The sequence below is a fragment of the Aquirufa sp. 5-AUSEE-100C1 genome, assembly GCF_054558655.1.
Genome location: NZ_JBPXKO010000001.1, coordinates 65,172 through 122,842, shown reverse-complemented (window position 1 = coordinate 122,842; position 57,671 = coordinate 65,172). Strand labels below are relative to the sequence as shown.

At 42.6% G+C, this 57,671-nt stretch carries 51 protein-coding genes and 1 tRNA gene (1 of these 52 only partly in view); 29 read left to right on the top strand and 23 right to left on the bottom strand.

What is annotated here, in order from left to right:
• Nucleotides 1-555 precede the first annotated feature (555 nt).
• On the top strand, nt 556-1,206 hold the full coding sequence (locus tag ACMH5P_RS00560) for a helix-turn-helix domain-containing protein (protein ID WP_459492365.1): 651 nt from the start codon (nt 556-558) through the stop codon (nt 1,204-1,206).
• 109 nt (nt 1,207-1,315) lie between these two features.
• Here the strand turns inward: ACMH5P_RS00560 and lysA are convergent, their stop codons facing one another.
• Nucleotides 1,316-2,551: a diaminopimelate decarboxylase gene (lysA, locus tag ACMH5P_RS00555; protein ID WP_459492364.1), complete on the bottom strand. Its 1,236-nt coding sequence runs from the start codon at nt 2,549-2,551 to the stop codon at nt 1,316-1,318.
• Nucleotides 2,552-2,592: 41 nt separating this feature from the next.
• Here lysA and ACMH5P_RS00550 point away from each other — a divergent pair, with 41 nt between their 5' ends.
• The 3 genes from ACMH5P_RS00550 to ACMH5P_RS00540 are packed head-to-tail and all read left to right on the top strand — an operon-like array spanning nt 2,593 to nt 5,132.
• On the top strand, nt 2,593-3,897 hold the full coding sequence (locus ACMH5P_RS00550) for an alkaline phosphatase D family protein (RefSeq protein ID WP_459492363.1): 1,305 nt from the start codon (nt 2,593-2,595) through the stop codon (nt 3,895-3,897).
• Between the two features lies 1 nt (nt 3,898).
• Nucleotides 3,899-4,336, top strand: a complete 438-nt coding sequence (locus ACMH5P_RS00545; RefSeq protein ID WP_459492362.1) for an OsmC family protein — start codon at nt 3,899-3,901, stop codon at nt 4,334-4,336.
• A 1-nt stretch (nt 4,337) separates the two neighbouring features.
• A complete protein-coding gene (locus ACMH5P_RS00540; RefSeq protein WP_459492361.1) occupies nt 4,338-5,132 on the top strand; it encodes a thymidylate synthase in 795 nt (264 codons plus the stop codon).
• A gap of 172 nt (nt 5,133-5,304) precedes the next feature.
• Here the strand turns inward: ACMH5P_RS00540 and ACMH5P_RS00535 are convergent, their stop codons facing one another.
• The 7 genes from ACMH5P_RS00535 to ACMH5P_RS00505 form a co-directional block, all read right to left on the bottom strand.
• Nucleotides 5,305-6,663, bottom strand: coding sequence for a peptidylprolyl isomerase (locus tag ACMH5P_RS00535; protein WP_459492360.1), 1,359 nt, complete (start codon nt 6,661-6,663; stop codon nt 5,305-5,307).
• Nucleotides 6,664-6,676: 13 nt separating this feature from the next.
• A complete protein-coding gene (locus tag ACMH5P_RS00530) occupies nt 6,677-8,929 on the bottom strand; it encodes a peptidylprolyl isomerase (RefSeq protein ID WP_459492359.1) in 2,253 nt (750 codons plus the stop codon).
• A 77-nt stretch (nt 8,930-9,006) separates the two neighbouring features.
• Nucleotides 9,007-9,702, bottom strand: a complete 696-nt coding sequence (locus ACMH5P_RS00525) for a hypothetical protein (RefSeq protein WP_459492358.1) — start codon at nt 9,700-9,702, stop codon at nt 9,007-9,009.
• Nucleotides 9,695-10,744, bottom strand: coding sequence for an agmatine deiminase family protein (locus ACMH5P_RS00520; RefSeq protein WP_459492356.1), 1,050 nt, complete (start codon nt 10,742-10,744; stop codon nt 9,695-9,697). The genes ACMH5P_RS00525 and ACMH5P_RS00520 overlap by 8 nt, the downstream gene beginning before the upstream one ends.
• A gap of 1 nt (nt 10,745) precedes the next feature.
• Nucleotides 10,746-11,504 (bottom strand): type III pantothenate kinase, encoded by a 759-nt coding sequence (locus ACMH5P_RS00515; protein ID WP_459492354.1) that lies wholly within the window; start codon nt 11,502-11,504, stop codon nt 10,746-10,748.
• A gap of 6 nt (nt 11,505-11,510) precedes the next feature.
• Entirely contained in the window at nt 11,511-13,430 is a 1,920-nt protein-coding gene (gene nadE, locus ACMH5P_RS00510; RefSeq protein ID WP_459492353.1) for an NAD(+) synthase, read from the bottom strand.
• Nucleotides 13,430-13,675, bottom strand: a complete 246-nt coding sequence (locus tag ACMH5P_RS00505) for a hypothetical protein (RefSeq protein WP_459492352.1) — start codon at nt 13,673-13,675, stop codon at nt 13,430-13,432. The genes nadE and ACMH5P_RS00505 overlap by 1 nt, the downstream gene beginning before the upstream one ends.
• 156 nt (nt 13,676-13,831) lie before the next feature.
• Here ACMH5P_RS00505 and ACMH5P_RS00500 point away from each other — a divergent pair, with 156 nt between their 5' ends.
• Entirely contained in the window at nt 13,832-14,479 is a 648-nt protein-coding gene (locus tag ACMH5P_RS00500) for a 7-carboxy-7-deazaguanine synthase QueE (RefSeq protein ID WP_459492351.1), read from the top strand.
• Nucleotides 14,480-14,483: 4 nt separating this feature from the next.
• A complete protein-coding gene (locus ACMH5P_RS00495) occupies nt 14,484-15,683 on the top strand; it encodes an OmpA family protein (RefSeq protein WP_459492349.1) in 1,200 nt (399 codons plus the stop codon).
• Here ACMH5P_RS00495 and ACMH5P_RS00490 read toward each other — a convergent pair.
• Both ACMH5P_RS00490 and ACMH5P_RS00485 read right to left on the bottom strand, forming a co-directional pair.
• Nucleotides 15,680-16,156 (bottom strand): septal ring lytic transglycosylase RlpA family protein, encoded by a 477-nt coding sequence (locus ACMH5P_RS00490; protein WP_459492348.1) that lies wholly within the window; start codon nt 16,154-16,156, stop codon nt 15,680-15,682. The genes ACMH5P_RS00495 and ACMH5P_RS00490 overlap by 4 nt on opposite strands.
• Before the next feature lie 81 nt (nt 16,157-16,237).
• Nucleotides 16,238-17,500 (bottom strand): citrate synthase, encoded by a 1,263-nt coding sequence (locus ACMH5P_RS00485; protein WP_459492347.1) that lies wholly within the window; start codon nt 17,498-17,500, stop codon nt 16,238-16,240.
• A 180-nt stretch (nt 17,501-17,680) separates the two neighbouring features.
• Between ACMH5P_RS00485 and pepT the strand changes: the two genes are divergently transcribed.
• Nucleotides 17,681-18,943, top strand: a complete 1,263-nt coding sequence (gene pepT, locus ACMH5P_RS00480; protein WP_459492346.1) for a peptidase T — start codon at nt 17,681-17,683, stop codon at nt 18,941-18,943.
• Between the two features lie 94 nt (nt 18,944-19,037).
• Here the strand turns inward: pepT and guaA are convergent, their stop codons facing one another.
• The gene (gene guaA / locus ACMH5P_RS00475; RefSeq protein WP_459492344.1) at nt 19,038-20,561 is read right to left on the bottom strand and encodes a glutamine-hydrolyzing GMP synthase; all 1,524 of its coding nucleotides are present in this window, start codon (nt 20,559-20,561) and stop codon (nt 19,038-19,040) included.
• Between the two features lie 59 nt (nt 20,562-20,620).
• The gene (locus ACMH5P_RS00470; RefSeq protein ID WP_459492343.1) at nt 20,621-21,868 is read right to left on the bottom strand and encodes an exo-beta-N-acetylmuramidase NamZ family protein; all 1,248 of its coding nucleotides are present in this window, start codon (nt 21,866-21,868) and stop codon (nt 20,621-20,623) included.
• Between ACMH5P_RS00470 and ACMH5P_RS00465 the strand changes: the two genes are divergently transcribed.
• Entirely contained in the window at nt 21,849-23,045 is a 1,197-nt protein-coding gene (locus tag ACMH5P_RS00465) for an ABC transporter permease (RefSeq protein WP_459492342.1), read from the top strand. The genes ACMH5P_RS00470 and ACMH5P_RS00465 overlap by 20 nt on opposite strands.
• Nucleotides 23,023-24,864, top strand: a complete 1,842-nt coding sequence (locus ACMH5P_RS00460) for a M61 family metallopeptidase (protein WP_459492341.1) — start codon at nt 23,023-23,025, stop codon at nt 24,862-24,864. Before ACMH5P_RS00465 ends, ACMH5P_RS00460 begins: the two co-directional genes overlap by 23 nt.
• Nucleotides 24,865-24,900: 36 nt before the next feature.
• Here ACMH5P_RS00460 and ACMH5P_RS00455 read toward each other — a convergent pair whose 3' ends face one another.
• Both ACMH5P_RS00455 and ACMH5P_RS00450 read right to left on the bottom strand, forming a co-directional pair.
• Nucleotides 24,901-27,177 (bottom strand): NADP-dependent malic enzyme, encoded by a 2,277-nt coding sequence (locus ACMH5P_RS00455; RefSeq protein WP_459492340.1) that lies wholly within the window; start codon nt 27,175-27,177, stop codon nt 24,901-24,903.
• Nucleotides 27,178-27,186: 9 nt separating this feature from the next.
• Nucleotides 27,187-28,443, bottom strand: a complete 1,257-nt coding sequence (locus ACMH5P_RS00450; protein WP_459492339.1) for a cation:dicarboxylate symporter family transporter — start codon at nt 28,441-28,443, stop codon at nt 27,187-27,189.
• A 118-nt stretch (nt 28,444-28,561) separates the two neighbouring features.
• On the opposite strand from ACMH5P_RS00450, the gene trxB reads away from it, so the two are divergent.
• From trxB to bshB1, 3 genes are read left to right on the top strand one after another with little or no spacing between them, the layout of a single operon-like run.
• Nucleotides 28,562-29,500 (top strand): thioredoxin-disulfide reductase, encoded by a 939-nt coding sequence (gene trxB, locus ACMH5P_RS00445; protein WP_459492338.1) that lies wholly within the window; start codon nt 28,562-28,564, stop codon nt 29,498-29,500.
• Nucleotides 29,501-29,509: 9 nt separating this feature from the next.
• Entirely contained in the window at nt 29,510-30,622 is a 1,113-nt protein-coding gene (locus ACMH5P_RS00440) for a peptidoglycan DD-metalloendopeptidase family protein (protein WP_459492337.1), read from the top strand.
• 4 nt (nt 30,623-30,626) lie between these two features.
• Nucleotides 30,627-31,313 (top strand): bacillithiol biosynthesis deacetylase BshB1, encoded by a 687-nt coding sequence (bshB1, locus tag ACMH5P_RS00435; RefSeq protein ID WP_459492336.1) that lies wholly within the window; start codon nt 30,627-30,629, stop codon nt 31,311-31,313.
• Between the two features lie 179 nt (nt 31,314-31,492).
• Here bshB1 and ACMH5P_RS00430 read toward each other — a convergent pair whose 3' ends face one another.
• Both ACMH5P_RS00430 and ACMH5P_RS00425 read right to left on the bottom strand, forming a co-directional pair.
• Nucleotides 31,493-32,359, bottom strand: a complete 867-nt coding sequence (locus ACMH5P_RS00430; protein WP_459492335.1) for a carbon-nitrogen hydrolase — start codon at nt 32,357-32,359, stop codon at nt 31,493-31,495.
• Nucleotides 32,356-33,312 carry a glycosyltransferase family 9 protein gene (locus ACMH5P_RS00425; RefSeq protein ID WP_459492333.1) on the bottom strand — a complete coding sequence of 319 codons (957 nt, stop codon included), beginning with the start codon at nt 33,310-33,312 and terminating at the stop codon, nt 32,356-32,358. The genes ACMH5P_RS00430 and ACMH5P_RS00425 overlap by 4 nt, the downstream gene beginning before the upstream one ends.
• 90 nt (nt 33,313-33,402) lie before the next feature.
• Here ACMH5P_RS00425 and ACMH5P_RS00420 point away from each other — a divergent pair, with 90 nt between their 5' ends.
• From ACMH5P_RS00420 to ACMH5P_RS00405, 4 genes are all read left to right on the top strand, one after another.
• Entirely contained in the window at nt 33,403-34,881 is a 1,479-nt protein-coding gene (locus tag ACMH5P_RS00420; protein WP_459492332.1) for a glycine--tRNA ligase, read from the top strand.
• A gap of 19 nt (nt 34,882-34,900) precedes the next feature.
• A complete protein-coding gene (locus tag ACMH5P_RS00415; protein ID WP_459492331.1) occupies nt 34,901-36,781 on the top strand; it encodes a DUF349 domain-containing protein in 1,881 nt (626 codons plus the stop codon).
• Nucleotides 36,782-36,843: 62 nt separating this feature from the next.
• A tRNA-Thr gene (locus ACMH5P_RS00410) sits at nt 36,844-36,916 on the top strand.
• A gap of 121 nt (nt 36,917-37,037) precedes the next feature.
• Entirely contained in the window at nt 37,038-38,258 is a 1,221-nt protein-coding gene (locus ACMH5P_RS00405) for a M24 family metallopeptidase (RefSeq protein ID WP_459492330.1), read from the top strand.
• Nucleotides 38,259-38,421: 163 nt separating this feature from the next.
• Here the strand turns inward: ACMH5P_RS00405 and ACMH5P_RS00400 are convergent, their stop codons facing one another.
• Nucleotides 38,422-39,864, bottom strand: a complete 1,443-nt coding sequence (locus ACMH5P_RS00400) for an ATP-binding cassette domain-containing protein (RefSeq protein WP_459492329.1) — start codon at nt 39,862-39,864, stop codon at nt 38,422-38,424.
• 68 nt (nt 39,865-39,932) lie between these two features.
• Here ACMH5P_RS00400 and ACMH5P_RS00395 point away from each other — a divergent pair, with 68 nt between their 5' ends.
• Nucleotides 39,933-41,438, top strand: a complete 1,506-nt coding sequence (locus ACMH5P_RS00395; protein WP_459492327.1) for a serine hydrolase domain-containing protein — start codon at nt 39,933-39,935, stop codon at nt 41,436-41,438.
• 257 nt (nt 41,439-41,695) lie between these two features.
• Nucleotides 41,696-42,697: a sugar phosphate isomerase/epimerase family protein gene (locus ACMH5P_RS00390; protein ID WP_459492326.1), complete on the top strand. Its 1,002-nt coding sequence runs from the start codon at nt 41,696-41,698 to the stop codon at nt 42,695-42,697.
• Here the strand turns inward: ACMH5P_RS00390 and ACMH5P_RS00385 are convergent.
• The gene (locus ACMH5P_RS00385) at nt 42,689-43,513 is read right to left on the bottom strand and encodes an NAD(P)H-hydrate dehydratase (RefSeq protein ID WP_459492325.1); all 825 of its coding nucleotides are present in this window, start codon (nt 43,511-43,513) and stop codon (nt 42,689-42,691) included. The genes ACMH5P_RS00390 and ACMH5P_RS00385 overlap by 9 nt on opposite strands.
• Nucleotides 43,514-43,535: 22 nt before the next feature.
• Entirely contained in the window at nt 43,536-44,540 is a 1,005-nt protein-coding gene (locus ACMH5P_RS00380) for a glycoside hydrolase family 43 protein (RefSeq protein ID WP_459492324.1), read from the bottom strand.
• Nucleotides 44,541-44,587: 47 nt separating this feature from the next.
• Between ACMH5P_RS00380 and ACMH5P_RS00375 the strand changes: the two genes are divergently transcribed.
• The 9 genes from ACMH5P_RS00375 to ACMH5P_RS00335 all read left to right on the top strand — a co-directional run bounded on the left by ACMH5P_RS00375 (nt 44,588) and on the right by ACMH5P_RS00335 (nt 52,107).
• A complete protein-coding gene (locus ACMH5P_RS00375; RefSeq protein WP_459492322.1) occupies nt 44,588-45,622 on the top strand; it encodes a Gfo/Idh/MocA family oxidoreductase in 1,035 nt (344 codons plus the stop codon).
• Nucleotides 45,623-45,737: 115 nt separating this feature from the next.
• On the top strand, nt 45,738-46,367 hold the full coding sequence (locus tag ACMH5P_RS00370) for a Crp/Fnr family transcriptional regulator (protein ID WP_459492321.1): 630 nt from the start codon (nt 45,738-45,740) through the stop codon (nt 46,365-46,367).
• 60 nt (nt 46,368-46,427) lie between these two features.
• Nucleotides 46,428-47,840 (top strand): OprD family outer membrane porin, encoded by a 1,413-nt coding sequence (locus tag ACMH5P_RS00365; RefSeq protein ID WP_459492320.1) that lies wholly within the window; start codon nt 46,428-46,430, stop codon nt 47,838-47,840.
• A gap of 92 nt (nt 47,841-47,932) precedes the next feature.
• Nucleotides 47,933-48,754 (top strand): sulfite exporter TauE/SafE family protein, encoded by an 822-nt coding sequence (locus ACMH5P_RS00360; protein ID WP_459492319.1) that lies wholly within the window; start codon nt 47,933-47,935, stop codon nt 48,752-48,754.
• 33 nt (nt 48,755-48,787) lie between these two features.
• On the top strand, nt 48,788-50,206 hold the full coding sequence (locus ACMH5P_RS00355; protein WP_459492318.1) for an MBL fold metallo-hydrolase: 1,419 nt from the start codon (nt 48,788-48,790) through the stop codon (nt 50,204-50,206).
• A 1-nt stretch (nt 50,207) separates the two neighbouring features.
• Nucleotides 50,208-50,480 carry a rhodanese-like domain-containing protein gene (locus ACMH5P_RS00350; protein WP_459492317.1) on the top strand — a complete coding sequence of 91 codons (273 nt, stop codon included), beginning with the start codon at nt 50,208-50,210 and terminating at the stop codon, nt 50,478-50,480.
• Nucleotides 50,481-50,521: 41 nt separating this feature from the next.
• Nucleotides 50,522-50,767, top strand: a complete 246-nt coding sequence (locus tag ACMH5P_RS00345) for a hypothetical protein (RefSeq protein WP_459492316.1) — start codon at nt 50,522-50,524, stop codon at nt 50,765-50,767.
• Between the two features lie 261 nt (nt 50,768-51,028).
• Complete coding sequence (locus ACMH5P_RS00340; RefSeq protein WP_459492314.1) at nt 51,029-51,592, top strand: YeeE/YedE family protein; 564 nt, start codon at nt 51,029-51,031, stop codon at nt 51,590-51,592.
• Nucleotides 51,593-51,597: 5 nt separating this feature from the next.
• A complete protein-coding gene (locus ACMH5P_RS00335; protein ID WP_459492313.1) occupies nt 51,598-52,107 on the top strand; it encodes a YeeE/YedE family protein in 510 nt (169 codons plus the stop codon).
• A gap of 127 nt (nt 52,108-52,234) precedes the next feature.
• On the opposite strand, the gene ACMH5P_RS00330 is transcribed toward ACMH5P_RS00335, so the two are convergent.
• Both ACMH5P_RS00330 and ACMH5P_RS00325 read right to left on the bottom strand, forming a co-directional pair.
• Nucleotides 52,235-53,905 (bottom strand): bifunctional metallophosphatase/5'-nucleotidase, encoded by a 1,671-nt coding sequence (locus ACMH5P_RS00330; protein ID WP_459492312.1) that lies wholly within the window; start codon nt 53,903-53,905, stop codon nt 52,235-52,237.
• A 4-nt stretch (nt 53,906-53,909) separates the two neighbouring features.
• Nucleotides 53,910-54,956, bottom strand: coding sequence for a c-type cytochrome (locus tag ACMH5P_RS00325; protein ID WP_459492311.1), 1,047 nt, complete (start codon nt 54,954-54,956; stop codon nt 53,910-53,912).
• Nucleotides 54,957-55,126: 170 nt separating this feature from the next.
• On the opposite strand from ACMH5P_RS00325, the gene ACMH5P_RS00320 reads away from it, so the two are divergent.
• Complete coding sequence (locus ACMH5P_RS00320; protein WP_459492310.1) at nt 55,127-56,317, top strand: NAD(P)/FAD-dependent oxidoreductase; 1,191 nt, start codon at nt 55,127-55,129, stop codon at nt 56,315-56,317.
• Between the two features lie 33 nt (nt 56,318-56,350).
• On the opposite strand, the gene ACMH5P_RS00315 is transcribed toward ACMH5P_RS00320, so the two are convergent.
• On the bottom strand, nt 56,351-56,761 hold the full coding sequence (locus tag ACMH5P_RS00315; RefSeq protein WP_459492309.1) for a DsrE family protein: 411 nt from the start codon (nt 56,759-56,761) through the stop codon (nt 56,351-56,353).
• A 37-nt stretch (nt 56,762-56,798) separates the two neighbouring features.
• Here ACMH5P_RS00315 and ACMH5P_RS00310 point away from each other — a divergent pair, with 37 nt between their 5' ends.
• A complete protein-coding gene (locus ACMH5P_RS00310) occupies nt 56,799-57,398 on the top strand; it encodes a class I SAM-dependent methyltransferase (protein ID WP_459492308.1) in 600 nt (199 codons plus the stop codon).
• Nucleotides 57,399-57,403: 5 nt separating this feature from the next.
• Here the strand turns inward: ACMH5P_RS00310 and ACMH5P_RS00305 are convergent, their stop codons facing one another.
• Nucleotides 57,404-57,671, bottom strand: the 3' portion of a protein-coding gene (locus tag ACMH5P_RS00305; RefSeq protein ID WP_459492307.1) for a DUF202 domain-containing protein. Its footprint extends 17 nt past the window's final position; 268 of the gene's 285 nt are visible here — the last part of the coding sequence; the start codon falls outside the window, past its right edge — the gene reads right to left on this strand; its stop codon occupies nt 57,404-57,406.

Below are 57,671 nucleotides of genomic sequence, written 5' to 3'. Positions count from 1 at the left end.
TAATAAGCGTGTATGAGCATTATCCTCCCTCTATTTGGGATATTCACATCCTTCCTACTTATTTTCTACTTTAGCTCGTTAAATAGGTCCAACGGATATCTAGCGTTATTTTTTTTAATCTGTAATTTGGTCGTATTGATCTATTATGGGTTGCATTACACAAAAGATCCTTTTTGGGAAGGCATCTGTTTTGTACATTGGTTACCCCTCTCATTTTTATTAGGACCTTGTCTATTTTATTATGTGAAGACGATGGTAACTGATAAGCACAAATTAGAAAAAATGGATTTACTGCACCTAATACCAGCTATTGGGGTACTAATTAATTGTCTTCCATTTACATTACTTTCATTTGAAAATAAAGCTAAAATCGCACATGAAATTATTAATGTAACGGAAAAATACGAACTCGATTTTCTATTTGTGTCTTTTGGTACGATCCTAATTGCAAGAACACTTCATCTATTGGCATATTGTATTTATTCAATCGCCTATTTTATTATTTATACAAAAAGAACAAAAGACCACATAGGAAATTTGAGCACGAATCACACCATGTTGAAAAGATGGGTTTATTTGTTATGCGCCATTCAAGTCATCATTTCGAGCAACAGTTTCTTACACATGTTAACGGTTGTGGGCATCCGTTTTGAATTCGAAAGCGAAAACTATGCACAAATTTTCACATCGAAAAATCACTATTTTGGGGTAGCTGGTGGCGGATTTTTCATGCAAAACATCTTACTTTTTCTTTTCCCTAAAATTTTGTACGGGAACATTTCATTTAAACTCGAAAATGAAAATCATAGCATTTTGGCTAAACTGAAATCAAATATCCCCAAAAAAAGAAATCACACGGATCTTGATCGAGAAATTGAATCGGAAATCAACCAATATTTGCAGTTACATCCTTACACGGCAATGGATTTTTCATTAGCACAAATGGCTTTTGACTTGAAAATTTCAGAAAGAAATCTTTCATTTTATTTCAATGTAAAACATGCTACAACTTTTAGCCAATGGCGTAAAAAACATCGAATCAATTATGCTATCGAACAAATAAAAGCGGGAGCATCCCGAAAAATTACCATCGAAGCGATAGGTAAGAATTCTGGATTTGCCTCAAGGTCGAAGTTTATTGACGCCTTTAAGGAACAAAAAGGCATTACGCCCTCAGCCTATATCAAATCCATTGAAGCTTCATGAATCTAATTCCATGAACTTGATTACCTGAATGAGATACAAATAAAAAAGCCGCGAAGTATCGCGGCTCTACATGCTTAACTCTTAGCTCTTAGTTCTCAACTCTTAGTTTTTATAACTCCTGTCCTCTCAACAAATCCTCCAGCGTCTCTCGTTGGCGAATCACGCGTGCAACTCCTCCATCCACTAAAACCTCAGCGGGTAAAAAACGGGAATTGTAATGGGAAGCCATGGTAAACCCATAAGCACCAGCATTGGCTAATGCGATGATATCTCCCTCTTTGACCTCGTTCAACATTCTTTCGTCTTGTTTTCCTTGAAAATCGAAAGAAAACGTATCCGTCTCACAGATATAACCGGTCACTCGATACGATTCTTGCTTGGAAGCATCTTGATTCGAAGCATTGAAAATATAATGATACGAGCCATACATCATTGGACGAATCAAATGATTTAAACCCGTATTAATGCCGACAAAAGTTTTCACGGGGTCACGTTTAACGACATTCGTTTCTGCCAAAAATGTACCCGATTCACTGACCAAAAACTTGCCAGGTTCTACCCATAAACGTAATTCCCGACCATATTTTGCGCAAAATGCACGGAAGGCATTGCTCATGATTTGGCCGACCTCATGCATGTTGACACCCGGATCTTCCGGTGAATAAGGAACTTTAAATCCCCCCCCTAAATCGATGATTTGTAAATCCTTGAAATCATACGCAAAATCAAATAAAGCGGACGCCGCTTGTTCAAACGTCTTCCCATCTTTAATATCCGAACCGGTATGTTGATGCAAACCAATAACCTGGATTTGATATTTCTCCACAATCGACAAAATCTCCTCTTTTTGGTGAATCGAAATGCCAAATTTCGATTCTGGATGTGCCGTCATAATCTTCTCATTCCCACCGCCAAAAACATGGGGCTTGATACGAATCAAGCAGGGTTGGCTTGATCCATATTTTTGACCAAATTTTTCGAGTACAGACAAGTTGTCTAAATTGACAATGGCACCTTTGCTTACCGCATATTCAATCTCCGAAAAATGCACGCCAGAAGGAGTAAACGTGATATTTGAACCTTCATAACCTGCAATAAGACCCATTTCCAATTCTTGAGGAGATACCACATCCATATCCACGCCATTCGCCCGCATCAAGCGTAAAATTGACAGATTCGTATTGGCTTTCGCCGCATATTTAATCGTCAAGTCAATTCCAGCAAATGCCTCTCTTAAAACCGAGATTTTTTCCCTAATTTTGTCTGCATCGTATACATACAATGGTGTACCGAAATCTTTGGCTAAATCGGTTAATGGAATGTTCTGAATTGAATAGTAAGCCATGGAAAAATTGAATAAGCCACAAAGATACTAATCTAATAAACATGAAAAGCATAATTATTGCCTTATTCCTGCTCTTTTCAATGGGGGCATTCGCTCAAATCAAGAGCGGACCTATGCTGGGCTATTCCGAAATGAAAGAAGTCCTTGTATGGGTGCAAACCGGAAAGCCTGCACAAGTACACCTTCAATACTGGGAAAAAGGCGACAAAAGCATTCACAAAACGGATCCCGTTCAAACAAGTAAAGCAAATGCTTATATCGCACGTATCATTGCCGATGAGGTAAGCATGGGTAAACGCTATGAATATGAGGTTTGGGTAAATAATGAGAAAATGTCCTTTGATTATCCCCTAGAGTTTCAAACCCAGGAGCTTTGGCAATACCGAAAGGATCCTCCCGCGTTTTCTTTCTTATTCGGAACCTGTAATTATGTGAATGAAGAAGCGACGGACCGACCGGGTAGACCCTATGGCGGTGCCGATGAGGTGTATGCTGCGATGTATGCCAAGAAACCTGATTTTATGATTTGGGGAGGTGATAATTTCTATTACCGCGAACCGGATTATACGAGAACAGGGATGATTCACCGAAATGATCATGCAAGATCAGTCAAGTCGATTCAACCCTTATTAGCGAATGTTCATCATTATGCTATTTGGGATGACCACGATTATGGCCCAAATGATGCAGACCGATCTTTTCCATTAAAGCACCTTTCGCTCGAAATGTTCAAGATGTTTTGGGGAAATCCGAATTTCGTTTTTCCAAATGAGGGAATTACTGGAAAATTCCAATGGGCGGATGTCGAATTTTTCATGATGGACGACCGTTGGAACAAAGCCCCCAACGAGTTAAATGACCCCAATAAAGACTATTGGGGCCAAAAACAAATGAATTGGTTATTAGATGCCTTAATCAGTTCACGAGCGAGCTTCAAGATTATCGTGAATGGGGGCCAAGTAATTAGTCCAGCGAAGGTATTTGAAAACATGGCGAATTACGAGGGCGAACGTAACTACTTGTTGAAGGAAATTAAAAACCGAAACATCCCGGGCGTATTATTCTTGTCGGGCGATCGCCACATCTCGAATTTGAATAAATTGGAGCGCCCAGGAACCTATCCCTTGTATGATTTAACGGTTTCACCTATGACGGCTGGCAAAGCGGATGCCGTAAAACAAGATTACAACGAGACATTGGTACCGGGGACATTGGTACAAGAAAGAGCTTTCTCGAAAATCGAAGTTTCGGGTCCCCTAAAAGACCGAACGCTAACAATGACCTTGTTCAATGTAAAGGGGGAGGTTATTTGGAGCAAAGCATTAAAATCGACTGAATTAAAATAAGATGGAAGTAGTATTAAATCGATTAGATCAAGATTTTCACTTTGAGGCGACGGGTTCCTCTCCTGTTTCGGTACACATCGATGCGGCCGAGGGAATTGGGGGGCACAATGCAGGTGCAAGACCGATGGAATTGTTACTGATGGGATTAGGCGGTTGTACGGCCATTGATGTCATTTTGATTCTTAAAAAGCAACGTCAAATCATTGAGGACTTTCAAATTCGTGTGCAAGGTGACCGCGAAAAAATTGAAGGTACCGAAAAGACACCCTTCCGACAAATCAATATCCAGTTCGAATTAAAAGGAGAAATTGATGGAAACAAAGCATTGAGAGCGATTCAACTATCGATGGATAAATATTGCTCCGCAACTGCCCAGCTGGAGCCAAGTTCAAAAATCACACATTCATTACTGTTAAACGGGGAAACCTTCGAAGCCTAACATGCAAGCATATTTAGATTTACTAACGCATATTAAAGAAAACGGAACCTTTAAATCAGACCGTACGGGAACGGGTACTTTGAGCGTTTTTGGCTACCAAATGCGTTTCAATTTGGAAGAAGGCTTCCCATTAGTAACGACCAAAAAAACGCATTTAAAGTCAATTATCCATGAATTATTGTGGTTCTTGAAAGGGGAAACCAATATTCAATACCTGACGGAAAACAACGTGAGTATTTGGAACGAATGGGCCGATGAAAACGGGGATCTTGGCCCAGTCTATGGGAAGCAGTGGAGAAGTTGGGAAGGCGCCAATGGAATCGTTATCGACCAAATCAAAGAAGCCGTTCATACCTTGAAAACGAATCCTGACTCTCGTCGGATTATTGTGAGTGCTTGGAATGTCGCCGACCTTCCAAAGATGGCGCTAATGCCTTGTCATGCCTTTTTTCAATTTTACGTAGCTGATGGAAAATTGTCCTGCCAATTATACCAGCGCTCTGCCGACGTATTTTTGGGAGTTCCGTTTAACATAGCGTCCTATGCCTTGTTAACCATGATGATGGCACAGGTATGTGATTTAGGCTTAGGTGACTTCATCTGGACCGGAGGAGATACGCATTTGTATTCGAATCACATGGAGCAGGTAGATTTACAGTTAACTCGCAGTCCGCGACCTTTACCTACGATGAAGATTAATCCGGAGGTGAAAGATATTTTAGACTTTAAATTTGAAGACTTTACTTTGGAAGGATATGATCCACATCCGGCAATCAAAGCGCCGGTGGCAGTTTAATGAACTAAGAGTTAAGAACTAAGAGTTAAGAGTTATTCTGTATAGCAACATCTATTTTTTCTATATAGAAGTAAAATCAATTTATAACTAAAAAAGGCGCGATAATTCGCGCCTTTTTGGTTAATGAAACTCCTAGAATTTAACTCTTAGTTCTCAGTTCTTAACTCTTAACTTAGTTATCTATAACTCCCCCACTCAACACATTACATCCTTTATACTCATCATCGATGAAAATAAACACATCTTCTTTCGCCTTCATAAACCATTCCTCGATAGCATCGTTTTTCTTACGCGATAGGGCAATCATACCAATCTTCTGGTAATCCTCTTTTAGGTTGGCAAAATGGGGTGGATATTTCGCCTTGTAATACAAGATACGAACCGCTGAACGTCCATCTTCCGTACGATAAGGAATGGGAGCTGAGATCGTGCCCACTTTCATCGAATCGAGTGAAAAATACAAACCTGGTTCCATCGTACCATCAAAGGGCATCCGAGTGGAACGAGAAGCCATGTCCAACAATAAACCTCCGGCATCTTGCGTAAGTTTATCTTCCGAATGCTCACGCGCAGCCTTATCAAATGTCAATGAATCCCGTTGGATCAAAATGCGTAAACTATCCAAAAATTTTGTCGGCTCTGTCAAATCTAATTTTTGATAATCTGGACGAATCAGAATGTGACGGGCATGATATTCCTGACCGCGGACTTCCAACAATTGAATCAGGTGATACCCAAATTCCGATTCAACCACGTCGGACAATTGGTTGGGCTTCAACTTCAAAGCAGCCGCCTCAAATGGTGCAACCATCTGCCCACGTTTAGAAAAGCCTAAATCACCGCCACGCTTTCCGCTCCCTAAATCTTCGGAATATAACTTAGCTAAATCTTCAAAGGACTCCCCTTTTTCGATACGTCGTCTATAATCCAATAAACGACCTACTAATTCCGATTTTTGTGTTTTATTCGGTTTGGCTAAGCGAACAATATGACCTACTTCGACTTCGGATGGCAAATAAGGTAAGGAATCGGTTGGAATCCGTGCGAAGAAAGCAGCTACCTCTTTCGGAGTAATTTTGACATCGTTCGTAATTTTTTCTTGCATTTTGCGACCCGTCAATTGCTCCTTTAAGGACAAGCGTAAATCTTCTTTCAAGTTGACGATCGATTTCCCATAAGCTTCCACAATATTCTTGGCAGACCCATATTGTGCTTCCATTTGCTCCATACGTGAATTTAATTCGGCATCTATCCGCTTATCATCCACGATGACCGAATCAATCTCCGCCTTCGCCAGCATCAATTTATTAACAACCAAACCCTCCAATATCTGACAGCGGTTTGGCGTATTTGCCTGCCCACTAGTCATGTATTGACTATATTGTTGTTCGACTTCCGACTTCAAAATATAGTGATTATCGACCTTGGCGATAATTCGATCAATCAATGTTCCCTTATCTGACTCCTGGGCTTGAACACGAGCCCCAGCACAGAACAACACGAATCCCAACAAATACCCTTTCAATTTCATATTTTTATATTTTCTATTGCATGATGCGATTCAACTCTTCCGACTGCAATACCACCGGAAAGCGTTGTTTCAAATTACTTAACCAATCTTTTTCCAATTGCGCTTGCAATTCACGAATTATTGAACTTCGAGACTCATCAAAACGCTTCAATCGCTCGGGTTCTACTTGACTAATTTCAACGTAAAGATGACGGCCATTTAGTTCTTTTGAATGTTTTCCTATTTCCCAAGGAAGCTCATCCAAATAGGCGTTTTGCCCTTTGACAAAATAACCTTCTCCCGCTTCCAAACTCTGCGGCTTGATAGCATTAAATCGTTTCACGACATCATCCATCGATTGAGAATAAAATTTAATGGCAATACGTGCATTCTTAGCCTTATCCGTTTTGGAGACAGGTTTTAAGGTTCCCTCAACTTTCTCAATGATACGAGTTTGACTTATACCTTTTTTGACCAAATAAGCTACCAAATGATTAACACGCGCCTCTGACAAGCTATCTGCTTCGGAACCATCGTGATAACCCGAAATTTCAATCACATAATCTCGATTTTTGGCCATCAACAGAAATAACTCTTGAGCCACTTTATTACCCGCATCCACGATCTCCGTTTTACCCAAAACAAAATTAATGTCGGGCAGGCGTTTATTCATTGGATAGGGAGATTTAGCAAGCAATTCCAAAGCTTCACTCAAGGTCTTTTGAGAATCAGCATCAATAATCTTCGCCTTTACCCTTGCAGGCATGGTAAATTGAGCTGCATGTGCCTTAAAATAAGTTTGCTGACGCACGCTATCCAAAGACTTTTCAAAAATCTCCTGATCAATGATCTTACTGTATAAGTTACCCTCAAAAAACTCCTGCATCTGTTCTTTAAAGGCAGGATACTTCGTTTCCAAATTCTTTTCTTCCTCTTCCAATGCTTTTAAATCAACAAACTCCGCCAACCAACTAGCCTCCGAAATAGCAGGCAAATAACCCAATGCCTTTAATTTACTTTTTTGCTGGGCGATAATGTACTGGTAAAAATCCTGTATCGTCCATGACTTTTCCCCGACTTGCAATAAAGGCATTTTCAGAAAATACTCATCTCCCAAACGATCTTGCGAAAAACGCTCCAAAGCAATCTTCTCCGCAGCAGGTATCACATTTATCTTATTTTCGCGACGAACACGAGCTAAAAAAGACGAACGAATTAAAGCCGAACGCTCGGGATCTGTTACCACTTTTTGGCGTAAATACTCCGCCATTTCATCGTAACTTAATAATGGCTTTTTATCTAATAACTTAAAAATTTGCCAGCCTAAATTCGTCCGAATGGGCTCTGTAAAGTCCCCTAAACGCTGAATCGAAAAGAGCTTATTCTGTAATTCCTCCGACAAATCTGACGAATAATACCAGCGACGCAGCTCACCGCCGCGTCCCTTCGAATAAGGATCTTCTGAATAGTTCTTACAAATCAACTCAAACGATTCATCGCCCTTTTCTAAATACTTTTTAACCTGCTCGATGCGATTTTTTGCATCCACTTGCTGGTTTGTAGGCGCATTCACCGCAACCGAAACTAAAATATGTGCCAAGCGAATTTTTCCCTGATTCGGCCTAACATCCAATATCTTGATTAAATGATAGCCTGTTGCAGTTCGAACGATCGACGAAACGCCCCCCTTTTCCAAGGCGTATACCGTATTCTCAAACGCATACTGGGTCTGCAAACTCGTTATAAAACCAAGATTTCCTCCTTTAACTGCCGAAAAATCATCCTCTGAATACTTCTTAGCCAAGTCTTCGAAAAGCTCCCCCGCCAACAATTTTTTACGGATATTATCTATTTTCTGATAAGCCAACAAGGTATCAGCGGCCGATGGATTTACAGGCAATTTAACCAGAATATGAGCTACCTGCTTTTCAAACTTCAAACGCTGATAAGCCTCCTTAACCAAGTATTCGGTTTTTTCACCATCAACTAAATAGGGACTCGCTAACTCCTTACGAAAACTTTGAAACTCCTCCTGAAATGCAGGAGTCAAATGAATTTTTGCATCCTCCGCCGCAAGTAACTTTAACTGATAATCAATGTAATCGGATAAAAATTTTTGCTTATTGTCGGCTTTGATACTATCACTCTCCAACAATCGACGATAATCTTTTTCAAAAACAACAGAGGAAATTTTCTTACTCCCCAACTGAATAGCCGCGTCTTGTTGCGCCCACAAGCTGAACGAAAACAGACAACAAATACCAAGCAATGCCTTGAAGGGAAACATTTGATAAATTTTAATAAACCTCATATCTACAAGTCGACAAAATTACACAAAAACCTGCAATTTCCCGGCCAATTTCCTTATTCATTTATTCGTATACGGTAGGAATACCCATATTGAAATCCATTGAGATTGGATCGTCCGCTCTTCCAATTACCTCGTTTAAAACGAATCGATTTCCCCTTGGGTAAACTAGACCAGTCCCATGCTAATTCAGAAACCCCCAAAAGATCCCTTCCATCTTGTGTTGACCAATAATTCAAACCCACAGCGCCCAAACGGGTCCCCCATAAAAACCAAGATAAAGGATTACTAACTGAACTCCACTCCACAAGCATTAAAGGAACCTGTAAAACTCCCCCCCAATGATTCACTTGTTTTAATAACCTAAGGTCCTTCGTATAGTCATCCAATTCCCAAACAGACAGTTGAAGCCCCAATTGCTCACCTGGGTATAACTGAATTTTCAAGGCCGGAATCGAATCCAATGCAATCGTCTCGCCTTGCTTGATTTTTCCGATGTAGCGTGAGGTCGTCTCCGCACGCAGGATCTTACCCTCTTTGATGGCTACCAAATTATACTCGAGCCACAACTCGTCATGCAAACTCACATTCTCTTGTATATCATACGCTTTGATCGCAATGAGCTCTAAACTAACTGCCCGAGGCTTCTCTTCTATTCGAATAGGTGAAGGTGATGAAATTGCGAAGGGAATGGTCTTTTGGCGACAAGCCGCAAAAGCCAAAAAAAATAAAAGAAATAGATATTTATGCATGAATTGACGCCGGTTCTTGCTGGGTCAAACAATGAAAACTCCCTTGCCCCCAGATAATTTTTTTTGCCGAAAGACCTATAACGGGCCTATCTGGAAAAAATTGTGCGATGGTCTTCAAGGCAAATTCATCTTGTTCACAATCAAAAATCGGCACAAGCACTGCCGCATTACAGATGTAAAAATTCGCATAAGATCCTGGCGCGCGAAACTCATCAATTACAACAGCTGCTGGCATTGGAATTTCCACGATATTTAAAGGCTGACCATTCAACAAACGCATCGCCTTTAATTCGGCTAAATTCTGGGCTAGCACCGCATGATTCTCGTCCTGTTCGTTGGGCTCCACCATAGCGATCACCGTATCCTTATTCACAAAGCGTACGGTATCATCAATATGTCCATCCGTATCATCGCCAACGATACCATCAGACACCCATAATACCTGTTCAACGCCATAATGTGCACATAAATACTGTTCAATTTCTTCTTGGCTTAGATGCGGGTTACGGTTTGGATTTAATAAACAAGAGCGGCTCGTTAACACCGTCCCGGCTCCGTTAAAATCGACAGATCCTCCCTCCATGATAATACCCGGAGTTACTTTGGGCAATTGTAAAATGTCCGCAACACGCGAAGGAGACTCATTATCCGAATCAAACGGAGGGTATTTCCCACCCCAAGCATTATATCCCCAATCCACAATCAATCGTTCCGAACTGTTCCGATTGACTAGAATGGCAGGGCCATGATCCCGACACCAAGCATCGTTAGTCGGCTGAATATGTAATCGAATTTGATCCCCATCTATCCCGTAAACCGAATATTGCGATTGAATGAACGAAGCCAATTCCGCATCATTCACTTGAATATTCACGATCTCTCCCGCAGAAATCGCCTTAATCAGGGCGAAATATTCCGGATACATCTCGACCAATTTATCCCCTTGCCAAGAATGATCATTGTGCGGGAACGTAATCCACGTCGATTCATGTTTTTCCCATTCGGCTGGAAAATAAAAACCAAGTTCTTGAGGTGTATTCATCTTATAATTGCGCAATGATGCGTAAACCTTGTAATGTAATTAATTTATTAACCTCGTCGAAATACTGCTCCAAAGGTGTCAAAATAGAGGATAATCCACCCGTGGCGATAACCTTCACTTCTCCCTTGCGCTCTGATTTAACTCGTTCGATCATCTCTTTTACCATACCCACATAGCCCCATAAAATTCCTGATTGAATCGCAGAAACCGTATCAAATCCCAAAGCAGATTCAGGCATTTCCAAGGGAACTTCCGGCAATTGAGCCGTTTGGGAAAACAGTGACTTTACCGCCGTCTTTAAACCTGGAGCAATCGACACGCCCTGCATTTTCCCCTCTCGATCCACCAACGTAAACGTCAAAGCCGTTCCAAAATCAACAATCAAAACATCCGATTCATAATGATGATGCGCATAAACCGAATTAGCCACCAAATCCGCCCCGATTTCATCCGGACTAATCACCTGTATCGGCAAAGACTTATATAATTCGGGCCCCATAATCTTCACAGGAAAACCAACCCAATGTTCCAATCCCTTCTGAATCTGAATCAATACCGGCGGAACCACCGAACTTATTAATACCGACTCCACCTTGACATCCTGAAACCCTTTTTCCGACAACTCTTTCTGAATCCAATGCTCCAAACGAATCGCGGTCCAAGGCTGATGCGTAGGGGTACGCAAATGTACCTGCCACCCCGATTCCGTATAAAATCCACAGACAATATCCGTATTCCCAATATCAACGACTAAATGCATATTTTTTTATTGTGGTAAATCTTTTTCTAAGCCCGCCGACAAAATCGGAAAACGTAACCAGGACTTGGGATCTAAACTGTAATCGTCCACGTGGAAACCCGGCGCATAACGCTCTCGTTTCCACTGATTACGCGCCCATAATCGAAAGAATCGGTGTATAAATCCATTCAAGGCTTCCTCGGAAAAATTTCCGGCATACTGCTGCTTAAGCAATTCCAAACATTCAGATGGACTTTGATGCTCATAAAATGACCACCGCTCCAAAGAATTCAATATCGGGTAAGGCATCAAATCCTCCTCATCCACTTGCTTACTATCCAATGGCCTTAACTCCGCACTCGGCTCCAATCGATTCACATAAGCCAATCCAGCAACCCGCCATTTACCTTCCAGACCCACTTTTTCCATCCATTTCAACCAAGAACGTAAATAAGCCTTATCAATGCCGGCAATCGGAGAAATAGATCCGGAAGTATCTCCATCCATCGTGGCATAACCCACACTGGCTTCTGAACGATTGGACGTCGCGAGAAGTAAAGCATTTTTAATATTGGCCAACATCCATACGCTCGGGGCACGGACCCTCGCCTGAACATTCTGAAGCGTAATATCATCTTTCTCCCATGACAATGAGCGCTCAATAGTCTGTTCAATCAAAGAACGATATCCCTGCACCAAGCCATCTATCTCGATTTCATGGTGTTCAGATCCGATACTCGCAGCTAATTCGGCTGCACTTTGTCGCGTATCTGCCGATGAGTTAACGGTTCCCTGGTAAATAGTAGTCATCAGCTTAGCCATTAAATCCTTCGAATCCTGGCAGCCAGAAATCCAAGGAATGTAGGCCAACCGCGACTTGATTCCCTCCCATCCCAATTCCAGCTCAGCTAAATAGACTGCAGCAGCACATAAAGAGACAATGGCGGAAGAATCTGCCCCACCTGAAAGCGACAACACAAAACCACTTGAATAGGACTTACGAGCATAATCCCAAAGCCCCAGGGCAATCGATCGAGCGAATTCCTCCTCTTTTAAATGAGAAGACGTTTCCCAGGCTGGACAATCAACTAAAATATTTTGATGTTTTTTGCCAACTATTTCGCCGATCTGAATGAGATCCTCTGACTCATCAGTGAATCCATTAACCTCAACAGTCGACGCGATTACTTGAAAATCCTGGAAGGAAAATCGAGATGTTTGGGCCAACAATTGATCATTTTGAAAAATATAGGCATCCCCATCAAATATGGTTCGTCCGGATTCATTCCCTAATAAATTAGCAAAAACATAAGCTCCATCAATAATGGAAGCTCCTTCGAGAGCAAGTTTTTGGCGAACGGCCGACTTCCCAAATGAAAAATGAGAGGCCGTTGGATTACAAATTAGCGATACGCCACAGGTCGCCAGAGCGTAAGCTGGGCGCTTTTCTCCTTCCCAAGCATCTTGACAAATCTCGATACCTAATCGAATCTCACCCATTCCAATCCGATAATCCCCAAAAGGAATGCCGTCTAAAGAAGCGCGCTTTCCCGCTGGCCATGGATGAAACCAACGTGCCTCGTAGTGCACACCTTCATTGGCTAAATGTTGCTTGGGAATATATGCCTGAATTTTACCCTGATAGAGCACCGCAACCACATTGTAGAGTTGGGACTCAAAACGTAAGGGTAATCCGACCAACAAAACCATGTCTGCTGAAAATTTCAGCAATTTATCCAAGTATTCTTGAGCTTTTTGCTGCGTGAAGGGTGCAAAAAATTGATCTTCACAGCCATAGCCTGTCAAACACATTTCCGGTAGACAAAGCAATTGAGCCCCTGCATTTTGTGCGACGCGAATGGCACCAACAATCCGTTGGTAATTCCCTTCCCAGTCCAAGGGGGTCTGATTCAATACCCCAGCGGCCACATGAATTTTTGGCTTCATTATCGAGGCTTTTGAGCAGATACTTTTGGACTCGGTTTAAATATACGTGTCCAAATACGTTTTGTTTTCGAAGATTTTGCAGCTACCTCAGCATAGGAAACCGTACGCACATGCTTGTAGCGAGGAGTCCACATCCAAGATAAAGCCTCATGAGGTCGATAATAATTTTCGCCGTGTCGATGTTCTACGCGAACGTGGCAGGTTTCACGCGGACAGCGTGCCGACCAGCATCCAACTAATCCCAAGCAGCTAAGGCAACCGAAGACAAGCAGTAAACAACTTCTTGAAAAATATTTTTTACCCATGAAACAAAAAAAAGAATCCACTCAATGAGGTAAGAACGAATCCTAATTAGTTAAATTACTTTTCAACCTGTATTTTTACATTGAATTTAGGTGAACATGCAATTAAAAACCAAAGATATAAAATCAGTTTTAAAAAGAAGTGATTTTGAATACCCCGTCATGGAATCTTTTTACACGATTCAAGGTGAAGGGAAATATCAAGGTCATGCCGCCTATTTCATTCGATTGGGAGGTTGCGATGTGGGTTGCCACTGGTGTGATGTAAAGGAGTCATGGCCTGTCGATACGCATCCGATTAAATCCGTTGAAACTTTAGTAAACGAAGCATTACAATTTCCTGGCCGAATGGTGGTCATCACAGGTGGAGAACCACTCATGCATGATTTAGGGCCATTAACAGAAGCTTTTCAAAGCGCTGGATTTCGGACGCACATGGAAACCTCTGGCGTTTGCAATGAATTCACAGGTTCCTGGGATTGGATTTGCTTTTCACCCAAGAAGTTCAAAGAACCCAATCCAAGTATACTACCACACGTTCATGAATTAAAAGTGGTCATCTATCACCCCTCTGATATGAGTTGGGCCCAGGACTGGTCATCAAAAATTAATCCAGACTCCCATTTATATCTTCAGCCCGAGTGGTCGAAGCAAGCCAGCATCAATCCTTTGATCGTAGAATTTGTAAAATCCAATCCAAATTGGCAAATTTCGGTACAAACGCATAAGTTCCTCCAAATCCCCTAATGCTATGTTGGCCTGGCTCATCCCCTTCTTGACTTTATCAGAGCCAGTCGATACCATTCCATCGGTTCAAGTAGACCCCATCATCAATTCCTACCGAACCCAATACTTTCCTCAATTCCTACCGAACCAACAACAGATGTATTTTACGGTTCGTAAAGATCAAAATTCAGATGAGGAAATCTTCGTGGCGAATTGGAAAGACGGTCAATTCGAAATACCCAAACCCATCACCGAATTGAACCAAGAAAATAACGAAGGAACGCCCACTTTTTCCTCGGATGGACTTTACATGATCTTCTCAGGATGTGAATACCCAAATTCCTTCGGCGGTTGTGACCTATATGAAACCCGATGGATTGAAGGCTCTTGGACAAAACCTAAAAACCTCGGATTTCGCGTAAATAGCCATGATTGGGAAGGCCAACCCCATTTATCGAAAGATGGTAAACGATTGTTTTTCGCCTCAGACAGACCTGGGGGATTGGGCAAACGAGATCTTTGGCTTTCCCACAAAAACAACCTTGAACAATGGGAATTTCCCATTAACCTAGGCGAAACCATCAATAGCCCAGAAGACGAACAAGGTCCTTACCTGCTTGCTGATAAAAACAGATTCATCTTTTCAAGTAACAAAAAAGGAGGTTTAGGTGGTTTGGATTTTTACCAAATCGAATTTCCGGCCGTGGGCAAAACAGCCAAAGCCATTCCATCCATCAATACCGATTACCATGACGCGGGAATTACCCCCAGCGAACAGCCAGAATATTATTACATTTCAAGAAAACTGAATAAGCCCCAACAAGATTTAGGGATTGTGAAAGTATTTATCCCTGACACACTTTTTGAAGAAAAACCTAAAGTGATTGCTTTAGAATCCATTCATTTTGAAGACATCGAATTTCCTACAAACGCCTGGCAGCTTGATAGCATACCCCAGAGTCTTCAATTACTTGCGACCTATTTATTCCAACATCCTACGAAAAAAGTAAGCATTCATGGGCATACGGATGAAGTCGGTTCAGAGGAAAAAAACCTGATTCTTTCCGAAAAACGCGCACTTCATATAAAAATGCGATTGATGGAACTGAAAATAAGTTCGGAAAGAATCCAAACACGCGGATTTGGAAATAGCCAACCCAAAATTAAAAACCCAATACCCAGCGAGCGAAAGCAGAACCGGCGTATCGAAATTGTCGTGAATTAATGTTTTTTACGCTTTCGGGATTTCTTTTTTCGAGACGACTTCTGGAGAGGTTTAGGATAATGCACTTTAGCTAGGGAGTCCCGAGAAAACAAGGCAAATTTCAGCGAATCCGTTAATTCATCCATCCCAAGCGCACGAACTTTTACACGAACCCTCCCCATGGCTACTACACCTAATTCTTTCGCAGCGATTTTTGATAAATCAATCACCCCGCCTTTCATATAGGGCCCACGGTCATTGACCTTGACGATGGTCTTTTGCCCCGTCTTTACAAGTTCAACTTCAACCCAAGTACCAAAAGGAAATGTACGATGAGCGGCTGAATACACATAAGGATGATAAGGCTCTCCTGAAGTGGTTCGACTTCCCCAAAAACGATCATGGTAAAAAGTCGCTAAACCTTCTTGGCTTTGTGCGCGAAGCATTGAACATGCAAAAGTAAGCAAAGAGGTTACACACAATTTTCGAATCATAAGTTCCAAAATTAGGCCGAATGTGGCTAAAAACAAAAAAGCCCTCCATGCGGAGAGCTTTTTCTTTGGAATAATTTGGGCTTATCGCTGATTGATATCCACAAATGCACGTGGCGTTGCACCTACATAGATTTGACGTGGACGACCGATAGGCTCTTTATTTGTCATCATTTCTTGATGCTGCGCAATCCAACCCGGAAGACGACCAATCGCGAAAAGAATCGTAAACATATTCGTAGGGATACCTAATGCACGGTAGATAATTCCCGAATAGAAATCAACGTTCGGATATAATTTACGAGCAACAAAATAGTCATCACTTAAAGCCGCAGCCTCTAGTTCTTGAGCAATTTTTAATACAGGATCCTGAACCCCTAATGCAGTTAATACATCATCCGCTGCTTTCTTGATAATACGAGCACGTGGATCAAAATTCTTGTAAACACGGTGACCAAAGCCCATCAAACGGAAACCCGAATTTTTGTCTTTCGCCATGGCGATAAACTTAGCCGTATCGCCGCCCGCTTGCTTGATTTCCTCCAACATCTCAATAACCGCTTGGTTGGCTCCACCGTGAAGTGGACCAAACAAGGCCATAATACCTCCTGAGATACTAGAAAACAAACTAGCATGCGAAGATCCAATCAAACGAACTGTCGAAGTCGAACAGTTTTGCTCGTGATCCGCATGTAAAATCAATAATTTATTCATCGCTTTCGAAACGATGCTATTTACCTCATAAGACTCACCGGGCTTCGCAAACATCATTTTCAAGAAGTTAGAGCAATAATCCAAGGATTGGTCTGGAGCAACAATCGCCTCGCCAATACTCTTCTTGTAGTTCCAAGCCGCAAATATTGGCAAAGCAGCCAATAAACGTAGGATATTATCTTCTTTTTCGTCAGCAGAATACTGGCCCTCCATCAAACCCACTAAAGCAGATAATTCGCTCATCGGGTGTGTGCTCGTAGGGATTACTTGCGCAATGTTCAATAAAGATTGATTCGAAACGGTGTATTTCTGAACAGCAGTCTCAAATGCATTCAATTGAGCTTGGGTTGGCAATTCGCCATGTAATAACAAATAGGCTACTTCCAAGAAACTAGCCTTATCGGCCAATTCCTCAATACTGTACCCACAATGTCTTAAAATTCCCTCTTCACCATCTAAAAAAGTAATTGCACTCTTCGTTGCGCCTGTGTTCTTGTAACCTGGATCATACGTAACGTATCCCGTTAAATCACGTAACTTGGCGATATCGATAGCTTTTTCGTTTTCTGTACCCACTAACGTAGGCAATTCAAAACTTTTACCATCCACATTGATCACTGCATTTTGAGACATAATCTTTATAAATATAAGGTATAAGGTCTAGCAATTCAGAGACAGCTTAGAACTGTGGGCTAAATTGAAGCCTCTAAGATAATACGATATTTTGAAAGGTTGATTACCTTTATTAATCCAATTCAAATAAATTTATTTAACACAATTTTTTCTTCGCATATTTCAAAAAATATTGATTTTATGGCTCTCATCTCTCAATTGTTCCAAAACTACCCTTTTAGTTCCCAAGAGCGATTTCTTCAATACGTACAAATTGATACCCAATCCGATCCGCTTTCAAATTTAAGCCCAACGACACAAAAACAAAAAAATCTCGGAAAGGTTTTGGTGAACGAATTACACGCATTAGGAATTTCCAATGCCGAACTTGACGAACATGGCTATGTATACGCTTACCTACCCAGTAACGTAGACCACGATGTGCCTGGTATCTTTTTCTGTTCCCACATGGATACTTCACCGGATTGCAGTGGTGCCCATGTCAAACCGATTGTTCATCCTAATTACCAAGGTCAAGACATCGTTTTACCCGATGACCCACAAGTAGTTATTCGGCTAAAGGATCATCCCGATTTAGCGGAGCAATATGGCCATGATATCATTACAGCAAGTGGTTTAACCTTGTTGGGAGCCGACAACAAAGCAGGCGTCGCCGAAATTATGGATGCAATAGCTTTTTGGACCCAATATCCCGAGGTACCACATGGTCCCATCACCATTGTATTTACGCCCGATGAGGAAGTAGGTCGAGGAACCGACCACATCAATCTAGCCAAAATAAAGGCTGAATTCGGATATACGCTGGATGGGGAAAAGCGAGGTCACCTCGAAAACGAAACCTTCTCAGCCGATTATTTCCGCATCGACATTCAAGGCGTGTCCCAACATCCCGGTTTCGCCAAAGGGCGCATGGAAAGTGCATTAAAAATAGCCTCCGAGATTATCGAACGACTCCCAAAAGACCATTGTAGCCCAGAAACGACAGAGCAAAAAGAAGGCTTTATCCATCCAACTGACATCCGTGGTTCTGTAGAAGAAGTACAAATCGAATTCATATTACGTGCCTTTGAATCCGAAAAACTCGTTGAATATGGGAATCTATTAAAGCAAATCAGTGAAGACGTCCTTCGCAAATACCCAAATTCCCGAGTACAATTCGAACAAAAAGAGCAATATCGAAACATGTTTGAAGTGCTCAAAGATCATCCCGCCTGCATGGGCTTAGCCATGGAAGCCATGCGTTTGGCTGGCCTTGAGCCCGAAACCAAATCCATACGTGGTGGAACTGATGGCTCACGGCTTACGTTCATGGGATTACCCTGCCCCAACATCTTTGCCGGCGAACATGCCTTCCACAGCAAACAAGAATGGGTTTCCGTACAAGACATGCAGAAAGCAACGGAGACGGTTGTGTATTTGGCGAATTTAGTCACCAAACTGTAGAGACGCGATACCTCGCGTCTAATCAAAAAAAGACGCGAAGTATCGCGTCTCTACAAAATAAATAAAAGACGCGAAGTATCGCGTCTCTACTATGTTACTCCCACTCGATCGTCGCAGGTGGTTTTGACGAGATATCATAAACAACTCGGTTAACTCCTTTAACTTGGTTGATAATTTCATTCGAAATACGACCTAAGAACTCATAAGGCAAATGACACCAGTCGGCCGTCATACCATCCACACTCGTTACCGCGCGCAAGGCAACCACCTGCTCGTAGGTTCGCTCATCGCCCATGACACCTACCGACTGCACCGGTAACAAGATGGCACCTGCCTGCCAAACTTGATCATATAAACCTTCCGATTTCAGCCCATTGATAAATATGGCATCCACCTTCTGTAAAATATCAACTTTTTCTGGGGTAATATCGCCCAAAATACGAATACCCAATCCCGGACCCGGGAACGGATGACGTCCCAATATCTCTTGAGGAATGCCCAAAGTCTTGCCTACTAAACGAACCTCATCTTTAAACAAGGCATCCAAAGGCTCCACAATCTTCAACTTCATAAAATCCGGAAGACCGCCCACATTGTGGTGAGATTTAATCGTTGCACTCGGCCCCTTCAAGGAAACGGATTCAATCTTATCCGGATAAATCGTCCCTTGGCCCAACCAAGAAACACCTTCAATTAAATGCGCCTCCTCATCAAAAACCTCAATAAAGGTCTTACCTATCGCCTTGCGCTTCAATTCCGGATCAGAAAGACCCTTCAAAGCATCATAAAAACGTTGTTTGGCATTCACCCCCTTCACATTCAATCCCAATGAATGATAGGATTCCAACACCTGCTCAAACTCATCCTTGCGCAACAAACCATTATCTACAAAAATGCAATACAAATTCTTGCCTATCGCATGATGTAACAACACCGCTGCCACCGAACTATCTACCCCGCCCGACAAACCTAAAACTACTTTATCCGAACCCAACTTCTCCTTTAACTCAGCCACCGTACGATCCACAAAGGAATCCGATGTCCAAGTAGGCGCACATCCACAAATCCCCAACACAAAATTTTGAATCAAAATACTACCCTCTGTCGAATGCGTTACCTCCGGATGAAACTGAATACCAAATATTGGCTTCGATACATGGGCGAATGCTGCCACACGAACCGTTTCGGTTGAACCGATTAATTCATACTCCGACGGCAATTCCATGATCGTATCACCATGCGACATCCAAACCTGACCCGTTGCCGATAAACCCTTTAACAAAGGACTTTCTTTAACACTGGTCATGTGCGCCCGACCATACTCACGATGTCCCGAATTTTGAACAGAACCTCCACCCTGATGTGCAAGTAATTGTGCACCATAGCAAATACCCAAAATAGGCAAGCTTCCAAATAGACTCAAATCCACACGCGGCGAATCCTCATCACGAACAGAACAAGGACTTCCCGACAAAATAATTCCCTTCACCGACTCGTCGATGCTTGGAATGTGATTGAAAGGGTGGATTTCACAATATACTTGTGCCTCACGAATACGACGCGCAATTAATTGCGTCACTTGTGAACCAAAGTCGAGGATAATAATTTTTTCCGCCATACAGCCTTTTGCTTAAAAATAAACGGCAAAGGTCGCAATTTCTAGGCAAATTCCGAAAACTAATCCTGATAAATTAAGTAGCGCCTCCGCATTTCTTTGTATCGATCCAAGGCAGGCTTCCAGCTCGTGCGTATTTCTTGTTCCGATTTTCCTGCCAATAGGCCTAAGCGGATGCTGTCCGTGCCGGCCAACTTATCAAAAAATGCCGGAGAGGTAAAAAAGGTCTCTTTTCTCCCCGTCTTCTCGAACATCTCGATTAAATAGCTCAGGCTAAATCCAAGTTGACGCGTATTTACCTGTCGCAAATCCAAGCCATAACATAACTGTCCTTTTAAAGGGGGATCCATCGCACCGGGAGTCGGTACAGGCGTAAAGGTATAGTTGCCAGCGTCAGCATTAGGTGTCCCTACCACCTGAAACTGCGTATGGGTCCCTCGCCCTACACTCACAATAGTAGGTTCCAATAAACACAAGGATGGATATAAGCCGATGGATTGATCATTCGGTAAGTTAGGTGATGGAGCAATCGGCACAGAATACATGGTCTTATGATTGTAATTGCTAACGGGAATGACTTGGAGTTCGCAAACAAGCTTATTGGCCAACCAGCCTTCACCGTTCAGCATTTGCGCATACTCTCCCATCGTTAAACCATGAACGACCGGAATGGCTGTTAAGCCAACAAACGAAGCAAATTTAACAGGATCCAAAACCGGGCCATCAACATAATGCCCATTCGGATTGGGACGATCGAAGACCAATAATTTGACCTTATTCTCAGCACAGGCCTCCTGAACATAGAGCAAAGTTGAGCTGTAAGTATAGAAACGAGCCCCCACATCTTGAATATCAAAAATCACCACATCAATCCCCGCCAAATCTTCCGGCGACGGTTTCTTGTGTTTACCATACAAGGACACCAATGGCAATCCCGTTTTCGCGTCCACTTCATTATCGATATGTGCCCCTGCATCCGCCGTGCCACGAAAGCCATGCTCGGGAGCAAAAATCCGTTTTACCTGAATTCCTAAGGCCAACAAACTATCTGCCAGATGTGTTTTACCGATGACTGAGGTGTGGTTCACAACCAAGGCAACTTGTTTTCCTTTCAGTAAAGGAAGGTATTTCTGGGTTTGGTAGGCTCCTGGAGTGACTTGACCGATAGCCCTTAGGCTAATCATAAAAAACAATACGAGGATAAGTTTGTAGTTTCGAAGCAATCCCATTTTCTTTGCGCGTTGGTTTAGATTGACCAAATATCCGATAAAATTTAGAAATAAGAAACCGGTGAAATTCCCTTTGTTCATCGCGCGGCGAATTCGAAGTACCAAAGACACCTCCTTTTCCAAGACGGTGACCTATGTGGGTATTGGAACCATAGCCATGGGTGCTGGAATTATTCTGATCGCCTTCTCCATCCTATTCGGATTTAAACAGGCTATTCTGAATAAAATGCTTCGTTTTTCGGGAGATATTCGCATTAGCCAAATATCTGAAAACCACTCATTGGCAGAATCTCCGATGACCCGCAACCTTGCTTGGGAAAAAGCAACCGCCCAAATTCCAGAGGTCGATCACGTGCAGGCACATGTGCAAAAACCCGCTATTATTGTAGGAAAAGAAAACATGTCAGGCGTCGTAATCAAAGGAATCGGCTCCGACATGCCTCCGCAACAATTAGCTGAAAACATGCGAGAAGGCTCATCCCAAATAAAAAATGCACAAAATATTATCTTGAGCGAGAGTCTTTCCAAGCAATTAAAGGTAAAACTAAACGAATCACTCATTCTCTATTTCCTCAGCCAACCCGAAAGACCCCGCAAAGTAAAAATAAGCGGCATCTATCAAACGGGTTTGGAAGAAATGGATAAACTTATTGTACTGGCCGACCGTTCTTGGGTTCAAAAAATGAGCGGCTGGACGAATGATTCCTTGGGGACCTATGAAATTCACCTTAAATCAAAAATCGACCCGAACAGCCTTTTAAAAACACTTCCCCACGAGTGGAAATTAGAAACCAGTGAAGAGCTTTACCCGGCATTATACGATTGGATGAAAATGCTCGATCGAAATATCATCATCTTCATCAGCCTATTGATGCTGGTAGCATGCTTTAACCTCATTGCTACGCTGTGGGTCTTAATCATGGAACGCGTTCCGATGATTGGTCTATTAACCGCACTGGGAAGTAGTCCCACTCAGATCCGTCGTATTTTTTGGTGGAACGGTTTCTTCATCATGCTGAGGGGATTGGCCATTGCCAATGTATTTGCCGCGACGTTTTGTTGGGTACAAGCTACCTACCAACTCATTCCACTCGATCCCGAAAATTATTATATGTCGGCCGTACCCATCGCATGGGATGGCCTCACTTGGGCATTCGTTAATCTTGGTACTGTTGTTTTAGTGAGCCTAATGATTTACATACCCACACAATTAATACAAAAGATAGACCCGAAAGATGCGATTAATTATAAAAATTAGCCTCCTTTGCCTGATTGTTTCAGGTGTATGGGGCCAAACGATTCAATACAAAGTTGACCTTCAACACGTCTCAAATGACCGAGTGCGTGTACAAGTTTTTCTTCCCAAACAAGTAACAAACAGCCTCGTATTTAGCTTTCCGAAACAAGTACCCGGTACCTATGCAAATTATGATTTTGGTCGATACATTCAAGGCTTTAAGGCTTTCGATAAAACGGGGAAAGCACTTCCTGTCCAACAGAAGAACATCAATCAATATCAAATCGCACAGGTACAATCGCTTGACCACTTGGAATATGAGGTGAATGATACCTGGGACAGCCCGGAAATTAAAGGGGAATATATCTTCGAACCCGCAGGAACAAATATTCAGAAGGACAGCCTGATTGCCTTTAATGTACACGGCTTCTTGGGATTTGTCGAGGGAATGGAGAAAAACCCTGTTCAAGTTTCCATTCAGAAACCAAGCGTGCTCTATGGGAGTACCTCCCTAATTAATTTCGGAAAAGGCAATCTGGACGTTTTCTCAAGTCTAAATTACCAAAGCCTGGTTGACGCACCCATCATGTACTGCGAGGCTGACACCGCGAGTATTCAATTTCCTGAATCCAATATTTTGGTATCCGTTTATTCTCCCAATAAATCCATCAATGCCGCGGAAATCGCGGAGAACATCCGACCGCTCTTGGTTGCTCAGCGCAATTACCTAGGTGGAAAATTACCCGTGAAACGTTATGCGTTTTTAATCGTTCTCTCAAGTGAATTGAAAGGAGGAAGCTTTGGAGCATTAGAGCATACGCAATCCTCTTTTTATTACCTACCGGAAGGGGGTATCGATCAATTGGGCCAAACGATTCGGGACGTCTGTGCCCATGAATTTTTCCATATTGTAACTCCCCTATCAATTCACTCAGAGGAAATCGGGAATTTCAATTTTATGAATCCCCAGATGTCGGAGCACCTATGGCTATACGAAGGCCTTACCGAATACGCAGCACATCACATGCAGTTGAAGGGAGGTTTAATCGAGGACAATAAATTCTTCCAAACCATCCAGGAGAAAAAGGAATCCATGGAGTTACAGTTTGATTCCAAGGTCCCTTTCACCGTGATGAGTAAGCAAGTGCTAGGGAAATACAAGGAACAATATGGCAATGTCTACCAAAAAGGTGCTTTAATCGGTTTTGGTTTGGATATCACCTTGCGCAGGTTGAGTCAAGGTAAATGGAATAATCAATTGCTGCTACAAGCCTTATCCAAAGAATTTGGACCCAGCAAATCATTTAAGGATAATCAGCTATTTGATAAAATTATTCAGATTACTCATTTACCAGCCCTGGATGATTTCTTTCAAAATTATGTAGCTGGAGCTAAAGCCTTACCCATTCAAACGTGGTTAAATCAAATCGGCTATGTTTGGGATGAAAACCAACAAGAAGAAGCGAAGACCTTGGGGTTTGATGTACAAGGTTTGACGGTTAATGAGACTACCAAACGAGCGACGATACAATCAACCTCAGCAATCAATGCTTTGGGGCAACAAATGGGTTTGCGCGAAAAGGATGAATTGCTGGCCATCAATGGCTTACCAACTGACTTAGAGAACTTTGTCAAAAACACGCAAAAGATACTACAGATTATCCAACCGGGAGATATGCTTGCCTGGGATGTGGCTCGGAAAAAAGAGGATGGCACCTATCAAACTTATCATTTGAAGGCTCCTTATTTTATGGTCCAACAGGCCAGTAGACAAGCGATTCGAGAAATGAAAAATCCCTCGAAAGAACAAATAGACTTGCGCAATAACTGGATGAAATAAAAAAATCCCCAGCCATGCGGTTGGGGATTGGTATTTTTAAGCCTTTGATTGTGCTTCGACGACCGCAATCGCGACCATGTTGACTATCTCGCGAACCGAAGCTCCCAATTGTAAGATGTGAGTCGGCTTACCTAAACCTAATAAAATCGGTCCCACATATTCGATATCCGCGGCTTCCTTTAACAAGTTGTAAGCGATGTTTGCAGCAGAAAGATTAGGGAAAATTAAGGTATTCGCCATTTCATTTCCCAAAGCAGCGAATGGATAGTTTTGCTGACGCAATTCCTTATCGAAAGCTAAGTGTGCTTGCATTTCTCCCTCAATAATCCAGTCGGGATGCTTCTCTTGCAATATCTGCGTGGCCTCACGCATTTTAATTGCATCGGATCCATCCGCTGAACCGAAATTCGAATAACTTAATAAGGCAATACGCGGAATGATGTTAAAGCGCTTCACGGCTTTGGCGGTCAACTCCGTAATTTCGACGATATCTTCAACGCTCGGGTCAAAGTTGACGGTGGTATCGGAGAAGAACAAAGGTCCTTTTTGCGACAATAATAAATACATACCCGAAACCTTCTTCACCCCTTTTTGCTTGCCGATAATCTGCAAGGCTGGGCGAATAGATTCTGGATAGTTTTTCGTCAAACCAGAAATAACGCCATCTGCACGATCCGTTTCGAGCATCATCGCGGCGAAATAATTACTCTTGCGGACTTGCTTGTTGGCCTCCCAACGAGTCACCCCGCGACGCTTACGTTTCTCATAGAATAAGTCGGCGAACTCCGCCACAAGATCGGCGTTATCCGCATGCTTGAAATCCAAGATTTCCGTCTTACCTAGATCCAAATGATTTTCGTCGCAAATGGCTTGAATCTTCTCTCGGCTACCCAACAAAATCGGTTTCGCGATTCCCTCATCGAGCACTTCGCGTACGGCTTTTAAAACTTTTAAATTTTCTGCATCCGCAAATAGGATACGTTTTGGCTTACTCTTGGCGCGTTTCAAGATAAACTTCATCACCTGGTTGTCTAGACCAAGGCGTTTCGCTAATTGCAACTCATATGCCTCCCAGTCGGAGATCGGCTTTATCGCCACACCCGAATCCATCGCAGCTTTAGCCACGGCCATGGAAACGGTAGTAATTAAACGAGGATCAACTGGCTTTGGAATAATGTAATCCGGGCCAAAACTTAAACTCTTTTCATTGTAGGCCAAATTCACGATATCGGGAACGGGCTTCTTTGCTAAACTGGCGAGCGCTTTGGCGGCGGCTAATTTCATTTCATCGTTGATTTCGGTCGCGCGAACGTCCAAAGCACCCCGGAAAATGAAAGGAAATCCCAATACATTGTTGACTTGATTAGGAAAATCAGAACGACCTGTCGCCATGATCAAATCATCGCGAACGGCTTTGGCTTCTTCATACCCAATTTCCGGTGTCGGATTAGCCATGGCGAAAACAATGGGGTTGGCGGACATGGAGGCAATCATTTCCGGCTTTAGAATGTTCCCAACGGACAATCCGAGGAAGACATCTGCGCCTTGCATGGCTTGAGCCATCGAAACTTGTTTACCTGCAGGACCGGCTAGTGGAGCTAAGTAAATGTTTAGATCATTCCGGTCTTGGGAAACCAAACCGTCTTTATCAAAAATATAAAAATTCTCAATGCGAGCACCGAGTTTTAGGTAGAGCTTAATGCAGGAAATCGCCGCAGCACCGGCACCAGAGATGACAAAACGAGCATCTTCTATTTTCTTTCCTACAATTTCCAAGGCATTAATTAAAGCGGCTGACGAAATGATGGCAGTGCCATGTTGGTCATCATGCATAATCGGAATCTTCAGGCGCTTTTTGAGTTTCTCCTCGATTTCAAAGCACTCAGGACTTTTGATGTCTTCCAGGTTAATGCCCCCGAAAGTAGGTTCTAGGTTAACGACCGTCTCTACAAACTGATCGGGATCGGTACAGGAAAGCTCCAAGTCAAAAACATCGATATCGGAAAAGACTTTGAATAGGACACCCTTTCCTTCCATGACAGGCTTGGAGGCCTCAGGTCCTATATTTCCTAAACCTAAGACAGCAGTACCGTTTGAAATAACTCCTACCAAATTCCCCTTAGCGGTGTAATCATAGACCTTCTCGATGTTGGCCGCAATCTCTAGACAAGGTTCAGCTACTCCTGGTGAATACGCTAAGGAAAGGTCGCGTTGGGTAGCGGTTGATTTTGTTGGTTTGACTTCGATTTTCCCGGGCTTACCACCGGCGTGGTACTCGAGAGCATCTTGTTTGAGTATGGATGAAGTGGACATAAATTTATATTAGGCTTCTGGTTGATGAAATTCTCCTTCGTGTTTCGCGAGCCAAATGGTCGCAACGCCATTTCCGATGAAATTGGTGATTGCACGGGCTTCCGACATAAATCGGTCGACGCCCAATAATAAAGCAAGTCCTTCCAATGGAATCACTTGCAGCGCGGTTAAGGTTGAGGCTAGCACCACAAAACCGCTTCCGGTAACCCCCGCGGCACCTTTAGAGGTTACCATGAGCACACCAATGATGGTGAGCATTTGTTCGATCGATAAGTCGATGCCATAAACTTGCGCCAAAAATAGCGTAGCCATAGATAAATAAATGCTCGTTCCGTCAAGATTGAATGAATAACCGGCAGGTACTACGAGCCCCACCACCGATTTCGAACAGCCCATGGCTTCTAACTTTTTCATTAAGGAAGGTAAAGCCGCTTCAGAGGAGGATGTTCCTAATACGATCAATAATTCCTCTTTGATGTAATTCAAAAAGGACGTAATTCGCTCACCGCAGCTGCGCATGATGAGAGCTAAAATGACGAAAATAAATATTCCCATGGTCGCATACACGGAAACCATGAGTTTGGCTAAAGGCAACAAGGAATGAATGCCGAATTTGCCAATCGTGTAGGCCATGCCGCCGAGCGCACCCAATGGGGCTAAATACATGACAAATTTCAATCCTTTGAAGACCCAATGTTCGGCCTGCTGCATCCCTGAAATCATCTTTGCCTTGCCACGAACGAAGTTCAAAAAGGAACCAAAAAAGAGTGAAAAGCCTAGGACCTGAATGGTAAAGTTTTCTTTGAGGAAAATCATCCAACTAAAACTGGCGGCTTTTTGCGTGAATTTCGAAATATCCCCACCGGCGATGTCTGCCCGGATAACTCCTTCTCCTGGATTCAATACATGGGAAACACCTAAACCGATAATCAATGCAAGGGTAGTCACGACCTCGAAATAGAGTAAAGCCTTACCACCAACGCGACCTACTTTCTTTAAATTACCCATATTGACAATCCCTAAACTGATTGTTAAAAAGATAATGGGATGAATGAAAAGTTTCACGAGGCTGATAAAAATCCCGGATAATACTTCGCTTAAGCTCTTGCCCACTGAAATTTCCGTACCAAGAAAATTGTACGATATTTTATCATCTAAAACCTGGTACAGAGCAAATTCAGGAAAAAAATGGCCAATGATGATACCCATCAAAATGGATAACAAAACCCAAAAGGTGAGGTTGTGCGTAATATTTTTACCAATCATACGTTAAACATGAGGTTACCAAGCAAATGTAAGGAACAAAAAGGAGAAATTCGAGGTTTGTGAATCTAAGCTTATTTACCGAAATTTACAGACTCATTTTTGTCCCATTTTACCTATTATGTCGAATTCTATTAAGTGCTTAATTATTGGTTCAGGTCCAGCGGGTTATACAGCTGCTATTTACGCATCCCGTGCGGGTTTACAGCCGGTGATGTATCAAGGAAGCCAACCGGGTGGTCAATTAACAACGACGACGGAAGTTGACAATTTTCCTGGATACCCCAACGGTATCGATGGTCCAGCGATGATGGTGGATTTAGAAAACCAAGCGAAGCGTTTTGGAACGGATGTTCGTTATGGAATGGCGACAAAAGTAGATTTTACAAGCCAACCTAAAAAGGTCTGGATTGATGATACGACAGAAATCTTAGCAGATTCGGTGATTATTGCAACCGGTGCCTCTGCTAAATGGTTGGGATTAGAAGGCGAAACCAAGTTTAATGGTTTGGGTGTGTCGGCCTGTGCGGTTTGTGATGGATTTTTCTATCGTAATCAGGTTGTTGCGGTCGTAGGTGCTGGTGATACAGCAGCCGAAGAGGCTAGTTATTTGGCCAATTTATGTACCGAGGTTCATTTAATCGTTCGGCGGGACCAAATGCGTGCTTCCCTAATCATGCAGGAGCGCGTGAAAAACAATCCCAAAATCAAGATTCACTGGAATTCTGAGACGGAAGAAATCTTGGGCGATGCGAATGGTGTGACAGGAATTCGAATTAAAAATAATGTAACGCAAGCGAGGGAGGAGATAGCATTGACGGGATTCTTTGTGGCGATTGGTCACCAACCAAATACGAGCATTTTTAAGGGTCAATTGGACATGGATGCGCAAGAATATTTGATTACTGAAAAAGGAAGTTCACGCACGAACATCCCGGGCGTATTTGCTTGTGGGGATGTGCAGGATACGACATACCGACAAGCCGTTACGGCAGCGGGTAGTGGATGTATGGCTGCCTTGGATGCTGAAAGATGGTTGGCAGCCAATTCTTTACACTAAAAAGAGCACATGAAATTGAGCAAACTATTTCTGGGGATGGCTTTGGCCTTGATGGCCTTGTCGAGTCATGCGCAAGAAAAAAAGCTTTTCAAAAAAAATACCAAAATCGACTATAAACCGAATTCGTCATTGTATCAAGACAAATCGGCGAAGAAAGATGATTTGGACGACTTGCCTCCTTTGACTTTTCGTACAGAGGAAGATAGTAAAGCCACAGCCATTCAGGGTTCTGAACTTCAAGAGCGCAAGTATGAACCTTTGAAGGTGATAAATCCGACCATCAGTAATTTTGATACGACTTCCATCGACGAAGGTGAAGCATTGGTGGTGGAAATTGAGGAAGAAAATGCGCCAATGGGCACGGAAGATTTCGTGTCAGTTGCCTCCTATTTTTCAATATGGGATACAAAATCGATTGACCCATACGACATTAATGCGAAGGAATTTGATGAGCCAGTTGATTTAGAATTATACAATTTACCCGCAGGACGCAATTGGTCACCTCCCCTTTCCATCGTAAAACAAACGAGTCCTTTTGGGCCTCGTTGGGGTCGATTACATGCTGGAGTTGACTTAGATTTAGAAACAGGCAATCCCATTTATGCACCATTCGATGGCATTGTTCGCGTCGTAAATTATGACGGAGGAGGCTACGGGAAATACATGGTTTTGCGCCATTACAATGGATTGGAGACCCTTTTTGGTCACATGTCTAAGCAAGGATTAGAATCAGGAACATTGGTTAAGGCGGGTGATGAAATAGGTTTAGGTGGAAATACGGGTCGGAGCACTGGGTCTCACCTTCATTTTGAAACTCGATATGAGGGCAATCCCTTTAACCCTAATCAGGTATATAATTTCGGTTCATTCGAACCTATTTCAGATCATTTGTTGATAACTGCACAAACCTTTAACATGCGTGCGCTTGCTTTGCGAAACGAATTTGGTTCCGTTGGTGAGAAAGTGCGTAGTCGGAAAAAGGTCTGGACCAAAGTTCGACCGGGCGATTCCTTGTATGTCATCGCGCAACGTGCTGGTGTATCTGCGAGTAAGTTGGCCAAAATGAATGGTCTAAAAATGACATCCACGATACGGGCGGGAAGACGCTTACGAATTCATTAAGCCAATGAAACTTGATATACTAGTCATGGCCGCACATCCCGACGACGCCGAACTTGCAGTGGCAGGAACGATTGTGGATGCTATTGCGAACGGAAAGAAGGTTGGAATCGTCGATTTCACGCGTGGCGAATTAGGTACTCGAGGAACGCCAGAAATTCGATTAGCCGAATCAGCCGCAGCGAGCCAAGTGTTAGGGATTCATGCCCGTGAAAATTTGGAATTAGCCGATGGATTCTTTCAGAATGTTCAGGAAAGCCAATTGAAATTGATCGAGGTAATCCGTAAATATCAACCCGATGTTGTGCTAGCCAATGCCTTGGAAGACCGTCATCCGGACCATGGAAAAGGGGCTGCATTGGCCATTGATGCTTGTTTCTTGAGTGGATTGCGTAAAATTGAAACGGGATTACCGGCTTGGCGTCCCAAACATGTCTACCATTACATCCAAGATCGATATTTAGAGCCTGATTTTGTAATTGATATCTCCGCACATTGGGAGAAAAAAGAAGCGGCTATTCGTGCCTTCAAGAGTCAATTCTTTGATCCAAATTCCACCGAACCGGCTTCCTACATTTCTAGCCCAGATTTTCTCGATTTCATCAAAGCGCGTGCACAAGAAATGGGACATAAGATTGGTGTGAAATATGGGGAAGGGTTTCAGAGCCAATCGCCCATACAATTGAAACTATAGGTAAGAGGTAAGAGGTAAGAACTAAGAGTTAAGAACTAAGAGTTAAGAACTAAGATAGACTAGTGACTAGCGACTAGCGACTTCTATTCATCTTTACCTACGTACTTTGGACTTCGAACTACTCTGACTACTGGATACTGACAACTGACATACAACTCTTAGTTCTTAACTCTTAGTTCTCAATCAATCACCCTCTTCGTAAGATCCCCAAATGAATCAATCCTTCGGTCACGCATAAACGGCCAAATGCGACGATATTGCTCCTGGGCATCTAAATCGATTTCCACAACCGCTAGCTCTTCCGTATTGTGTGGTGCCTGATAAATCACCCGACCGAAAGCATTACTTACAAAAGAACCTCCCCAAAAAGTTTGACCATGCTCCTCGCCTACCCGATTCACGGCAATGACGGGAACCTCGTTGGCAACGGCATGACCGCGTTGAACGGTTTGCCATGCCTGATATTGCTCGCGGTTTATCTCACTATTAGTTTCTAGATTATCCCAACCAATCGCTGTGGGGTAAATTAAAACTTCAGCGCCTTTCAAGGCAGTTAATCGTGCCGCCTCGGGGTACCATTGGTCCCAACAAATCAAAATACCCAATTTACCATAGCTAGAATCAAACACTTGATAACCCAAATCACCCGGGGTAAAATAGTATTTCTCCTCATATCCCGCATCTTGGGGGATATGCATTTTACGGTATTTCCCTAAGTAGCCTTTGGCATAATCCAACACAGCACAGGTATTGTGGTAAACACCCTTGCTGCGTTTCTCAAATAAAGAGGCGACGATGACAATTTTCAATTCTTCGGCTAATGCCAAAAGCGAATCTGTACCAGGTCCGGGTATCGCTTCGGCTAAATCAAAATAGGCCGCATCTTGTTTGTGGCAGAAATAAACCGAACGATATAATTCCTGCAAACAGATAACCTGGGCCCCCTGAGCGGCTGCCTCCCGAATTTTAGCGATGGTTTTCACTTGATTTGCTTGTACATCTTCTGAACAAGTCAATTGCAATAAGGCGAATTTGATATTTTTCATAATGCTTGAGCGGCCGATATCAGGTCCGAAAGATCTAATGAATTCATACAAGAAAAATGTCCTAAAGGACAAACATTGGAACCTTGCGTCGAGCATGGCCGGCACGTAAGATTCGAATTTTGAATAGCCATAAAAGACGTTTGGTAAGGAGCAAAGCCTAATCCAGGATGCGTGCTGCCCCAAATCGTAAACAATTTCGGATGCTTCAACGCAGACGCGATGTGCATCATGGATGAGTCATGCGTAATGACCAGAGCGGCTTGTTGGATCAGGGATGCACTTTGCGCAATATTCGTTTTTGCACAAAGATTGACGACCTTTTCTGGAAAAAGCGTAGCTAAACGGTAACCTAATTTGGCATCCCAATCATCACCGACCAAAACAACAGCATGAGGAATGGAGTCGATGAGATCAACCATTCTCGGATAAGTTAATACCTTGGTTTGATGCGCCGCACCGATGGCAAAAAGTACAAAAGGCGATTTAATTCCAAAATCAGCAGGGTTAACCTGTGCGTTTTGAGGGATGAAATAGTCTAAACCTTTTCCATCGGGGTTTAATCCGAGAGAACTTAAATTCCGGTCGACCAAATGCCCCGGCAAATTATTTACTTTCGTTTTGACGAATGCTTTCCGCGCGGCCGTGTATTTATTGATTTGCTTAGGGATTCTACCCAAAAGCAGACATAAAATAGTTGAACGCAGGTTTTTATGGAGGTCGAAAATCAAATCAAATCCCTCTTTTCGTAATTGAGAGGCAAAATTCAACAGATTCCCATCGAATCCATGCACCTGAGTAACACAAGTATTTCCCTCCCACAAATGAGCAAAATTAGCCTTCGTTGCGACATGAATTTCGGAATTGGGAAATTGCGCTTTGAGAACACGCACAATGGGTGTTGTCAAAAGGATGTCCCCAATGGACGAAAAACGAATACAAAGGATTTTCTGCATGGAAAAAAAATACCTGGTAAAATTAAGAAAAATCTATTCGCTTTCATTCTTTTCGGTAAATTGCATGCTTAATTGACTGATTACAATTACATGGAGCAGAAAAAACAAGATACCGCCTCAGCATTGAAAGATATTATTTCCCATGCCAAAGAATATGGATTCGTATTTCCATCATCTGAAATTTATGATGGTTTACAAGCAGTCTATGATTATGGCCAAAATGGCGTTGAATTAAAGAATAATTTAAAGACCGTTTGGTACAAGGCCATGACTATGTTGAATGACAACGTAGTCGGTTTAGATGCCGCGATCTTCATGCATCCATTAACCTGGAAGGCCTCTGGTCACGTGGACTCGTTTAATGATCCGATGATCGACAACAAAGATTCCAAGAAGCGTTACCGTGCGGATACCTTATTGGAGGAACGCGCAGCGGCTTTGGAAGATGAGGGTAAAGCCGATGAAGCAAAGGCCTTGATGCAGGCGATGGCGAAGGGATTAGATGCGGGAGATTTGGAGTCTGTACGTCAGTTGATCATCGATCAAAACATCAAGTGTCCGGTATCAGGTACGGCAAATTGGACGGAGGTTCGTCAATTCAATTTGATGTTCTCTACCCAAGTAGGAGCTGTTTCGGAAGATGCTTCCTTGATTTATTTACGTCCGGAAACGGCACAAGGGATTTTTGTTAATTTCTTGAACGTGCAGAAAACGGGTCGGATGAAGGTACCGTTTGGTATTGCGCAAATTGGGAAAGCCTTTCGTAATGAGATCGTAGCGCGTAATTTCATTTTCCGCATGCGTGAATTTGAACAAATGGAGATGCAATTCTTTGTACGTCCTGGTACGGAGATGGAATGGTATAATAAATGGAAGGAAACACGTATGAAGTTCCATCAGGCGATCGGCTTACCGGCTGATTCCTTGAAATTCCATGATCATGATAAATTGGCGCATTATGCAAATGCGGCCGTGGATATTGAATACAAGTTCCCATTTGGCTTCAAGGAGATGGAGGGAATTCACTCACGGACGGATTTCGACTTGAAAGCGCACCAAGATTTGTCGAAGAAGAAACAACAGTATTTTGATCCAGAGATCAATGAAAACTACATACCTTACGTCGTAGAAACGTCGGTGGGCGCAGATCGTTTATTTTTAGCGATTTTGTGTAATGCCTATACGGAGGAGACGACGGGCGAGGGCGAGAGCTTAAAGCAACGCGTTTACTTGAACATACATCCGGCATTAGCGCCTACGAAAGTGGCGGTATTGCCTTTGGTTAAGAAGGATGGCTTGGCCGAAAAGGCACAAGAGATCGTGAATCAAATTAAATTTGCCTTTAACACAACCTATGATGAGGGGGGAGCGATTGGCAAGCGCTATACCCGTCAAGATTTAATTGGGACACCTTATTGTGTGGTGGTGGACTATCAAACCATGGAAGACCAAACGGTTACTGTGCGTGATCGTAACACCATGACCCAAGAGCGCATTTCTATCGCAGACCTGAAAGAGAAATTAGGCTATGCGGTATCGATGGAGCGTATTTTTGAAAAATTAGTTTAAAAACGCAAACAACGACGACATGACAACTGATCAGAATCCAGCAAAAAACGAAGCCATCGAGCCTATCAAGGTCGAGGAAACAGCTCCCGTAGCTACCGAGACAAGTGAGATGCTTGCTAAAGAGGTAGAGGCCCCCGCTCCTGAAAAGGAGGTGAGTTATCCCCTATTCGACTTTGCGGTTGCGACGAAGGAAAATTTCCAAACGTATTTTGGTAAAATCAAGGACATCGTGTCGGAGCATGCGCATCCCGGAACCTACAAGAAGGTTGATGAAATCACCAAAGAGGTCAAGGAAGCATGGAGCCAGTTAAAGCAAGCTGAAAAACAAGCTGCTTTGGAAGCATTTAAATCTTCGAATGAGGACTCTGAAGAAGGATTTGATTTTAAGGATGAGGCGATTCATGCCGTTGATCAATTAATTAATCACATTCGTACGGAGAAACAAGCCTTTTTCCAGGGATTAGAGAAGGCTCGGGAGAAGGCCTTGGAAGGGAAAACGCGTTTAATCAATGAATTACGTGATTTGGTTGATAAGGACGATAACAGTGATCCTGCTCATGTGAATGCAAGCTTTAAGGCATTTAAAAAGATTCAGGAAGAATGGAAAAGCCTAGGTTCTGTGCAGGGACCTATGAATCAAACCTTGTGGCAATCCTACCACGCATTGGTGGATCGTTTTTATTCGAATCGTTCCATTTTCTATGAGTTATTAGAATTAGATCGTAAGAAGAATTTACAGGCCAAAGAAGTTATCGCAGCCAAATTAGAGAAGTTGGCCGCCTCGGTAAGTAATGCAACGAATCTTCCGGCGTTATTAAAGGAGGCGGAAGAATTATTCAATGAATATAAGCACATAGGACCTGCGCAGCGAGAAGAGAATGAGGCGATGTGGCAGCGGGTTAAGAAGTCTTTGGATGTGTTGTTTGAGCAGAAGCGTCAGATTGCGGATGCCAACAAAGCCGTGTTTGAGGAGAATTTAAAGATAAAAAAGGAATTAGCGGGTTTGATGAATGGCTATGCGAGCTTTCAATCGACTTCCATTTCGGAATGGAACCAAGCATCGAAGGCGGTATTGGCCTTGCAAGAGCAATGGGGTAAGTTAAAAGGTGGATTGCCGAGAGAAGGCGGAAAAGAAGTAAGTCATCAATTTTGGGCGGATTTAAAGACATTCTTTAAGCATAAGAGTGATTTCTTTGGTAAGATTGATGCGGAGCGCAAGGCGAATTTAGCGGCGAAACAAGCATTAATTGATCAAGTAGAAGGAATTGTAGCTGTAGGAACGGAAACGCCGGAAATTACACAAACGGTGATCGAGCTACAAAAGAAGTGGAAGGAAATCGGCCATGTACCGGAAAAACAAAAGGATAGCATATATACCAAGTTTAAAGCGGCCTGCGATGCATATTTTAATTTGAAGCGTTCGGCTTCGAAGGGTGCGAAAGATGCGGAAATGGAGGCCAATTTAGCAGCGAAGCAGGCTATTTTAGTTGAAATGGATGCGATGTTAAAGGATGCTAGTTTATTAGCGCGTTTGGGTGAGGTGAAAGCCTCTTGGGATGCGATTGGATTTGTACCTAAGAAGAACGTGAAGGAATTGCAGGATGCATTCCGCAAGACTTGGAATGCGCTGATTGATTTAGCACGCACTCAACCGAAGGAGCAATTAGCCGCCTGGGGATTCGAATTGAAGTCCTTGAAGACGGAATCCGATCAAAGCGACTCGGCTGCACCTTCTGCTGATATGCGTAAAAAAATCCAAGCCTTGGAAAATGATATTGCAGTGTTAACCAATAACTTAGAGTTCTTTGCGAAGTCGAAAAACAGTGAAAAACTGCGTGCAGAGGTTGAAAAGAAAATTGCAGCCGCGGAAAAGGAATTGGAAAAATTGAAAAAAAGTTAATTTTTTTTAAACTTCGGTTTTGCGATTTAGGAGAATAACACTACTTTTGTAAACCGAAATGCGCCTCCTTAGCTCAGCTGGTAGAGCAACTGATTTGTAATCAGTAGGTCGTTGGTTCGATCCCGACAGGAGGCTCTGATAAGCTCGACAGAAATGTCGGGCTTTTTTGTTTATTCAACCATTCGCCCACCCACCCCAAGTCATCTCATTTTTATACTCCGGAATAATCATTAAATTGCCTCAAACAACCTATTTCATGATTCAACGTCGCGACTTCATCAAAAGCTCCATTGGGTTCAGCGCCCTCCTAGGAACTAATCACCTGTTTAATTCTCATATCACCGAAGCAGCTCCCATTAGCATCGAGGAACGCAAAGGGCGAATTGCCAAAGCGCAAGAATTGCTGCAAAAGAATAAGATGGTGGCGCTGATCTTGGACGCAGGAACGAGTCTCAATTACTTTACGGGTTTATCCTGGTATCCGAGCGAACGTTCCATGCTCGCTATCATCCCCGCAAAAGGCGAATTAACATATATTTGCCCCTATTTTGAGGAAAACCGACTCCGTGAATTGCTAAAAATCGGAACCGAAGTACGAACTTGGCACGAGGATGAAAACCCTTTCGAACTTTGCATCAAGACCCTTAAAGACCTTGGATTTCAATCCGGACAAATCGGAATCGAGGAACAAACACGCTTCTTCATTTCGAATGGCCTTCAAAAAGCAGGAAAAAACTTTCAACTCGTGAGTGGGGATCCCGTTTCGGTGACTTGCCGACTCATCAAATCTCCCAACGAAATTGCGTTAATGCAGCGTGCGAATGATATCACATCCCTAGCGATACAAGCTGGAATTGCGGCTTTGGAGCTTGGTTGTACTCCCCGACAAATCTCCCAAAAAATTGCCCAAAAACACACGGAATTAGGAGCCCAACATGGTTTTGCGGCCGTAACTTTTGGCGTAGCTACCTCATTCCCTCACGGTAGCTCTCGTAAACAAATACTTCAAAAAGGCGACACAGTCATGTTGGACTGCGGGTGTCAAGTAGATGGTTATGAATCGGATATCACCCGAACGGTGGTGTTTGGCGAACCGAGCCAACGGCAAATTGATATTTGGAATTTGGAGAAAAAGGCCCAAAAAGCTGGATTTGAGGCCGCGGTTCTCGGTGCACCCTGTGAAAACGTTGATATCGCAGCAAGAACCGTATTAACCCAAACGGGATTTGGACCTGAATATAAACTGCCGGGCCTTCCCCACCGAACGGGTCATGGAATCGGAATGGATGGCCACGAATGGGGAAATATGGTCAAAGGAAACAAATTACCCTTGCAGGTAGGAATGTGCTTCAGCATCGAACCCACCATCGCTATTCCTGGTGAGTTTGGTGTAAGATTAGAAGATTGCGTTTACATGACCGAAAATGGCCCGAAATGGTTTAGCCAACCAAGTCCATCGATCACGCAAGCCTTTTAGTAGAGACGCGATTCTTCGCATCTAACAAAACAGTGTAGAGACGCGATTCTTCGCATCTAACAAAACAGTGTAGAGACGCGATACCTCGCGTCTCATAAAAAAACGAATAGACGCGAAGTATCGCGTCTCTACAAAAAACAAAAATAGTTGAAGGATTATGTCTCTACAATTCCATGACTTGCCCTACACACTCAGGCACATCCTCCGCATAATGCGAAACAAAAATCAGCGTCATGTCTGAAATATCAGCAATCTGATTGATCACATCCTTCAATAGTCGAACTTGCTCCACATCCAAACCCTGACAAGGTTCATCAAGAATCAATAAAGGTGGATTTTTAACAAACGCACGCGCAATCAATACCATCTTCTGCTCTCCCGTCGAAAGGGTCTGAAAACTCCTATCTCGCAAATATTCCAACCCAAATAATGCCAAACATGCATCCACTTGGGAGACCTGCTCCTCATTGACCTTCCGGGTAACACCCAATAAATCAAATAAACCCGACGCCACGACCGCAAAACTCGTTCCCGTTTCCTTGAAATACAAATGCATCTCCGGACTCACATAGCCTATATTTTTCTTGATATCCCAAATACTCTCCCCCGTCCCACGTCTCCGACCAAACAAAGTGATTTCCTGCGAATACGACTGCGGGTTATCGGCCGTTATCAAACTCAGTAGAGTTGATTTTCCCGCCCCATTCGGCCCCTTTAATACCCAGCGCTCCCCGCGCTGAATCGTCCAAGAAAAATGATCCAATATTGTTTTGGAGCCATAGCGAATGGTCACATCCTTCAAGGAAATTATCTCATCTGCTCGCTGTGAGTCCCCAACCTGAAGGCTTGGGTTAATCATCTTATTTCCAAGCCCAGACTTCCTTTCGGGCCTAATAAACTTATTTCTAACCTCAGACTTCAGGTTCGTCCTAATATCATTTCTAACCTCAGACTTCAGTCTGGGGCTAAAAGCCACCACACTCGCTTGTTTGGGTAAATGATACACCTTATTGACAAATCCCGGCAAATCTCCTCCCGACAAAAACAAGATAAACCGAATACCCCGTTGGGATAATTCCGCTAATCCGGCCGACAAAATTTCTCGACCCGATACATCAAGACCTAAATAGGGATTATCCAGCAACAACCAATCTGGCTTTTGGCCAAGGGCTTTCACAATCTGAAGACGCTTGTTCTCACCATTTGAAAGTTGCAGCAGCGGCTTATCCAATAAATGTTCAATGCCAAAAACGGGTATCCATTCCGTAACTTCCAATCCTTCCAATTCTTCCCGAACCGTGTAGGAGTCTTCCGAATCTGAGGAATTAAAGCGCTGCTGTAGATAAAATTCCGAAATGTTCGAACGATTCTTAAAATGATGTTGCTGCTCCACATACAGCACAAAAGAACCCTGAAACCAAACCTCCCCCTTTCGAAACAATCGACCCGAAAGTGCTTTGGCCAAGGTCGTTTTTCCCGAACCCATCGCCCCCAAAATCGCTAAACGTTCATCCGACGCTATCTCGAAGGTAATATCGCTCAATACTTCCTGCGAACCATAGGAGGCTGCTAAATGCTGAACTCGGGCAACGATTTCTTTGGACATGGCATAAATAAACAGCCAACAATTTACCGCATTTTTTATACATTGTACCTGCTTTAAACCGATAAACCATGAAATTACGTTTCCTGCTTGGCCTCATTTGCTTAGTAAGCATCCCCGCATTCAGCCAATCCCTTCCTCGAAGCACCCCCGAAGCCGAAGGCGTTTCGTCCGAAGCCATCCAAAAATACATCGAGAAAATTGACCCTAAAAAACACGAATTGCATTCGTATATGCTGATCCGTCATGGAAAGGTCATCTCGGAAGCTTGGTGGAAACCCTATGCAGCCGACAAGGTTCATTCCATGTATTCCGTATCCAAAAGTTGGACCTCCACGGCCATTGGATTCGCTGTAGCAGAAAAACGCTTAAGCGTTCAAGACAAGGTTATTTCATTTTTCCCGGAATATGCGGACCTGAAAGACAAAGCATTTATTCAAGACCTACGGATTCAAGACTTATTGACCATGTCGGTAGGCCACGAAAAAGAACCCCTCCGCAGTGTGATCGTTATGCAACCCGATTGGATTCGGGGATTTCTAAATCACCCGATTGTCGCCAAGCCGGGAACCAAATTTCTTTACAACACGCTTGCGACCTATATGCTCTCGGCGATTATTCAAAAGGTGACAGGCGAGACAACCTTGGCTTATTTAAAACCCCGATTACTCGATCCCTTACATATTACGGGAATCGATTGGGAATCAGACCAAAAAGGAATCAACGTAGGTGGATGGGGAATTCGGGTCAAAACGGAAGATATGGCTAAATTGGGTTTATTGTACCTCAACAAGGGCAAATTTGAAGGAAAACAGGTCTTACCGGCAGCATGGGTCGAAGAAGCCACCAGCAAACAAATCGACCAAGAACCTGATGCCACACCCGAGAAAAGGGCTACAGGCCAATATGCGGATTGGATTCAGGGTTATGGATACCAATTTTGGCGGAGTCGGCATAATTCCTTCCGAGGCGATGGCGCCTATGGGCAATACATCCTGATGATGCCAGATCAAGATGCCGTATTAATCATCACCTCAGAATCTCAGGATTTACCGGATGATTTAAACCAAGTTTGGACGAATTTGCTTCCTGCTTTTCAGGCCAAAGCGCTCCCAAGCAACCCCAAGGCTTTAGCTGCCTTAAAAGCATTTAATGCCTCCCGACAATTAGAAGCACCCATTTCCAGCCAAGCAAACAAGCCTCTGAATACCGAATTGAACCTCGATAAAAACCCATTTGATTTTGCAAAGATGGCGTTGAAAACGAACGGGGATGCTGCGACATTGACCATTACCACCAAAGATTCAACTCAGCATACCTTTAAACTAGGGTTTAGAACCTGGGGAATAGGCAAATCGAATTTAGTAGGACCCTATATGCTACGTGCCGCGCGCGTCGATTTGGCGAAAAAAGCACCGTTTGATTATGCAGGAAGCTATCGAATCTTAGATGATGAATCTATTGAAATTACCCTACGTTATTTCGAAAGCCCACATCATTGGACGATGATATGGAAGGCGAATGGCCTAGAGCTGATTAACTCGTATGAACCGAAGGTTAGCATAAAACTAAAGTAGAGACGCGATACCTCGCGTCTTATTTTACATCGAATGATTTTGAAAAGACGCGAAGTATCGCGGCTCCCTAAAATATTTAGACGCGAAGTATCGCGGCTCCCTAAAATATTTAGACGCGAAGTATCGCGGCTCCCTAAAATATTTAGACGCGAAGTATCGCGGCTCTACATTATATGGAATTTCGTCGCAAAATTCCCCCAACTGCATTTTTTTTAAAAAAGGATGCTTATACTTGATTATTCAAACCTAATTGACCTATGAAAAATAAATACAACAACTCCCGTCGGCAATTTTTAGCAGCCGGCTCACTTGCCTCTTTAGGCCTTTTATTCGCAAAACCTGCCGTATTTGGATTTGCTTCAGCTAAACCGGATTCCAAGTTTGGTGGTGTTCAAATCGGATGTATTACCTATTCGTTCCGGAGTATGCCAGGATCTGTGGATGACATCATCAATTACCTCACGCAATGCGGTATTTCCGCTACGGAACTCATGGGAGATGCCGTAGAAGAATACGCAGGTAAGCCCGCTAATCCAATTCAGATGCGTTGGGTTCCAGGTCAGCCACGTCCAACCTTGACGGATGAGCAAAAAGCTGCGATGAAGAAATACCAAGAAGATGTGAAAGCTTGGCGTGAATCGGTTTCCATGGATAAATTCAAAGAAGTTCGTGCCAAATTAGATAAAGCAGGCATCAGCGTATATGCTTACAAACCCAATGCATTTAGTCCAAACAATTCAGACGGAGAAGTGGAATATGCATTGAAGACCGCTAAAATCTTAGGTGCTAAATCCGTGACCGTTGAATTACCAACAGATCCTAAACAAACCCAACGTTTGGGTGATCTTGGTCAAAAACACGGCATTTACTTTGGATATCATACGCATACGCAAGTTAAAGATACCGTTTACGATGAGGCTTTGGCGCAATCCCCGTACAACTCGATCAACTTAGATGCAGGTCACTACATTGCCGTAGGCGCGCCGCATACAGCGGCTACTTTATTGGCTTTCATAGAGGCGAAAAAAGATCGCATCACGTCCATGCACATCAAAGACCGAACCTCAAAAGAGAACGGGGCTAAGAATTTGGTTTGGGGAACGGGAGAAACACCTTTGAAAGAACTCTTGACCGCGATGAAGAAAAATAAATACAAGTTCCCGGCAACCATCGAATTGGAATACGACATTCCTGCGGGGTCTGATGCGGTAGCTGAAGTTAAAAAATGCGTGGAATACGCGAAAGCGATTTTAGTCTAACAGACGAATTTCACTCAGATGATCAATCAAGTCGGAGGCCACCAAAGAGGCCTTCGACTTTTTTTGTATCGCCAAATCACCCGATAGTCCATGTATGTAAGCCCCCAAGCGTACCGCCACATCCGGCGCATATTCCTGCGCACACAGGGAGGCAATAATACCCGTCAACACATCTCCTGAGCCAGCGGTCGCCATCCCATCATTTCCCGTGCTATTGATGTAAAGCTCCTTGGAATCCGTCACCACAATCGTGGGCGCGCCTTTTAATAATAATTGACACGCATAGGTCGACACAAAATCCAAAGCTTGTTTTTCTCGATTCACGGCATCATATTCCAAACTTCCCAAACGTGCAAATTCACCCGGATGCGGTGTCAGTATATGGTGTGGTTTAACCTGTGAAATCAAGGATTCATAGGAACCCAACAGAGTTAGGGCATCGGCATCAAAGACGATAGGCCCTGCGTAATTCTGTAAAAGAAATTCTAAATTCCGACGAACCTGAATCGAAAAACCCAAACCGGGCCCAAAGGCAATGGCATCATAAGGTTCCAAATTTATCGTAGATAAATCCGACTCCGTGCGGTACATGATTTCGGGGCTATGGGCCAACAAAGGTCCGACGCCCTCTTCGGGAATCATCGCAGTCACCATCCCACAACCCGAATGCAAAGCCGCACGAGCACACAATAGTGCAGCACCTACTTTACCGGAGCTACCGGCAATAATCAAAACATGCCCGAAGGATTTCTTATGTCCGTCGGGCTGTCTCTTATGCTTAACTTGATTGATCCAAGGAAGGTCTATACGATTCATAGACCTAAATATAAGGAATTAATTAATAAGCCGTGATAGTTTCAATCGAACCGTCCGGACGATATTTCAATTCGGTTACTTTGATGTTGCGAAGGTGCGTTTTGCCCGACAACTGTACATCGTGGAAATACAAATACCATTTTCCATTTTGCTCGATAATCGAATGGTGATTAGTCCATCCTTTAACAGGCTTTAGGATCACTCCTTGATACGTAAAAGGACCATACGGGCTTGTTCCTGTGGCATAGGCGATGTTGTGCGTATCCCCTGTTGAATAGGAGAAATAGTATTTACCCTGATATTGATGAACAAATGCAGCTTCAAAGAAACGGCGATCGTGATCCGAAGAAAGTAAGATTTTTCCGGATGCATCTAGAATCTGTACATCCCGCGGCTTTTCGGCTAAGACCTTCATGTTCTTGTCCAATTTAGCCACTTTCGCCATCAATGCCGGTTGCTCATTCGCCGGTTGGCTATCATCAATTGCCATGTAATGCCCCATTTTCCAGCGTTGCAATTGACCGCCCCAAATACCTCCAAAATACATGTAATGACTGCCATCTTGGTCTTTAAATACACATGGGTCGATGCTGTAAGTTCCTGGTATGTAATTGGCCTCAGCCTTGAAAGGACCTTCCGGTTTAGCAGAACTCGCTACACCAATACGAAAAACACCTTCTTTGTCTTTGGCAGGAAAATATAAATAATATTGCCCATTCGCTTCCGCGGCATCCGGTGCCCAAAGCATTTTACCCGCCCAAGGTACATCAGCTAATTTCAAGGCTACTCCGTGATCTGTCACAAGGCCAGCTGGGGTAGTTTGCGAAAAGACATGGTAATCATTCATCGCAAAATGACTTCCCATATCGTCTTCCTTTACCCCCGCATCGATGTCGTGAGACGGATAGATGTAGATTTTCCCTTGAAAAAGGTGGGCGGAGGGATCGGCGGTGTAAAGATGAGAGACTAAGGGTTGCTGGGCAAATGCACCGAAACTAATCAGCGCCAAAACGAGTATTTTTTTCATTGTTCTAGGTTTGTATATCAAAGGACTAAATTTCCTATTTTTACTCCATGAAAGCAATACCTTCTGCATTATTATCCTTTGGGATGTCGGGCCGCATCTTCCACGCCCCATTCCTCGAAATTCATCCAGGTTTTGAATTGGTTGGTTCCTATGAACGCAGTCAAAAAAACATCCAAAAAGCTTATCCGGGAACGCATTCCTACGATAGCTTGGAAGAGGTTATTCAGGATGAAGACATCGAGTTGATCATCGTCAATACGCCCATCCCCACCCATTTCGACTATGCGTCCAAAGCCTTGCGGGCGGGAAAGCATGTCGTGGTAGAGAAGGCTTTTACGAATTCAACAGCCGAGGCTATCCAACTTCAGCAGATAGCTCATGAGGTTGAAAAGCATATTTTTGTCTACCAAAACCGCCGGTGGGATTCTGATTTCTTGACAGTCAAGAAAGTCTATGATTCCGGCCAATTGGGAGATATCGTGGAAGCTGAATTCCACTTTGATCGTTACAATGGGGCTAAATCACCCAAAATGCATAAAGAACTGCCTGGGCCGGGCGCAGGGATTATCTTTGATTTAGGACCCCATATAATTGACCAAGCTTTGTATTTGTTTGGAAAACCAACACGTGTGTTTGCCGATTTACGAAAAACCCGTCCGGGAACGGAGGTCGAGGATTTGTTTGAAATTTTATTGTACTACCCGGAAATGCGTGTTCGATTAAAGGCGGGCTATTATTTCAAGGTGCCTGTACCAGCTTTTCAGTTGCATGGAAAATTGGGAAGTTTTATCAAAACGCGCTCCGACCGTCAAGAGGCCGATCTAGATGCGGGTAGAAAACCCGAAGGTGATTCGTGGGGACAAGAAAGCCCCAATGATTTTGGAGTGATTCAAGTCGACGGAGGAAACCCCGAACGCGTACCCTCCGAAAAAGGAAATTTCATGGCATTTTATGAAAATGTTTTTCAAACTTTGCGGGGGAATGAGACTCCATCGGTAGGAGTTCAAGCGGGGATCAACAGTATGCGGGTAATCGACGCGGCGATCGAGAGCAGTCGGGCGAAAAAAGTGATCACGTATTAGGTTAAAACTCCAGACTTCAGTCTGGGGAAAGACGCGAGGTATCGCACAACAAAATTAAAACCCCAGACTTCAGTCTGGGGAAAGACGCGAGGTATCGCGTCTCTACGATAGAGATATGGAAACAAACTTATTTACACAATTCGAGCCTGAATTACAGAAGAAGATCCAACAAGTGGGTGTCATCCGTAAATTCCAAGCCGATGATTTTCTCATGAAAACGGGCCAAAGCATCCGTTCAGCCGTATTTGTTACCAAGGGAATCATCAAAGTTTTCCGCGAAGATGACGAGGGCAATGAAGTTTTCATGTACAACTTGCATCCCGGTGAGGCCTGTGCGATTTCGATGACCTGTGCGTCGCGTAACTTGAATAGCCAGATTATGGCCAAAGCCTTGGTCGATACCGAAGTCATGACCATTCCGGTGGAATTAATGGATGAATGGGCCTCCAAATACAAAACTTGGTACCAATTCGTCTTGGAAACCTATCGCTCCCGTTTTGAGGAATTATTGGACACCTTAGACCACATCGCCTTCCGCAATTTGGATGAGCGCTTGCTCTGGTATTTGAAACAACATCAAAAAAGCTTAAAGAGTAATACGATCAAGGTTTCATTTACCGATATTGCGACTGAGTTAAACTCATCGAGGGAAGTAATCTCGAGGCTGATGAAAAAGTTATCAGAGAAAGGACATATTCGAATTAATAAGAATCAGATTGAAATTATTGATTTAAGAGTTCTGTGATTCTTATCACGCCTTTATAAATCGATTTAGTGAATTTTTGCATTTCATTAATTAAATCAAATGCAAAAATTTCGTTTGGGATTAATCCTTTTAATCATACAATTAGGGCAGACGCTTTTCGCTCAACATCAAGAAATACACACCGCTCCACACCTTTGGAAAGGAAAAAAAAGTGTCGCGGAGGATTCCACATCCCTACTATTTGCCTTCAAACATGGAAAGGTACATGGAAATCTTCGCTATTTTTTCATGGCAACTGAAAATCAAGACCGTCTCACCGATGCCTATGCGAATGCAGCTGGCGGTGGATTATTTTATGAAACGGGGTCTTACAAAGGTTTTCAAATGGGAGTCGGGGGGTATTTTATTTATAATGTTGGTTCATCCGACATGACCCGAATTGACCCCTATACCCATACAATTAGTCGGTATGAAACCTCACTTTTCGACTTAGAAGACCTTTCCAACAAGCATGATTTAGATCGATTGGAGGAGTTATATTTAAAGTATAACTGGGGCAAATCACATGTACTTTTAGGCAAGCAATTAATAAATACACCATTCATCAACTTACAAGATGGTCGCATGCGTCCAACAGAAGTAGGTGGCCTTTATGGCGAGATCTATCCTGGACAAAACAATAAACTTGAAGGAGGATATTTATATGAAATATCTCCAAGGGGAACAGTTGATTGGTATGGAATTGGGGAGTCTATTGGTATTTATTCAAATGGGGTAAATACAAATGGTACAAAAGGAAACTATGCAAAAAACATCGAATCAAAAGGAATTGGTATTTTAGGTTACACAAAATCCTTTTCTAAAAATCACTCCGTAAAACTGTGGAATGTATATGTAGAAAATGTATTTAATACCAGTCAGATACAATTTGACACCAAACAAGGCAATTGGGTTTTGGGGATACAATACACGGAACAACATGCCATTAAAGATGGTGGAAATGAAGATCCATCTAAAACCTATTTTGACCCCAAGCAAATGTCGCGAGTGATAAGCACTAAATTGGGTTGGGAAAATATACAATGGAAAGCCTCCCTCAATTACACTCGCATCACAGGAGAAGGGCGATACTTAATGCCTAGAGAATGGGGACGCGACCCCTTTTATACCTTTATGCCACGTGAAAGAAATGAGGGATTGGGCGATGTGCATGCAATGGTAGGAAAAGTAAGTTATTCGATGGATAAGTTTCCATTAAAGACATCGATTAGTTATGGAGTTTTTAAACTTCCAGATGTTAAAAATGCTGAATTAAACAAATACGGACAGCCTAGTTATCATCAATTGAATATGGAATTAACTTATGAATTTGATAATTTCTTAGAAGGCTTAGAGATTCAGGCCTTATATGTCCATAAGGCCAACCAGGGTGAAACTTATGGAAATGAAAAATATATCATCAATAAGGTTAATATGAGTAATTATAACATCGTTTTAAACTTCCATTTTTAACGATGAAATTTAAATCATACTTGTGATAAAAATCACGAATAAGCATTTGAAATCATCTGACATTTGTCATATCAAAAACAACAAAAGAACACATGGAAATTATCGGCTACTTTGCCTCATTACTTATCGGAATATCACTAGGCTTAATTGGAGGTGGTGGTTCTATTTTAACGGTACCCGTCTTGGTTTATTTATTTGGCGTCGATCCAATCTTGGCAACAGCATATTCCCTTTTTGTTGTGGGAGCTAGTTCGTTAGTTGGCGCCTTCCCAAAATACCAGCAAGGTTTAATCAATGTAAAAACAGCTGTTATTTTTGGTATTCCTTCTATTGCATCGGTTTATGCGACTCGTAAATTTATTGTACCCTTAATTCCCGCAGAGGTTTTTTCGATTGGTGAGTTTATCATAACAAAATCAATCTTGATGATGGTCTTATTTGCCATTTTAATGGTCGCTGCCTCTATTTCCATGATTCGTGGAAAATGTGAGCAATGTGAGAAAGAGAAATTAGGTACCTATGTAGAAGAAGAGCAAGTTTTCAATTATCCCATGATTCTTTTGGAAGGTGCAGTAGTAGGTGTCTTAACTGGATTGGTAGGTGCAGGCGGAGGTTTCTTGATTATACCGGCCCTCGTAATGCTCTCTAAATTATCCATGAAACAAGCCGTTGGGACTTCCCTATTAATCATTGCAGCAAAATCACTCATTGGATTTACCGGAGATTTAGGCCATACACAAATCGATTGGACACTATTGTTGACGGTGACTGGACTTGCGATTGGAGGAATATTTTTAGGTGATATTATCAGTAAAAAAGTTGATGGCAATAAATTAAAAATAGGTTTCGGATGGTTCGTTCTTGTCATGGGTATTTATATCCTAGTCCAACAACTTGCTTTCCCCTTAAAATAAAATAAACACATTCACAGCATAATAATTACACAAATGAAAGTAGAACAAATTTATACCGGATGTTTAGCACAAGGTGCATACTACATCGAAAACAATGGAGAAGCAGCGATCATTGATCCACTTCGCGAGGTTCAACCGTACATTGAGAAAGCAGAACGTAATGGAGCTAAAATCAAATATGTATTTGAAACACACTTCCATGCGGATTTTGTTTCTGGACACATCGATTTATCAGCTAAAACAGGTGCTCCTATCGTTTATGGACCCAATGCAGCTTGCGCATTCGAATGTATCTCCGCGACAGATGGTCAAGAATTCAAATTAGGCAACGCAACGATCCGTGTGATTCACACGCCAGGCCACACAATGGAATCTACATGTTTCTTATTAATTGATGAGACGGGTAAAGAAACAAGCTTGTTCTCGGGTGATACTTTATTCATCGGTGACGTAGGCCGTCCTGATTTAGCGCAAAAAGTTAAAGCAGATTTAACAGAGGATATTTTGGCAGGTCACCTATATGATTCTTTGCGCAATAAAATCATGCCTTTGGCAGATGATATCATTGTTTATCCAGCGCATGGTGCAGGGTCGGCTTGTGGAAAAAACATGAGTAAAGAGACAACGGATACGTTGGGTAATCAAAAGAAGACCAACTATGCTTTGAATCCAGCTTTGACAAAAGAGGCGTTTAAGAAGGAGGTTTTAACGGGCCTAGTTGCCCCTCCCGCTTATTTCCCTTTAAACGTATTGATGAATATCCAAGGATATGATTCGATTGATAAGGTCATGGAACGCGGACAACATGCGCTTTCTCCTGAAGCCTTTGAAGTCGCAGCCAACGAAACAGGTGCATTGATTTTGGATACACGTGATCCACAGACCTTTGCTGCTGGATTTATCCCCAATTCAATTAACATCGGAATTGATGGCTCTTTCGCACCCTGGGTGGGTGCTATGATTCCCGATATCAAACAAGAAATCTTGTTGGTAACCGAGGAAGGACGCGAAGAGGAAGTAATCACGCGTTTAGCACGTGTTGGTTACGACTTCACAATAGGTTATCTAAAGGGCGGATTTGCTGCATGGAAATCATCAAATATGGAAATTGATACTATCACTTCGATCAGCCCAGAGGAAATGTTCGAACGTTTTGCAGCGGGTGAGGGTGAAATCATCGACGTGCGTAAAAACTCAGAATATTTAAGTGAGCATGTGGTAGAAGCTGAAAATGCTCCATTAGACTTTATCAACGACAGCATGTTGAAAATCAATAAGGACAAGACCTACTTCGTACACTGTGCAGGTGGATACCGTTCGATGATCTTTAACTCGACACTTCGTGCGCGTGGTTATGATAATTTAATCGACGTAAATGGTGGCTTCAAAGCAATCAAAGAATCTGAGAAATTTAAAATCACGGACTATGTTTGTCCATCAACCCTATTGTAACATGGAAGATCTATTAAATAACCCATCGACAACTGTAGTAGATGTTCGTGAAACAAGTGAATTTGCGAGTGGACATTATGAAGGAGCCATCAATATTCCCTTGGGAATCGTACCTTTGAAATTAGATCAATTCAAGGCTATGGAAGGACCCATTGTGGTATATTGTAGAAGTGGAAACCGCTCTGGCATGGCCATGAATCTGTTAAAGCAAGCCGGATTGTCGGAAGTTTATAACGGCGGAGGCTTACACGATATGCTCGTTTATCAAGATTAATTCATTTTCCCCAGGCTTTGGCCTGGGGATTAAATCTTTACATGATGTTGACAAATTTAACTCAAAACTGGGGATTGATGCGAATTATCCGACTTCTTATTGGTGGCTATGCGCTGATAGAGGCCTATCGTGGGAATGATGCACTCATGGCTATGCTCGGATTCGTAATGGTAGGCATGGCTGTATTAAATGCTGGTTGTGGTGCACAAGGCTGTGGAGTTCCCATGAATAAAACAACAAGTAAGGAAACCGACGAAGTATCTTATGAAGAAGTTCATTCAAAATAACTTTTGGTCGATCGTAGGAGGGTTCTTTGGAGGCCTCTTTGGATATTTTTACTGGAGAGACATCGGTTGCGCAACAGGTACATGTCCGATCACAAGCAAACCACTTAACAGCATCATATACTTTGCTGTTTTGGGTTATTTTATGATTGGCACTATCTCACAATGGCGTACCTTTAAAGAAGAGAAATTACATAAATAAATTTTAAACTAAATTTAACAATCGACTAGTGACTTTAGACTAGCGACTAATTTAACTTACTTATGATGGAAACAATCACCCAACCCTGGCCTTGGTATACGGCAGGAATTATTATCGGACTTATTGTCCCAGCCTTGTTGATCCTTGGCAATAAGCACTTCGGCATATCGGCCAACTTGCGTCATGCCTGTGCGGCATGCTTACCAAGTAACATTCCGTTTTTCAGCTATGATTGGAAAAAAGAGATTTGGAACTTCTTTTTTGTGGGAGGAATATTAGTAGGGGGTATTATTTCTACCCTTTATTTAGGTTCGGATGAGCCAGTCATCGTTCACCCTGAATTAGCAAAAGAATTAGCAAACTACGGAATCACTGATTTTTCAGGAATGGTTCCAGCCGAATTATTTTCTTTTGAAAATTTATTAACGGTTCGAGGACTTTTAATAATGATCGTGGGTGGTTTCTTTGTTGGCTTTGGCGCTCGCTATGCTGGCGGGTGTACCTCAGGTCATGCGATTATGGGACTCTCCGATTTACAATGGCCATCCTTGGTAGCCACTATCTGCTTTATGATTGGGGGATTTATCATGGCTAATTTCATTTTACCATTCATTTTAAATTTATAAGACACATGGAAAATAAGCAAACAGATCATGCAAATCCTGTTGATTTTGAAGTACGTTCATTAGACACCATGTGTGTGAATGAATCAGAAATGGTTCACCCTTGGTGGTATAATTTCAAATATGCAGCCGTGGGCGTCATTTTTGGTATCGTATTCATCAAAGCAGAAATTATATCTTGGTTCCGAATTCAAGAAATGTTTCGCCTACAAAGCTTTCACATGTATGGTGTGATTGGAACAGCCGTTATCGTAGGAGCAATTTCTGTATTCATAATCAAGAAATTCAAGATTAAAACGATTCACGGAGAAGATATCACCTTCACAGATAAGAAATTCAATAAAGGTCAAATAATCGGAGGCCTGATTTTTGGATTAGGTTGGGCCATGACGGGTGCGTGTCCAGGTCCCCTTTTCGCTCAAGTAGGTTCCGGTGCGATCGTTATTCTTGTGGTTATCCTGAGTGCAACAGCAGGTACTTGGGTGTATGGTAAGTTTAGAGACAAATTACCTCATTAAGAAGTTAGAGGTTAGAGGTAAAAGGTAAGATGTAAGAGGTATAAAAAAAGCTAGCACTAAAATTTGGTGACTAGCTTTTATTTTGAAAGAAACTCTCTTACTATTACTCTTACCTCTTACCTCTTACCTAACTAAACGTGTAATCCACCCCCGTCACTTGACTCAACAAAGTCTGTGGCCCATCAAGTATTTTCGCATCATGTCGTAAAGTAGGTGTCACAGGGGAGAATTTCGCTAAGTACTCTTTCATCATACTGTGTAGCGTATAAGCCGTATTCTTAGCTTCCTTAACTCCTTTCATCCGACAAAGCATGTCTTCAGGATCTCCGTCACGCTCACAGGCACACAGCACATAGGATTTTTCAAGCTCTAAAGGAGAACCGCCGATAATCACTTTTTGAACCCGATGTCCTACCCGTTCAAATGCCTTAAACTCTACTTGCATCCCTTTAAATCGGATAAACCAACCACCAAAACGCAAGGATGCATCCTGGGCGAATACGTTCTGCAATTCCTTCTCCAACCAATTCATGATTTGTTGGCCCGTTGCTTTTGCGGTCCGAATCGTGGAATCCACAGGAAGCATGTCGTACAAGTAACCTTCCGTAATAGCCACTTTACCATCCTTCCCGGGAACGCGTGGGGGACAGAAACGGAAGCCATTCGATAAAACCACATCGGCATTCACCTTCCATTTCAAGGCGTCAACGATAAGCGTATCAATCGTATTCTCCACCACAAAGTTACGATACAAAGGAAGTGTACTGTAACCTAACACTTTGTTAATATCCGATTTAAATGGGGCTTCCAATTCATGGACTAAACTTAATATTTCTTTCTTGGCTGGGTATTTGACCGGATCTATTTCTACTAATTCATAAGTCGAACCCGTCACTTTTCCATCTTTCACTTGAATATCTAATTTTCCAATAAACGAACCGAAGGCACCGGGCTCAACGATCTTCGTGTATTCTGCTTGAATGGGTTTGCGTACTCGCTCGTGCGTATCTGCCCCAAAGATGTAATCCACCCCCTCGCAATGCGGGTTATTTCCCAAAGCAATTTGTTGGGATAAACCTAAGTGTGATAAAATAATGACAAAATCACATTGCTCTTGTTCTCGCAAAAGGGTTACATATTCCTTCAAGTTTTCCTCAGGTTTCGTGTAAATTATCCCCTTACTATATAAAGGCGATTGACGTAATGGAACCAATGGATCTGTATAACCTAAAAAACCAATCTTGACGCCCAAACGATGCATGATTTGGTAGGGCTGAAATATCAATTCTCCTTTTTTCCCTTCACCCAAATCGTGGTACATATTGGCACAAATTTTAGGCGCCAAAAGACCACCCATCAATTTCTGCATATTCTTTTTATAATATACCACTTCCCAGTTTCCCGGCAAATAAAGATCATAATTCATCGCATTCAATAGCGGCACAAAGGCCTGTCCTGTCGTTTTCACAGATAACATCGAACCCTGAAACATGTCCCCCGTATCTAGGGTAATTGTGTTTCCTGGATTTGCTTGCTTCATCCGATCCAAAGCGGTAGCCATGTGGGCGTAGCCTCCTGCTTTACGAAAAACGAGTTCGTCTTTTTCCCAAAATAATTCATCATGCGCATGCAATTGACAATGCACATCCGTTGTTTGCAAAATGGTAATTTGACCACTTGCTGGTTTTCCTGGGCTCGAAACTGTAGAACTAGGCTTTGCCTCGGAACCCGAAATAGGTGCTAAAGCGGCTACACTTGTTAATAAACCGCCTTGTAAAAATTTTCTTCTTGAGTTCATAGGTTTAGCTTTTTGATTTCTTGTGTTTCTTGATCCAATCTTTAATCGGCTTATAAGGGCCATATTTATGTTGTGACTCAGGGAATGGATCCATATAGGGTCCAAAAGGATGGTCAAACGGCTTACTAGAAATATCTGGCCAATCTTTTGACAAGTCTTTTGCAGGTCTCGGCATGGAATTCACATAAGCGGCTAAATCCCAAGCTTCCTCGTCGGTTAATTGTGGTTTTTCATAGGTCGCCCCTAAGGGCATATTGTATTTCACATAGCCTGCAAAGTTGGACATCCGATAGAGCCCCGCACCATGATTATAGCTATGAGCTCCCCAAAGCGGTGGATAGGTATAAGACTTACCGCCATCTGCTAATACACCCCCCCCATCAGCTTGATGACAGGATTGACATTTAGCTGCATATACATCTGCCCCTTTGGCAGGATCAATGGCTCTTTTCAGTCCTTTCAACTTAAAAATCCCTGAACCCTTGGGAGACTTCCCCTTGGCTACATCCGCTCCAAGCCATTTAATGTAGGCTAAAATTGCGCGCATTTCTTTACTTTCTGCGGCCAAAGCTTGCCCATTTAAGCTCCGTTCAAAACAATCATTCACCCGTTTTACTTGATCCTCCACAGCACCTGAACGAGCTCTAAATTTTGGATAAGTTGACTGTACAGCAAAATAATTATTTCCCCAGGGTTGAGTTCCAGCATTTAAATGACAATTCTGGCAATTCATCCCATTTGAAATAGCCATTACAGATCCTTTAGGGCCTAAATAATTGGACGTATGAGCGATTAATTCTTTCCCATATAACACTAACTCTTTTTCCTGAGGAGCTAAATACATCATCCGCCAGTCGGAGGGCGCTGTCCATACATGAGTGAAATTAGAATCCGGTGCTACATAAACTGCAACCGAATCTACCACATTCGATTTCGGGGATGTAATTGAATAACTTAAATAAATCAACAGTCCAGTCAATGAAATGGCTAAAGAATATAAAAAAGTAGATAAATATTCGAATCGATTCGTTGGTTGCCCTTTTGATGTCATATTTTGGTAAATTAAAGTCACAAGGTAAAGTATTAATCCTCGATTCGATGTGACCTAAGTCACAGATTCAAAAAAATAAATGCAAAAAATCCTCCAGATAATCATATGTGATTTTTATCACATATCGGATGATAATCAATTACTAATATTGAATTCAAAATTTGTTAACCATGAAAACATATCACCAAATTATCATCGTGGGCGGAGGAAACGCCGGAATCTCTATCGCTTCCCAATTACTACGTAAAGATGCTTCATTAGACATCGCCATCATTGATGGAGCCCAAAAACATTATTACCAACCCGCCTGGACGCTTGTTGGCGGAGGGGAATTTAACATCCAGGATACCGAACGATCGGAAGCATCCGTGATCCCATCGGGCGCGACATGGGTACAACAAATGGTTGCGAGTTTTCAACCCGAATCAAACAAAATCACTTTGGCCAATGGGAATGAAATAAGCTACGACTATTTAATTACAGTTCCCGGCATCCAATTAAATTGGTCTGAAATCAAAGGTTTACCGGAGACTTTAGGTAAAAATGGCGTATGTAGTAACTACAGCTTCCAAACAGCCCCCTATACATGGGAGTGCATACAGAATACAAAAGGAGGCAAAGCGCTATTTACCAATCCACATACGCCTATCAAATGTGGAGGTGCCCCTCAGAAAATCATGTATTTAGCGGCAGATTATTTCCGGAAAAATAAGGTTAAAACACAGGTGGAATTTTGGAGCGGAGGTACCCGGGTTTTTGGCGTAGAAAAATACGAAAATACCTTGAAAGACGTCATTGCCCGTTACGATATAAATACCCAATTTTTCGTCAAGTTAACTGAAATTGATGGACCCAATAAAAAAGCAAAATTCATCGGAATTGGAGATTCCAACAAAGACCAAGAATATTGGGTAGAATTTGACATGCTGCATGTCACACCCCCACAGTCGGCACCCGATTTTATCCGTACGAGCGCCCTGGCAAATGCCTCGGGATGGATTGATGTCGACAAACATACACTCCAACATGTAAAATATCCCAACATTTTTGCCTGTGGTGACGCTGCCAATCTTCCTGTTTCCAGAACTGGGGCGGCGATACGTAAACAAGTACCCGTATTGGTTCAAAATTTATTGGCATTCATGCAGGGGAAAGCATTGAGCGCTTCCTATGATGGCTATTCTTCCTGCCCAATCATCACAGGGTATGATAAATTAGTTTTGGCAGAATTTGATTATCACAATCAACCGACGGAAACATTTCCATTCGATCAATCCAAAGAAAGATGGTCAATGTATCAAATGAAGAAATACCTGCTTCCCTACTTGTATTGGAACCAAATTTTACCGGGAAAGATGTAATTAAAAAGGCCGCTAAACGTAGCGGCCTTCCCATTAATATTTGAGATAAGCCCAACCGGCTTCTTGTTTCAGGACGACCTCCGCAACGCCTGAGGGTACCGTTCCCGCTTGTGGGAAAATCGTTGCGCGATCGATTTTACGTTCACGAATCGTATTTTCACAAGCTTTAAATAGAACACCCGATGCGGCTAATTCGGCGATTTTAGCTTTTTGAGTAGATTTACCATCCACCAAAATAGAAATACCCGCACCATGTGCAACTAATTCAATTTGTGTGGATACACCCAAAGCAGTTTGTAAATTGGATATATTTTTCAAAGCGCCATGCCAAACGAGCGTATCCGAAGTATTTAACTGAACGACTACTTTATGAACAGGATTTTGTGCCTGAGCCATAAAAAGTGTGAATGCAGACAAGAAAAGGGTTAATAAGGTCTTTTTCATAATTATTGATTTTTCACTAAACTACTTATTTTAACGAATGAAAACAACTTGGGATGAACGATATCGAAATGCGGAATATCAATATGGAATAAATCCAAATGAGTTTATTGCCGAAAAATTAAGCCAATTAAAGCCTGGGCGGATTTTGATTCCAGCCGCGGGGGAAGGCCGTGATTTGGTATTTGCTGCAAGCTTAGGCTGGGAGGCACATGGTTTCGACTTAAGTGATCAAGGAGAAACCAAAGCACTTAAATTAGCCCGAGAGCGAAAGGTTAATATTCATTATACCTGTCAAGATGCATTCCAAATTAATTTTCCATTAGAATCCTTCGATGCTATTGCATTGAGCTATTTCCATTTAGCCCCTGAATTGCGACTAAAATTTCATCAGAAATGTATGTCATGGCTCAAACCTGGTGGACATATTATTTTAGAGGGCTTTTCAAAAAATCAATTAGGAAAAAATTCCGGAGGACCTAAAGATCCATCTTGGCTTTTTAGCACGCAGGAAATAGCTAACGACTTTCAGGGCCTCCATGTCCTACTCAACGAGGAAAAAGAGCGAATTTTAGATGAAGGTCCTCTTCATCAAGGATTAGCCGCAGTGGTACAATTTCATGGTCTAAAAATTAAATAAGCAAATCATTGCTTCCATGCCACATTGCCAATATGCTTTTTACTCTCAGTAATCTTTCGCTTTTGAATGAAAAAATTAACTATTCCAAAAATCAAAAGTACAGCAGATCCTATGTAAAAAATCCAAGCTGCCCAAAATTGTTCTGGCAAGCCCAATAAATTGTGTATACTTAGACCAGCAACCATAAAATACAAAGCTGTCCGAACAAATGACAAAAGCGTTGTCTGATTTGCCATCACAGTGCGTTGAATAGCCAATTTCTCTCTTAATATT

Bases quoted from the DNA above. Each gene is read 5' to 3' on its own strand.
- ACMH5P_RS00425 (WP_459492333.1), bottom strand. From the start codon at position 33,312: ATGCAGAAAATCCTTTGTATTCGTTTTTCGTCCATTGGGGACATCCTT.
- ACMH5P_RS00460 (WP_459492341.1), top strand. From the start codon at position 23,023: ATGCGATTAATTATAAAAATTAGCCTCCTTTGCCTGATTGTTTCAGGT.
- ACMH5P_RS00365 (WP_459492320.1), top strand. From the start codon at position 46,428: ATGCAAAAATTTCGTTTGGGATTAATCCTTTTAATCATACAATTAGGG.
- ACMH5P_RS00380 (WP_459492324.1), bottom strand. From the start codon at position 44,540: ATGAAAAAAATACTCGTTTTGGCGCTGATTAGTTTCGGTGCATTTGCC.
- ACMH5P_RS00335 (WP_459492313.1), top strand. From the start codon at position 51,598: ATGGAAAATAAGCAAACAGATCATGCAAATCCTGTTGATTTTGAAGTA.
- ACMH5P_RS00530 (WP_459492359.1), bottom strand. From the start codon at position 8,929: ATGTTTCCCTTCAAGGCATTGCTTGGTATTTGTTGTCTGTTTTCGTTC.
- trxB (WP_459492338.1), top strand. From the start codon at position 28,562: ATGTCGAATTCTATTAAGTGCTTAATTATTGGTTCAGGTCCAGCGGGT.
- ACMH5P_RS00395 (WP_459492327.1), top strand. From the start codon at position 39,933: ATGAAATTACGTTTCCTGCTTGGCCTCATTTGCTTAGTAAGCATCCCC.
- nadE (WP_459492353.1), bottom strand. From the start codon at position 13,430: ATGAAGCCAAAAATTCATGTGGCCGCTGGGGTATTGAATCAGACCCCC.
- ACMH5P_RS00315 (WP_459492309.1), bottom strand. From the start codon at position 56,761: ATGAAAAAGACCTTATTAACCCTTTTCTTGTCTGCATTCACACTTTTT.
- ACMH5P_RS00420 (WP_459492332.1), top strand. From the start codon at position 33,403: ATGGAGCAGAAAAAACAAGATACCGCCTCAGCATTGAAAGATATTATT.
- ACMH5P_RS00345 (WP_459492316.1), top strand. From the start codon at position 50,522: ATGATGTTGACAAATTTAACTCAAAACTGGGGATTGATGCGAATTATC.
- ACMH5P_RS00385 (WP_459492325.1), bottom strand. From the start codon at position 43,513: ATGAATCGTATAGACCTTCCTTGGATCAATCAAGTTAAGCATAAGAGA.
- guaA (WP_459492344.1), bottom strand. From the start codon at position 20,561: ATGGCGGAAAAAATTATTATCCTCGACTTTGGTTCACAAGTGACGCAA.
- ACMH5P_RS00320 (WP_459492310.1), top strand. From the start codon at position 55,127: ATGAAAACATATCACCAAATTATCATCGTGGGCGGAGGAAACGCCGGA.
- ACMH5P_RS00355 (WP_459492318.1), top strand. From the start codon at position 48,788: ATGAAAGTAGAACAAATTTATACCGGATGTTTAGCACAAGGTGCATAC.
- ACMH5P_RS00550 (WP_459492363.1), top strand. From the start codon at position 2,593: ATGAAAAGCATAATTATTGCCTTATTCCTGCTCTTTTCAATGGGGGCA.
- ACMH5P_RS00325 (WP_459492311.1), bottom strand. From the start codon at position 54,956: ATGACATCAAAAGGGCAACCAACGAATCGATTCGAATATTTATCTACT.
- ACMH5P_RS00490 (WP_459492348.1), bottom strand. From the start codon at position 16,156: ATGATTCGAAAATTGTGTGTAACCTCTTTGCTTACTTTTGCATGTTCA.
- ACMH5P_RS00540 (WP_459492361.1), top strand. From the start codon at position 4,338: ATGCAAGCATATTTAGATTTACTAACGCATATTAAAGAAAACGGAACC.
- ACMH5P_RS00415 (WP_459492331.1), top strand. From the start codon at position 34,901: ATGACAACTGATCAGAATCCAGCAAAAAACGAAGCCATCGAGCCTATC.
- ACMH5P_RS00455 (WP_459492340.1), bottom strand. From the start codon at position 27,177: ATGTCCACTTCATCCATACTCAAACAAGATGCTCTCGAGTACCACGCC.
- ACMH5P_RS00470 (WP_459492343.1), bottom strand. From the start codon at position 21,868: ATGAACAAAGGGAATTTCACCGGTTTCTTATTTCTAAATTTTATCGGA.
- ACMH5P_RS00515 (WP_459492354.1), bottom strand. From the start codon at position 11,504: ATGCATTTAGTCGTTGATATTGGGAATACGGATATTGTCTGTGGATTT.
- ACMH5P_RS00525 (WP_459492358.1), bottom strand. From the start codon at position 9,702: ATGCATAAATATCTATTTCTTTTATTTTTTTTGGCTTTTGCGGCTTGT.
- ACMH5P_RS00350 (WP_459492317.1), top strand. From the start codon at position 50,208: ATGGAAGATCTATTAAATAACCCATCGACAACTGTAGTAGATGTTCGT.
- ACMH5P_RS00330 (WP_459492312.1), bottom strand. From the start codon at position 53,905: ATGAACTCAAGAAGAAAATTTTTACAAGGCGGTTTATTAACAAGTGTA.
- ACMH5P_RS00430 (WP_459492335.1), bottom strand. From the start codon at position 32,359: ATGAAAAATATCAAATTCGCCTTATTGCAATTGACTTGTTCAGAAGAT.
- ACMH5P_RS00520 (WP_459492356.1), bottom strand. From the start codon at position 10,744: ATGAATACACCTCAAGAACTTGGTTTTTATTTTCCAGCCGAATGGGAA.
- ACMH5P_RS00375 (WP_459492322.1), top strand. From the start codon at position 44,588: ATGAAAGCAATACCTTCTGCATTATTATCCTTTGGGATGTCGGGCCGC.
- ACMH5P_RS00450 (WP_459492339.1), bottom strand. From the start codon at position 28,443: ATGATTGGTAAAAATATTACGCACAACCTCACCTTTTGGGTTTTGTTA.
- ACMH5P_RS00495 (WP_459492349.1), top strand. From the start codon at position 14,484: ATGTTGGCCTGGCTCATCCCCTTCTTGACTTTATCAGAGCCAGTCGAT.
- ACMH5P_RS00485 (WP_459492347.1), bottom strand. From the start codon at position 17,500: ATGTCTCAAAATGCAGTGATCAATGTGGATGGTAAAAGTTTTGAATTG.
- bshB1 (WP_459492336.1), top strand. From the start codon at position 30,627: ATGAAACTTGATATACTAGTCATGGCCGCACATCCCGACGACGCCGAA.
- ACMH5P_RS00405 (WP_459492330.1), top strand. From the start codon at position 37,038: ATGATTCAACGTCGCGACTTCATCAAAAGCTCCATTGGGTTCAGCGCC.
- ACMH5P_RS00535 (WP_459492360.1), bottom strand. From the start codon at position 6,663: ATGAAATTGAAAGGGTATTTGTTGGGATTCGTGTTGTTCTGTGCTGGG.
- ACMH5P_RS00440 (WP_459492337.1), top strand. From the start codon at position 29,510: ATGAAATTGAGCAAACTATTTCTGGGGATGGCTTTGGCCTTGATGGCC.
- ACMH5P_RS00400 (WP_459492329.1), bottom strand. From the start codon at position 39,864: ATGTCCAAAGAAATCGTTGCCCGAGTTCAGCATTTAGCAGCCTCCTAT.
- ACMH5P_RS00390 (WP_459492326.1), top strand. From the start codon at position 41,696: ATGAAAAATAAATACAACAACTCCCGTCGGCAATTTTTAGCAGCCGGC.
- lysA (WP_459492364.1), bottom strand. From the start codon at position 2,551: ATGGCTTACTATTCAATTCAGAACATTCCATTAACCGATTTAGCCAAA.
- ACMH5P_RS00500 (WP_459492351.1), top strand. From the start codon at position 13,832: ATGCAATTAAAAACCAAAGATATAAAATCAGTTTTAAAAAGAAGTGAT.
- ACMH5P_RS00545 (WP_459492362.1), top strand. From the start codon at position 3,899: ATGGAAGTAGTATTAAATCGATTAGATCAAGATTTTCACTTTGAGGCG.
- ACMH5P_RS00340 (WP_459492314.1), top strand. From the start codon at position 51,029: ATGATGGAAACAATCACCCAACCCTGGCCTTGGTATACGGCAGGAATT.
- ACMH5P_RS00310 (WP_459492308.1), top strand. From the start codon at position 56,799: ATGAAAACAACTTGGGATGAACGATATCGAAATGCGGAATATCAATAT.
- pepT (WP_459492346.1), top strand. From the start codon at position 17,681: ATGGCTCTCATCTCTCAATTGTTCCAAAACTACCCTTTTAGTTCCCAA.
- ACMH5P_RS00370 (WP_459492321.1), top strand. From the start codon at position 45,738: ATGGAAACAAACTTATTTACACAATTCGAGCCTGAATTACAGAAGAAG.
- ACMH5P_RS00560 (WP_459492365.1), top strand. From the start codon at position 556: ATGTTGAAAAGATGGGTTTATTTGTTATGCGCCATTCAAGTCATCATT.
- ACMH5P_RS00360 (WP_459492319.1), top strand. From the start codon at position 47,933: ATGGAAATTATCGGCTACTTTGCCTCATTACTTATCGGAATATCACTA.